The 56,138-nt window shown below is 51.5% G+C and carries 55 protein-coding genes and 1 tRNA gene (1 of these 56 only partly in view); 26 read left to right on the forward strand and 30 right to left on the reverse strand.

The genetic code is table 11. The features are described from left to right. Window positions 1-13: 13 nt before the first annotated feature. The 4 genes from ACMGGK_RS02665 to ACMGGK_RS02680 all read right to left on the reverse strand — a co-directional run bounded on the left by ACMGGK_RS02665 (window position 14) and on the right by ACMGGK_RS02680 (window position 4,147). Window positions 14-1,309 (reverse strand): lysine N(6)-hydroxylase/L-ornithine N(5)-oxygenase family protein, encoded by a 1,296-nt coding sequence (locus ACMGGK_RS02665; protein ID WP_151254411.1) that lies wholly within the window; start codon window positions 1,307-1,309, stop codon window positions 14-16. A 928-nt stretch (window positions 1,310-2,237) separates the two neighbouring features. Further along, window positions 2,238-3,098, reverse strand: coding sequence for a hypothetical protein (locus tag ACMGGK_RS02670; RefSeq protein ID WP_228009761.1), 861 nt, complete (start codon window positions 3,096-3,098; stop codon window positions 2,238-2,240). A gap of 36 nt (window positions 3,099-3,134) precedes the next feature. Beyond that, window positions 3,135-3,617 carry an Hcp family type VI secretion system effector gene (locus ACMGGK_RS02675; RefSeq protein WP_420276657.1) on the reverse strand — a complete coding sequence of 161 codons (483 nt, stop codon included), beginning with the start codon at window positions 3,615-3,617 and terminating at the stop codon, window positions 3,135-3,137. 47 nt (window positions 3,618-3,664) lie between these two features. Next, window positions 3,665-4,147: an Hcp family type VI secretion system effector gene (locus ACMGGK_RS02680; RefSeq protein WP_004937362.1), complete on the reverse strand. Its 483-nt coding sequence runs from the start codon at window positions 4,145-4,147 to the stop codon at window positions 3,665-3,667. A gap of 759 nt (window positions 4,148-4,906) precedes the next feature. Here ACMGGK_RS02680 and ACMGGK_RS02685 point away from each other — a divergent pair. The 6 genes from ACMGGK_RS02685 to ACMGGK_RS02710 all read left to right on the forward strand — a co-directional run bounded on the left by ACMGGK_RS02685 (window position 4,907) and on the right by ACMGGK_RS02710 (window position 7,684). Next, window positions 4,907-5,767, forward strand: a complete 861-nt coding sequence (locus ACMGGK_RS02685) for a DUF6387 family protein (protein WP_420276658.1) — start codon at window positions 4,907-4,909, stop codon at window positions 5,765-5,767. Window positions 5,768-6,045: 278 nt separating this feature from the next. Continuing rightward, complete coding sequence (locus ACMGGK_RS02690; protein WP_191931077.1) at window positions 6,046-6,264, forward strand: helix-turn-helix transcriptional regulator; 219 nt, start codon at window positions 6,046-6,048, stop codon at window positions 6,262-6,264. 139 nt (window positions 6,265-6,403) lie between these two features. Further along, entirely contained in the window at window positions 6,404-6,721 is a 318-nt protein-coding gene (locus ACMGGK_RS02695) for a hypothetical protein (RefSeq protein WP_191931078.1), read from the forward strand. 65 nt (window positions 6,722-6,786) lie between these two features. Beyond that, complete coding sequence (locus ACMGGK_RS02700) at window positions 6,787-7,023, forward strand: hypothetical protein (RefSeq protein WP_191931079.1); 237 nt, start codon at window positions 6,787-6,789, stop codon at window positions 7,021-7,023. Window positions 7,024-7,088: 65 nt separating this feature from the next. Beyond that, the gene (locus tag ACMGGK_RS02705; protein WP_420276659.1) at window positions 7,089-7,385 is read left to right on the forward strand and encodes a hypothetical protein; all 297 of its coding nucleotides are present in this window, start codon (window positions 7,089-7,091) and stop codon (window positions 7,383-7,385) included. Between the two features lie 62 nt (window positions 7,386-7,447). After that, on the forward strand, window positions 7,448-7,684 hold the full coding sequence (locus ACMGGK_RS02710; RefSeq protein WP_186385794.1) for a DNA-binding protein: 237 nt from the start codon (window positions 7,448-7,450) through the stop codon (window positions 7,682-7,684). Window positions 7,685-7,732: 48 nt separating this feature from the next. Here ACMGGK_RS02710 and ACMGGK_RS02715 read toward each other — a convergent pair whose 3' ends face one another. Together ACMGGK_RS02715 and ACMGGK_RS02720 are read right to left on the reverse strand one after the other, a co-directional pair. After that, entirely contained in the window at window positions 7,733-8,200 is a 468-nt protein-coding gene (locus ACMGGK_RS02715; protein ID WP_420276660.1) for a DUF4756 family protein, read from the reverse strand. 101 nt (window positions 8,201-8,301) lie between these two features. Beyond that, a complete protein-coding gene (locus tag ACMGGK_RS02720; RefSeq protein WP_420276661.1) occupies window positions 8,302-9,003 on the reverse strand; it encodes a hypothetical protein in 702 nt (233 codons plus the stop codon). An 847-nt stretch (window positions 9,004-9,850) separates the two neighbouring features. On the opposite strand from ACMGGK_RS02720, the gene ACMGGK_RS02725 reads away from it, so the two are divergent. From ACMGGK_RS02725 to ACMGGK_RS02735, 3 genes are all read left to right on the forward strand, one after another. Beyond that, a complete protein-coding gene (locus ACMGGK_RS02725) occupies window positions 9,851-10,120 on the forward strand; it encodes a hypothetical protein (RefSeq protein ID WP_420276662.1) in 270 nt (89 codons plus the stop codon). Window positions 10,121-10,652: 532 nt separating this feature from the next. Further along, window positions 10,653-11,183: a membrane lipoprotein lipid attachment site-containing protein gene (locus tag ACMGGK_RS02730; protein ID WP_420276663.1), complete on the forward strand. Its 531-nt coding sequence runs from the start codon at window positions 10,653-10,655 to the stop codon at window positions 11,181-11,183. 10 nt (window positions 11,184-11,193) lie between these two features. After that, on the forward strand, window positions 11,194-11,469 hold the full coding sequence (locus tag ACMGGK_RS02735; RefSeq protein ID WP_191931085.1) for a hypothetical protein: 276 nt from the start codon (window positions 11,194-11,196) through the stop codon (window positions 11,467-11,469). Window positions 11,470-11,546: 77 nt separating this feature from the next. Here ACMGGK_RS02735 and ACMGGK_RS02740 read toward each other — a convergent pair whose 3' ends face one another. Together ACMGGK_RS02740 and mobQ are read right to left on the reverse strand one after the other, a co-directional pair. Continuing rightward, the gene (locus ACMGGK_RS02740; protein WP_420276664.1) at window positions 11,547-12,407 is read right to left on the reverse strand and encodes a hypothetical protein; all 861 of its coding nucleotides are present in this window, start codon (window positions 12,405-12,407) and stop codon (window positions 11,547-11,549) included. A 191-nt stretch (window positions 12,408-12,598) separates the two neighbouring features. Continuing rightward, window positions 12,599-14,104, reverse strand: coding sequence for a MobQ family relaxase (mobQ, locus tag ACMGGK_RS02745; protein WP_420276665.1), 1,506 nt, complete (start codon window positions 14,102-14,104; stop codon window positions 12,599-12,601). 830 nt (window positions 14,105-14,934) lie between these two features. Here mobQ and ACMGGK_RS02750 point away from each other — a divergent pair. The 4 genes from ACMGGK_RS02750 (at window position 14,935) to ACMGGK_RS02765 (ending at window position 18,806) form a co-directional block, all read left to right on the forward strand. Next, window positions 14,935-15,246 (forward strand): conjugal transfer protein TraD, encoded by a 312-nt coding sequence (locus ACMGGK_RS02750; protein WP_420276666.1) that lies wholly within the window; start codon window positions 14,935-14,937, stop codon window positions 15,244-15,246. Window positions 15,247-15,495: 249 nt separating this feature from the next. Next, complete coding sequence (locus tag ACMGGK_RS02755) at window positions 15,496-17,007, forward strand: recombinase family protein (protein ID WP_420276667.1); 1,512 nt, start codon at window positions 15,496-15,498, stop codon at window positions 17,005-17,007. A 13-nt stretch (window positions 17,008-17,020) separates the two neighbouring features. Beyond that, the gene (locus ACMGGK_RS02760; RefSeq protein ID WP_420276668.1) at window positions 17,021-17,923 is read left to right on the forward strand and encodes a ParB/RepB/Spo0J family partition protein; all 903 of its coding nucleotides are present in this window, start codon (window positions 17,021-17,023) and stop codon (window positions 17,921-17,923) included. After that, the gene (locus ACMGGK_RS02765) at window positions 17,916-18,806 is read left to right on the forward strand and encodes a plasmid partitioning protein RepB C-terminal domain-containing protein (protein ID WP_420276669.1); all 891 of its coding nucleotides are present in this window, start codon (window positions 17,916-17,918) and stop codon (window positions 18,804-18,806) included. The genes ACMGGK_RS02760 and ACMGGK_RS02765 overlap by 8 nt, the downstream gene beginning before the upstream one ends. A gap of 315 nt (window positions 18,807-19,121) precedes the next feature. On the opposite strand, the gene ACMGGK_RS02770 is transcribed toward ACMGGK_RS02765, so the two are convergent. From ACMGGK_RS02770 to ACMGGK_RS02785, 4 genes are all read right to left on the reverse strand, one after another. Next, window positions 19,122-22,082 carry a type III restriction-modification system endonuclease gene (locus ACMGGK_RS02770; RefSeq protein WP_420276670.1) on the reverse strand — a complete coding sequence of 987 codons (2,961 nt, stop codon included), beginning with the start codon at window positions 22,080-22,082 and terminating at the stop codon, window positions 19,122-19,124. Between the two features lie 8 nt (window positions 22,083-22,090). Continuing rightward, entirely contained in the window at window positions 22,091-24,085 is a 1,995-nt protein-coding gene (locus tag ACMGGK_RS02775) for a site-specific DNA-methyltransferase (RefSeq protein WP_191931057.1), read from the reverse strand. 179 nt (window positions 24,086-24,264) lie between these two features. Then, the gene (locus tag ACMGGK_RS02780) at window positions 24,265-25,512 is read right to left on the reverse strand and encodes a tyrosine-type recombinase/integrase (RefSeq protein WP_420276671.1); all 1,248 of its coding nucleotides are present in this window, start codon (window positions 25,510-25,512) and stop codon (window positions 24,265-24,267) included. Between the two features lie 179 nt (window positions 25,513-25,691). Continuing rightward, window positions 25,692-25,767 (reverse strand) — tRNA-Phe (locus ACMGGK_RS02785). A 705-nt stretch (window positions 25,768-26,472) separates the two neighbouring features. Here ACMGGK_RS02785 and speF point away from each other — a divergent pair. Next, entirely contained in the window at window positions 26,473-28,638 is a 2,166-nt protein-coding gene (gene speF, locus ACMGGK_RS02790) for an ornithine decarboxylase SpeF (RefSeq protein ID WP_049300554.1), read from the forward strand. 48 nt (window positions 28,639-28,686) lie between these two features. On the opposite strand, the gene mltC is transcribed toward speF, so the two are convergent. The 3 genes from mltC to mutY all read right to left on the reverse strand — a co-directional run bounded on the left by mltC (window position 28,687) and on the right by mutY (window position 31,196). Beyond that, complete coding sequence (gene mltC / locus ACMGGK_RS02795) at window positions 28,687-29,763, reverse strand: membrane-bound lytic murein transglycosylase MltC (protein WP_004937402.1); 1,077 nt, start codon at window positions 29,761-29,763, stop codon at window positions 28,687-28,689. 63 nt (window positions 29,764-29,826) lie between these two features. Beyond that, window positions 29,827-30,099, reverse strand: coding sequence for an oxidative damage protection protein (locus ACMGGK_RS02800; RefSeq protein WP_004937404.1), 273 nt, complete (start codon window positions 30,097-30,099; stop codon window positions 29,827-29,829). Then, window positions 30,096-31,196, reverse strand: a complete 1,101-nt coding sequence (mutY, locus tag ACMGGK_RS02805; RefSeq protein ID WP_004937408.1) for an A/G-specific adenine glycosylase — start codon at window positions 31,194-31,196, stop codon at window positions 30,096-30,098. The genes ACMGGK_RS02800 and mutY overlap by 4 nt, the downstream gene beginning before the upstream one ends. Before the next feature lie 177 nt (window positions 31,197-31,373). On the opposite strand from mutY, the gene trmB reads away from it, so the two are divergent. From trmB to ACMGGK_RS02830, 5 genes are all read left to right on the forward strand, one after another. Beyond that, a complete protein-coding gene (gene trmB, locus ACMGGK_RS02810) occupies window positions 31,374-32,093 on the forward strand; it encodes a tRNA (guanosine(46)-N7)-methyltransferase TrmB (protein WP_016930097.1) in 720 nt (239 codons plus the stop codon). After that, on the forward strand, window positions 32,093-32,419 hold the full coding sequence (locus ACMGGK_RS02815) for a YggL family protein (protein ID WP_049300553.1): 327 nt from the start codon (window positions 32,093-32,095) through the stop codon (window positions 32,417-32,419). The genes trmB and ACMGGK_RS02815 overlap by 1 nt, the downstream gene beginning before the upstream one ends. A 215-nt stretch (window positions 32,420-32,634) precedes the next feature. Further along, on the forward strand, window positions 32,635-33,558 hold the full coding sequence (gene glsB, locus ACMGGK_RS02820; protein WP_004937414.1) for a glutaminase B: 924 nt from the start codon (window positions 32,635-32,637) through the stop codon (window positions 33,556-33,558). Between the two features lie 30 nt (window positions 33,559-33,588). After that, window positions 33,589-34,311, forward strand: coding sequence for a DUF2884 domain-containing protein (locus tag ACMGGK_RS02825; protein ID WP_033639389.1), 723 nt, complete (start codon window positions 33,589-33,591; stop codon window positions 34,309-34,311). A 90-nt stretch (window positions 34,312-34,401) separates the two neighbouring features. Continuing rightward, a complete protein-coding gene (locus ACMGGK_RS02830) occupies window positions 34,402-34,650 on the forward strand; it encodes a DUF2442 domain-containing protein (protein WP_151254410.1) in 249 nt (82 codons plus the stop codon). Window positions 34,651-34,686: 36 nt separating this feature from the next. Here the strand turns inward: ACMGGK_RS02830 and hemW are convergent, their stop codons facing one another. The 6 genes from hemW to ACMGGK_RS02860 form a co-directional block, all read right to left on the reverse strand. Next, window positions 34,687-35,829, reverse strand: a complete 1,143-nt coding sequence (gene hemW, locus ACMGGK_RS02835; RefSeq protein ID WP_048796774.1) for a radical SAM family heme chaperone HemW — start codon at window positions 35,827-35,829, stop codon at window positions 34,687-34,689. Next, entirely contained in the window at window positions 35,822-36,415 is a 594-nt protein-coding gene (locus ACMGGK_RS02840) for an XTP/dITP diphosphatase (protein WP_016930092.1), read from the reverse strand. The genes hemW and ACMGGK_RS02840 overlap by 8 nt, the downstream gene beginning before the upstream one ends. 140 nt (window positions 36,416-36,555) lie before the next feature. Next, the gene (gene yggU / locus ACMGGK_RS02845) at window positions 36,556-36,849 is read right to left on the reverse strand and encodes a DUF167 family protein YggU (protein ID WP_016930091.1); all 294 of its coding nucleotides are present in this window, start codon (window positions 36,847-36,849) and stop codon (window positions 36,556-36,558) included. Next, window positions 36,846-37,400 carry a YggT family protein gene (locus ACMGGK_RS02850; protein ID WP_004937436.1) on the reverse strand — a complete coding sequence of 185 codons (555 nt, stop codon included), beginning with the start codon at window positions 37,398-37,400 and terminating at the stop codon, window positions 36,846-36,848. The genes yggU and ACMGGK_RS02850 overlap by 4 nt, the downstream gene beginning before the upstream one ends. A gap of 31 nt (window positions 37,401-37,431) precedes the next feature. Beyond that, window positions 37,432-38,253: a pyrroline-5-carboxylate reductase gene (gene proC, locus ACMGGK_RS02855; protein ID WP_033639391.1), complete on the reverse strand. Its 822-nt coding sequence runs from the start codon at window positions 38,251-38,253 to the stop codon at window positions 37,432-37,434. Window positions 38,254-38,272: 19 nt separating this feature from the next. Continuing rightward, complete coding sequence (locus ACMGGK_RS02860; RefSeq protein WP_049300549.1) at window positions 38,273-38,980, reverse strand: YggS family pyridoxal phosphate-dependent enzyme; 708 nt, start codon at window positions 38,978-38,980, stop codon at window positions 38,273-38,275. A 20-nt stretch (window positions 38,981-39,000) separates the two neighbouring features. Here ACMGGK_RS02860 and ACMGGK_RS02865 point away from each other — a divergent pair, with 20 nt between their 5' ends. Beyond that, on the forward strand, window positions 39,001-40,023 hold the full coding sequence (locus ACMGGK_RS02865; RefSeq protein ID WP_420276672.1) for a type IV pilus twitching motility protein PilT: 1,023 nt from the start codon (window positions 39,001-39,003) through the stop codon (window positions 40,021-40,023). On the opposite strand, the gene ruvX is transcribed toward ACMGGK_RS02865, so the two are convergent. The 6 genes from ruvX to ACMGGK_RS02895 all read right to left on the reverse strand — a co-directional run bounded on the left by ruvX (window position 40,020) and on the right by ACMGGK_RS02895 (window position 44,223). Then, window positions 40,020-40,442 (reverse strand): Holliday junction resolvase RuvX, encoded by a 423-nt coding sequence (ruvX, locus tag ACMGGK_RS02870; protein WP_015379046.1) that lies wholly within the window; start codon window positions 40,440-40,442, stop codon window positions 40,020-40,022. The two genes, ACMGGK_RS02865 and ruvX, sit on opposite strands and share 4 nt — an antisense overlap. Then, entirely contained in the window at window positions 40,442-41,005 is a 564-nt protein-coding gene (locus tag ACMGGK_RS02875; RefSeq protein ID WP_033635940.1) for a YqgE/AlgH family protein, read from the reverse strand. The genes ruvX and ACMGGK_RS02875 overlap by 1 nt, the downstream gene beginning before the upstream one ends. 146 nt (window positions 41,006-41,151) lie before the next feature. Further along, window positions 41,152-42,102, reverse strand: coding sequence for a glutathione synthase (gene gshB / locus ACMGGK_RS02880; protein WP_016930084.1), 951 nt, complete (start codon window positions 42,100-42,102; stop codon window positions 41,152-41,154). Window positions 42,103-42,112: 10 nt separating this feature from the next. Beyond that, complete coding sequence (gene rsmE / locus ACMGGK_RS02885; RefSeq protein ID WP_049300547.1) at window positions 42,113-42,844, reverse strand: 16S rRNA (uracil(1498)-N(3))-methyltransferase; 732 nt, start codon at window positions 42,842-42,844, stop codon at window positions 42,113-42,115. Between the two features lie 69 nt (window positions 42,845-42,913). Then, window positions 42,914-43,609 carry a deoxyribonuclease I gene (gene endA, locus ACMGGK_RS02890; RefSeq protein WP_049300546.1) on the reverse strand — a complete coding sequence of 232 codons (696 nt, stop codon included), beginning with the start codon at window positions 43,607-43,609 and terminating at the stop codon, window positions 42,914-42,916. Window positions 43,610-43,710: 101 nt separating this feature from the next. Continuing rightward, complete coding sequence (locus ACMGGK_RS02895; RefSeq protein ID WP_016930082.1) at window positions 43,711-44,223, reverse strand: SprT family zinc-dependent metalloprotease; 513 nt, start codon at window positions 44,221-44,223, stop codon at window positions 43,711-43,713. Between the two features lie 372 nt (window positions 44,224-44,595). Here ACMGGK_RS02895 and fumA point away from each other — a divergent pair, with 372 nt between their 5' ends. Both fumA and ACMGGK_RS02905 read left to right on the forward strand, forming a co-directional pair. Further along, complete coding sequence (gene fumA / locus ACMGGK_RS02900; protein ID WP_016930081.1) at window positions 44,596-46,242, forward strand: class I fumarate hydratase FumA; 1,647 nt, start codon at window positions 44,596-44,598, stop codon at window positions 46,240-46,242. Window positions 46,243-46,392: 150 nt separating this feature from the next. Then, window positions 46,393-47,259, forward strand: a complete 867-nt coding sequence (locus ACMGGK_RS02905; protein ID WP_016930080.1) for a helix-turn-helix domain-containing protein — start codon at window positions 46,393-46,395, stop codon at window positions 47,257-47,259. On the opposite strand, the gene ACMGGK_RS02910 is transcribed toward ACMGGK_RS02905, so the two are convergent. Next, complete coding sequence (locus ACMGGK_RS02910; protein WP_420276673.1) at window positions 47,183-48,235, reverse strand: XdhC family protein; 1,053 nt, start codon at window positions 48,233-48,235, stop codon at window positions 47,183-47,185. The two genes, ACMGGK_RS02905 and ACMGGK_RS02910, sit on opposite strands and share 77 nt — an antisense overlap. A gap of 8 nt (window positions 48,236-48,243) precedes the next feature. Next, window positions 48,244-48,828 carry a nucleotidyltransferase family protein gene (locus tag ACMGGK_RS02915; RefSeq protein WP_016930078.1) on the reverse strand — a complete coding sequence of 195 codons (585 nt, stop codon included), beginning with the start codon at window positions 48,826-48,828 and terminating at the stop codon, window positions 48,244-48,246. 208 nt (window positions 48,829-49,036) lie between these two features. Here ACMGGK_RS02915 and ACMGGK_RS02920 point away from each other — a divergent pair, with 208 nt between their 5' ends. From ACMGGK_RS02920 to ACMGGK_RS02930, 3 genes are read left to right on the forward strand one after another with little or no spacing between them, the layout of a single operon-like run. Further along, window positions 49,037-51,826, forward strand: coding sequence for a xanthine dehydrogenase family protein molybdopterin-binding subunit (locus tag ACMGGK_RS02920; protein WP_420276674.1), 2,790 nt, complete (start codon window positions 49,037-49,039; stop codon window positions 51,824-51,826). Continuing rightward, complete coding sequence (locus ACMGGK_RS02925) at window positions 51,823-52,377, forward strand: (2Fe-2S)-binding protein (protein WP_015379038.1); 555 nt, start codon at window positions 51,823-51,825, stop codon at window positions 52,375-52,377. The genes ACMGGK_RS02920 and ACMGGK_RS02925 overlap by 4 nt, the downstream gene beginning before the upstream one ends. Further along, window positions 52,374-53,609, forward strand: a complete 1,236-nt coding sequence (locus ACMGGK_RS02930; protein WP_110147407.1) for a cytochrome c — start codon at window positions 52,374-52,376, stop codon at window positions 53,607-53,609. Before ACMGGK_RS02925 ends, ACMGGK_RS02930 begins: the two co-directional genes overlap by 4 nt. Before the next feature lie 63 nt (window positions 53,610-53,672). On the opposite strand, the gene ACMGGK_RS02935 is transcribed toward ACMGGK_RS02930, so the two are convergent. After that, window positions 53,673-55,049 carry an amino acid permease gene (locus tag ACMGGK_RS02935; protein ID WP_004937488.1) on the reverse strand — a complete coding sequence of 459 codons (1,377 nt, stop codon included), beginning with the start codon at window positions 55,047-55,049 and terminating at the stop codon, window positions 53,673-53,675. Window positions 55,050-55,680: 631 nt separating this feature from the next. On the opposite strand from ACMGGK_RS02935, the gene pdhR reads away from it, so the two are divergent. Beyond that, on the forward strand, window positions 55,681-56,138 hold the 5' portion of the coding sequence (pdhR, locus tag ACMGGK_RS02940; protein ID WP_004937490.1) for a pyruvate dehydrogenase complex transcriptional repressor PdhR. The gene runs 307 nt beyond the window's last position; only the first 458 of its 765 coding nucleotides appear in the window; its start codon is at window positions 55,681-55,683; its stop codon lies off the right edge, out of view.

Here is a 56,138-nt window from a genome sequence, read left to right on the forward strand (position 1 = left end):
GACGTTCTTGTATTTAAAACGCGGGCGGCACGCTTTCACTGCGCCATTGAATGGCTGTCGGCGTTGTTCCCAGATCAAATGGCTTGTGCTCTAACGCCCGATTAAGAATGCGGGCCGATCGCCAGGCCATCAGGCTCAGCTGAGGATCGGCAATGCCGTGATTATGCATACTGGCGTTCATCGCAAATAAGCAGTTCTCCGCTGGGCCTTCCCACTCAAAGGTAAAGTCAGGGGCTATGCGGTATTCGCCGTCCGCAGTCTTCAACAACCGGTGGGCCAAAGGCTCAAGGAACTCAGGCGTCGCCGATTGATAACCGGTGGCAAAGATCACCACGTCCGCCTTGAAGGTTTCCTGGCCGTGATCGAGATGATGACGCGTTTCGAGCTGGTAGGCGTTATCCAGCGTGTGTTTCACGGCCATCAGCGAACGGCTGGGTAGCAGGCGCACCCATAATTTCTCGCGCAGGACGTCGAAGCGGTGGTACATGGCGCGATAAATCGCCAGCAGCGACTCACTGGTGATGCCATCTGAGGTCATCTTCTGTTCGGCCAGCATATGCCGCTTGGCCGCGCTGTCCAGTGAGTAAAAGCTCTCGACGTAATCGGGCGTGAAGTATTCGTTGGCAAAAGCAGCCTCATCGAGCGCATTGTAGTTGTTGCGGCGCGATATCCAGTCGAGCTGCTCCGGCTGCCCCCATTCCCCTTTAAAAATATTCAGGAACAGATCTGCGCCGCTCTGGCCGCCGCCGACGATCGCCACGCGTTTCCCGGTCAGATCGGGGTTGCGCAGCATCATTTCGCTGGCGTGGAAACAGCGATCGCTTTGCGTCGTCACGCAATCCGGCAACTTTATTTTCTTGCCTATACCTATGCTGACGTGTTTGGCGTGGAAGACCTTATTCGAGGTGGTCACCACGAACTGGCGCTGCCGATCGTCAAATTCGACCCGCTGAACGTCTTGATTGAATGCCAATGATCCCATACCGGCGGCGGCCCAGGTAAGGTAATCGGCGAACTCTTCGCGCGATGCGGTGCGCTGCTCTGTCGTCAGGAAACGATAAAATTTTCTGTTTTTCACCAGATAGTTGAGAAAGCTGTAGCGATTGGTTGGGGCAACCGCACTCACTAAATCTTTTAAGAAGTTGGTCTGCATACTGCAATCCGCCAGGATCATCCCTGGGTGCCAGGAGAAGTGAGGCTTGCGTTCAAGGAATTGTCCCGTAAATCCCTCTATTTCACTTCCTAAGGCTGCCAGGCTAAGATTCGATGGGCCAAGGCCAATACCGATGATATCCAAACGCTGATTCATTAATAAGCTCCAGTATAATGAGAATAATACCCAGAAATACGGCTGCAGATAGGGTGGCTTATAGCAACCAGGCTGCCTTTTTCTTATAAGTAAGCTTCACGAATTAAATGTAATTAAACGGTGTACGGGCCAAAATGCCGTATTTTTAAATGCCCGTTGAGAATTCGGTAGCGCATCAGGTAAAGGCTACAGGCGTATTTCTTTCCATGAAAATCCCTATGAAGGTTTGCGCGTGTATTTAATGAATATTCCTAAGTAAAAATCCGATGCCGCCTGATTCATCAAGCCATGAAAACGGCCACCAGGGAGGATGTCCACCGTATGAGTTCTTATCTGCTTTTCTGGTGTATATGCCATTGCATTGCCGGGATCGGTGTATTCGTTGCTTAGAATAGCCTTAAAATAGGCGCGGGGAAGGTGAAATAACGTGATATTAGAGGCAGGATGCTTTTTGCAAAGATGAAATCGGAAGTGAAATTATGAAATTTGTGCGTTGTGAGGTGGTTTTTATCATTTAATTCAACGTGTTATTTTGTTTTTTGCGGCAGAGTATCACACTCTTTCACTGAGGTGATACGCACGCTTCTGTACCTTTATCTCCTCTTGTTGCCCCCCGAACGGCAATATTTTACCCCGAGTTGCATCACCCTAATGGGCGCGGATGGTTCGCGTTAACTACCGGGGTCAGGATTCGTTTAATTAATGCCGGACAAAGGCTGGCCGGAGAGGACGCTTGCTCGAGCCGAGTGTGAAAAAACCTGGCCACGTTGGCGCAACGATCGCGTCCGATCCGGCAATCTGCCTTGTCATCATCATTGACCATTCTTACCGACAATAAAAATCTTTTGGTCAGCTCGGGGCATTTTTGCGCGCTGGACAGAATGACAACCGTTGCGCCAAAACCGTGAAGACCTGCCAGGTTGATCAATCACGGGAGCTTCAAATTGCTGAGGTAGTCATACTGGGCTTGCGAAATGTCCAGTTCCCCATCGCTGAAAAAGACTTTTATAAACATATCGCCCTGGCCGACGATATCGACACGTTGGTAGGTTCCCGTCACAAAACGGCGCACGATAGCCTGAATGGCAGCGGTATGATTAGCAGGAACTGCATTGTTATCCGTGACTTTCTGTTCAAAAGTAATAGGGTGCTCTGCCTGAGGATCGGGACTGTATTGTGCGCGTTTGGCTGCGCTTTCGAACTTGAAATCATTAAAGGCGTTGTGGGTGGAGTTAAACATATCGGCAAGGTTTTTGATATGCGCCGCCATCTGATTCACGACCATGGTTTTATTGGTCACGAAGCGTTTACCCAAATAAGTGCCAGTCACTACCGCGAGCTGGGCGGCATTTCTGCCTAAAATGCTGCCTACGCCAGAACCGGCCCCCGTCCATAATCCCGCGATCAAAACCAGTCCGGCTCCGCCGACGGTACTCGATGCGATATTCTCAAAATGCTGAACACGTGCCCCCATTTGCCATGAGGTTCCGGGAAAAGAGACATTAATGCGGTTATCCAGGTGATTAATTCTTCCGCCTGGTCGTTGTCCTGACTCAATATTATTGGCTGTCAGCCGGCGGTTGTTTTCATCTTTGAGTTCACCCAGCGTAAACGCGATCTGTCCGGTCTCCGTTTTTGTTAATCGAAAGACTTCTTCTGGTGACAGAGACCTGACGAGGATCAGAGCCTCATTTAAAATCTCACGGGTCAAAAAGTTGGCTGACACCCGATTATTCGATTCGTGTTGCGATGTCAGAGCTAAAATTTCATGTGACTTAGGAAATGCCATAATCCCCCCGCCATTACGATATGCACCGTAATGTGATTAGCTTTCTTTATTTTGCTTAATATCCCAGCCCATCTGCACCGAAGCTCCTTTATTGCCTTGCTTCGCTTGCTCCCAATATTCCATCGATACTTTACCGGCCTGAAAAGAGTATTCAATGCCTAGCGTGGAACCGTGCTCGACACCGATGAAGTCGGTATGAGTCACTAATACATTTTCCAGGGTAATACGGGTATATTCCACTTCCTGCCCACCGGCTTTGCAAAGCGACAACTGCACTTTGGCGAGGTGTTTACCGGCCGAGCAGTATTTCAATAAGGCAGGTGTCGCTTTATCTATCAGAGCCTGTACGGTCAGATCGCGAAAATTTACTTTACCCGCACCGCCGCCGCCGCCAACGGCCATATTGCCAGGCTGCCGCGCGCCCCAGTTAAAGGAAAAGACATCGATCCATTGCTTGTGATTCGCATTTTTCGATTCGCCATTAATGCCTTCAACTTTTAAAAACATATCCATTGCCATGATTTTATCACCCGATCATTAACGTATTGTTAGGTGCCCGAATGCGCTTAGCTCTCTTTATTCTGCTTGATATCCCAACCAGATTTGCTTTCCGCGCCTTTAGTGCCGCTGCTGCCTTGTTCCCAGTAACTCATGGTGACTTTTGACGCCTGGAAGGCGTAATCAACCAGGATCGCATCATTTTGACCGACACCGTTAAAATCGGTTTGCGTCACCAGCACGTCTTCGAGAACGATTTTGGAATATTCCACCTGGTTGCCGCCCGCTTTGCAGACGGAAAGCTCGATTTTCGCGACATGTTTTCCACTGGAACAATATTTAAGAATGGCGGGCGTAGATTTGTCGATAAGCGCTTGAATACGGAGGTCTTGGTAATTCACTTTCCCGGAACCGCCCCCACCGCCGACAGCCATATTTCCTGGCTGTGAAGCCCCCCAGTTAAACGAAAGTACGTCGGTCCATCCTTTATGATTGCTGTCTTGGGACTCACCCGTCATTCCTTCAACTTTCATATACATATCAATTGCCATTGTCGTCGGATTCTCCATTATTTCGCGTTGGTAGCGGAATAGGTTAAAAATGTCTTATCAATGGGTAAAATTCAGCATAGCCTTATATGAATGAATTAACAGCAATGTTGTTTTTATTCGGAATGTTCCTAGTTTTAATCCAATATGTTGTGATTTAACAAAGTGATACCGTTATAGGTTCGTGGCTATATTCCATCACCGAATGACAATAAAACACTCGATAAACGGAGAATAGGCGTGCGCTCGTTTGACGCTTGGGTGGTCGGGGATTGGGGGGCGGGCCTTTCGTGAAAGTGGCATCTGTAATGCGAAATTGCACATCCATCGGATGATGCGGTGGCGCTTGAGCGCTGGCCTGCAGGGTGAGGTCTTCAGACCGAATAATCGAACGCAGTTCGATGGAGAGTCCGTACCTCAGAAAGCGAAAAACCCGCCATAGGCGGGTTCTTCTGAATATGGTGCCGGACTCGGAATCGTAATTTGTATTAAATGTATGAAATAAATGTAAAATAATCATAATAACCTTAACTGTACCAACAAATGTACCATCAATTTATAAATGTGATTGCAAATAAAGTCAATTATATTCAATTGGTTATGACAACATACCCTGCCAAACCTCACTTAACAATCTTCAAGTCTGGACTGATTGTTCCGCTGCTTTTCCCTGCTCTATTCAATAGATTACCGTCACCAAATCCGATATGTTTACTCATAACATATCAAAGCGATAAATAAAGCCAGAAGGACAGATGCCACATGACCAAAGCGGAGATCGCCAGCGCTGTTAATGAATGGTTCAACATTGATAATTACAGCGTCCTGCAAAATTTGACAGTAGAACAACTTTTCCAAGAGATAGAGAACAGGATTGTCGTTTATCGTATGGAGCAAAACCGGGCAGAGTTGTCTCCTGAAAACCTTAGCAGGCATCAGAAATATTATGAAGAGCTGATTGAAGGTAAAGTCGTGTTTGGTGATGTTTTCGGTGGACCAGTAAAAAGACTGTCTTCCAGCTATGCTGTCAAGCCTGTAACACACCAAGGGCTATGGGAGGTGGCGGGTTATGTTGCTGCTTTCGATAAATACGTAAACCCGGAAGGAAAACCCCTACCTCATATGGAAGTCTCGCACTATCTGAAGGAAGCCGGGGTAAACAACGAGGGGCTGATGCTGGTTCAAATTAATCTGGCGGAAACTTCATCCGAAGAAATCATCAATCACCTGAAAGTGATGGTGCCTGAGTGGAAAGAACAACTACAGGCTCCTGAGCCTCCAGCCAGAGATTTTCGCTTTGGGGTCAGCAACCTCAAGAGAATACTCGATTACAACATCATTCCCATCATGGATTTGCTGTTCTGGGCGCAGGATGAAGAGGTCAGGATTGGTATGCCGCAACTGACCAGCTTTTTATACCCTGATGAGTTCAAGGACGGTATCCGTGATGTTGATAAGGTGAAATCAACAGATCATCCGCTGGCAGTAAAATATCTGACAAAGCTTGCTCACTATCGGTCTTTTGTCGATTTTACATATAGATATGATGACAGAAGGCACTGGAAGGTTCAGGATCTGATCAGAGAGGAACTTGGTAAGGATGAGCAATCCGGTCAGGACTGATCTTCCAAGAGGCGGTGTGCTGCGCAATGCAAATATCGCCTATATACTCGTGATACTTCAAATTGCATGTTGCTCTTGCAGCATTGTCCCCACAAGGCTTGGCACATACCACTGACCAAGCATGCACCTTCAAGTTTATCGTGTATATTCACCTAAGCTGAACATACCCTGTTTTTTCTCTTTCAAAAATCTGCGTAAAAAACTTCTTCTCGAACGTCCCTCTTAAATCACAAGAAAAACCCATACAATTATCTCATCGAACAACACAGGAGATAAATATGGTTCAAATCAAAACAGATAAACATCCCAAGCTTATTCGTTTACCTGAGGTAATGAACAGAACCGGATTCGGGAAGACATGGATATATGAGCTTATTAAAGCGGGTTGCTTTCCCGCACAGATAAAAACAGGTGTAAGAGCAATCGCCTTTATTGAAAGTGAGGTGGATGCGTGGATTGAACGAGCTATTCAGGTATCACGAAAACAAGCAGTTTAACAAATATTATCCATATAATGATCTAAGGAGGTTTTATGTAAACATAACAAAGTAAAACTGTTGTAAATAATATCCCTTACCAAAATCATACAGATTTCTGTAGGGGGACATTCACTTAAAAATAAAGAAGGAAATAAACATGAGTAATGCAATAACAGAAGTCCACGAAATCAAAGTTTACAATGAATCTACCAGATTATTCCTTGTGAAGTCATTTTATTGCTATGAGCTTTATATCAGTAATATGCAGGAATACATGGGCGATAGATTTGTTAAAATGGTTGAAGACAGAATATATATGGATGATGTTTTTGACAAGGTAATAGAAAACAGTAAGGAAGGATTTAATAAGTTTCTTAAGGAGTGTAAAAGCTCAGGCTCTCTCAGAGATGTTTTATTCGATGAGGTCAAAGTGAATCTGAGACATATGCACAACGTTATTTTTAACTCAAACTAATGGTCATATGGTCAGTATATGGCCCCGCAAGGGGCTAATAATCAACTCAATAAAGGAACATTTAAATGAATGATAATATTGCAATATCATTAAGTTTGCTATGTGAGCAAACACCTGAAATACTCTGCACCATCCAAGCAAGCGTCAGTACGTTCATTGCGCTATGCGGGTATTCAGCCGAGGAAATAATGGATGATGAAAACCTGACAGATGCGTTGAACAGTTATGTTAATAACGAACTGGTCAGTGAGATGGATTTAAGATACGGATCAGTGAACATTAATCTGGTTTATAAAAAGTAGTTATCTGTTTATTCCTATTCCGGGACTAAATAAGTCAAACAAACATGTAAAAATGAGGATTGATTATGTCTAAAGAAACTATAGTAACAAATAAGTCTACACAGCTTTTCCTTGATCTTGCTATAAGATCATTGGAGGCAAGCTGGAAGCTTTTTCAGGAAGTGAATGGAGATGGAGACGCTAATGACTATCTTGATGATCCTGATTTCATGAGTCCATTTATTATGAACATCATTGACCATATTCAGAATAACTTTGAGAGATTTACAACCCAAGAAGGTTATAGTGGGAGTATTAATGAAGTTAACTTCGAGCAGATTGCTGTTGTGTTGGTGTGCCATTCAGAACGATTCAGGAAATGAATTCTAAAAGTTGCCCCGCAAGGGGCTAACTAAAAAACAGTAAATAAAAACAGGAGCCAAAAATGATTGATGAATTTCATGTGTTGTATATGTATAAAAAAATCAAAGCCGAAGCTGCGGCAACAGATATGAAAACACTGGAACGGTTTTTGAAGAAGTTCCGCAAAGTTGTTGCGGAGCGTCGGGAAGAATACTATCAGGAGATTGGTGAGAAGAAGGCTCAAAAGCTAAGGGCAGAAAGATTACAACAGTTGCTTAAGAAAATGGAGCGTGATCGTGTATCACCACATGAGTTATAAAATAAAACCACCATATTGGTAATATACTGCCAGTATGGTAGTTTTATTCTAGATAGAAAATTTTCGGCGCTTTGTTGCTGATGCATTAAAATCAGAAGATATATCTGAAAGTTGCTCAATACTTTGCTCAACAGAACGCTGGAACTCAAGAGCCGCTTCTGTGCGCTGCTTTATGACGAGAGCGAAGAGTTCATCAGGTGTTTTTTCTAATAAAGTTTTTCTGTAGAGCATGGATTCCTGAACCTTCTCAAGTCTCTTGGATGCAAGAGCCGATGCATGGCTAATAGGATTAAGTTCTTCAATAAATTTTTCAAGCAGTGATTTCTTCTTTCGGTCTAATCTAAGGAGATTAGTGTGCGCAGATTTAAATTCTTTTGCTTCAATCAAGGGGGAGCCATTGGTTCTTAATCTGCGATATTCATCTCTGTATTCAGACATCGTTGGATATTTTTTTAATGCTTTGATAGTGTTCAGATACTGAATTAAATCATCATTGCCTAATTTTACTTTCCTCATATACACCTCGTAAATAAAATAGTGGATATATTTATATTACGAGATATAGTGTAAGTGTCAAATATAACCGGGAAATAAGAATGATAATATTCAGATGAAAACTATATTCTTTCTTTTTGATCAACATCTTCAGGATAATCAACAAAAATGTCATCTTCTGAAACAGAGTCCCAGTCAATATCTTCGTCGGGAGTAGAAAGTAAAGGTTTATCATCTCCTTTATCGATGGGTTTTTCTGCGTTGTTTGTAAGTACCGTATCTTTATAAACGGTGACGAATACGTCTTCTATACCTTCACTGGTCGTTCTCAGCGACTTCTTAACATATTCTTTCCTTGTGGCATTTAATGTTCTGTACTGGCCTTTCAGAAAGAGATTTGCGTTTATCATGGTATGCTTCCCTTCTTTGACCAGAATGCCTTTATTTACTAGCTTGTTCCAGCATTTACACACGTTAGATTTGCTCATATTAAGCTCTTCTGCGAGTGCCGACTGAGATATACTGGCAATGAGGTTTCCATGCTGCATGAGTTTACATAAGCGGATCATTATTGTGTATTCTGCGCCAGACATATTTTTTCCGAGCTTTTCCAGATTATCAAGAAAAGCATGAACATAGGCTATTCCCGGTTGAATATCAGAGCTTCTCTCTTTTTTTTCATTTACGGTTATTTTATCTTTTCTGTTTCTGTTATAAAAACTGTAAATCTCCAGTTTCTGTTTGTCTGTAAAATGATTTCTGTTTATATATTCTTCCACTTCTTCACTGCTGGAGGTCATTATTGTATTGTAATCAATGCTCATCGGTTACCCTTTTATTGTTTTTATGTTTATTCTATATAATGCAGGATATACTTTTGTCAAAAATAAATGTGAAAAAAGGAAAAATAATACACTTTTGCGAAATAGTGTTCACTTCTTTCTGGAAATTTTAACTATAAAAAAGTTTCCACAGAAGAAACTTTAGTTTCCGTACAGGAAACTTCGGTTTCCACAGAAGAAACTTAAATTTCCGTACAGGAAACTTTTTCCGTGAAATCTCTTTTAAATATAATAGGTTACGCCTCCTTAATACTATAATATGTTTAATAACCTTAACGGGAAGTGTGCCGGTTAAATGGCACTGTCTATTTTTTTTTTTTGCTTTGTTTTTACTTGATGTTATGGACAGCAAGTGATTGTTTTATACAATCACGAAGCGCTGCTGATTTTTTAGTAAATATACAATTGTTTTTCCTCTACGTTATAGCGGCTACGCCGCAATTCTTTATGGATAAATCCATCATTAACAGGGATGACCCCTGTTTCAGCAATGTGATTGTTTTGGACAATCACAAAGTGCTGCTGTGGATATTGTTTTTCTGTAAACTTAAGAATAAATGCTATATATCGAAAAAGAATCTGATCTTCGGTAAAAGGATCCTTTCCATATTGCAATTAAATAATGGAAAATGTGTTAGCCATTAAATCCCGTTGGATATCAGCGTCAGGGCGTAGCCGTGCGGCAGCACATGAGCGTTAGCTCATAGGATAAATATCTTTTCAAAAGAGAGTAATAAACAGGCAGTAAACCTGTTCTGAAGGGTAAGTTAAATTGGATTTTCTTCAACAGGAAATAGTATTTTTTATATAAGACAAGGAGAAGCATACAATGAAAACTATAAAAATAATAAACATCTTTAAAGCGAAAGAAAATATTCCCTTTGTGACCTGTTTGAACACCAGCATGGAGGAAAATGAAAAAGGAATAAACCTCACGCTGGAAAATGGTGAAAACATTTGCATTAAAGATTACGGTTATTACTTCCTGTCAGAAGCCGACGGTGATTTGGACAGGGAGCAAATGGTAAACAGCTATCGAAGGTTAATTTCTGAACTCGGCCAGATGAGTGAAGAAACGATAACATCATTAATGCCCTAAGCTGAATACGTCATCATTGTTGATTTTGTCGTTGGTTTTTATAACTTCATGACAAACATCGCATTTAAGTAAAATTGCTGTTCGGTTAGTATTACATCAACTTAACCACAAACATGACAATGAAAAGGAAATGGATCGTCAACACACCTTGTGTGCTGCTTCGTCCTTTATCTCTTAGAACATCCAGCCAAAGCCCCCAACTGTGGCGTTCCATTGCTGACCGCGGCTATCAATCAATTGATATAAAAGATCAATAATTTACTATTGATAGTATTTGCCGATTGAAAACAATTGATTGATCGTTATTCTAATTGCTTAAATCGATCAATTCTGTTTACTTGATAGTTTAAATCTATCGTTTGTTTTTTATCGATCGATTTAAACGATATGACGAACATCGAAAATAATTCAATTCTATCAATTGGTTAAACAGACTGTTTGTGGATCGGGTGTGATTAGGCCAAGAATAGGATCTCTTTCCTTTCAATCCTGTCACGAAGAGTCAGTTCGTTAACATTGATGGGATATGAAGATGAAAAAAATCTTACTTATGGCAGGCGCTGCGCTGGTGCTGACGGGCTGCAGTGAAAAAGGCGACTTTGAGAAAGCGATCAACACCAAGATTGCTCAATCAAAAACTTGTTTCTCACTGAGAAACAACAATGTCACATTCCCTGTCCAGCTCTCCAAACCACGATTTGACGAAACAGGCACTGGAACAGGATCTGTGATCCTCGACGGCCTCGTAGAACAGGGCTTAATGGCCTTTGTTAAAGGCTGGGATAACAATAAGCTTGGGGTAACAGATGAAGGTAAACAAGCCAAAATCTGGGATGCCAAGGAAGGTGTTTGTATTGGTCGTCGGGTTGTTGATGAAGTCAAAGAATGGACCGAACCGGGTAACGGTAATCAGAAAGTTGTTCGCGTCACCTATACATGGAAGTTAACTGATGTTCCATCATGGGTGGACAAAAGCGCATTCTCTGGTGTGAAAGGGATGAATGAGCCTGCCGATGGTGCCATGAATCTTGTCAAAACCAGCAATGGCTGGAAAGCGATCTAAGGGGCCTATCATGGAAAACAAAACTATCCAGTGTCCGTTTTGCCTGAAAGAAAGTCAGAGAGGTGTCCATGTCTGCACCGGCTGCATGGCAACTGTTTTGTATGGAACTTACCCCGGCTGGTATGCTTTCGTTGTTATAGTATTGACCTTCGGCCTGTCTATACTAATCGGAATGTCTGCAGGTATGGCGGGAGCTACTATCAGCCTACCAATCATTGCGGCTGTTGGATTTATAGCTGGTAAGGCGATATTCTCTGACAATGTTGTGTTTAGGCGAAGGATTTAACGGCTGAAAATATAAATTTATCACAAAGCCCCAAATCGTGGGGCTTAGTTATATGTATGGAGAGACTATTCATTTTTTTATTTCTTTGCGCGTTTCATTGACTTATCTGAACCAGTTAATTTTGTATTTTTTGCAGTGTCATTCATTATTTTCATGATATTTTCTTGATCCATATTAGTGGCTGATTTTTCAAATTGTTTATGCATGTGAAGTATGTATGACCGGAGTGTGTTGGGGATTTGTTTGATTGAAGATAGATCTATTGTCCCTTTTTTTAGCTCTGCTGATTTATTTATCTCATCAACATTCCAGCTATCCGAGAAAATATGAAAATATATGAACGGTAGTTTGAATACGGCGAAAAACCTATGGGGGTTATCATAGAATCTTACATCCTGTGAGCCAATAGAACGTTCAAGGCCGTAAGTTAAATAGGACGGTAAGTTATAATAAGGCGAATCACCATAAAATGGCGTGATAAAAATTTTTGTTTTGCATTCACCAGAAAGTATTTGTGTTTTAGCTGAGTGTAAAAAATCATCTAATAATGAAGAGTCTTCAGGTGTTCTATCGTTGGGGATTTCTTGAGTAGTTAATAGCGCCCGCCAAAAAATTGAGAGTATAGCTAATCTTATTTCTTCACTAACCACTATATCTTTCTTTTGCTCTCTATAATTGGCAATTTTCTTAAAAACCTCATTTGATAATTTTTTTTCAAGGACAGATAAATTTATCTCGCAATCTGCGCACAACAGATATTCTTTAGGTCCATCCTGATGCCTTTTGTTTACATCGTTGATATCTCTGAGGTATGGAGTTTTTGAGGTGTTCTTTATCCAGTCATATGCGAACTTGGGTATGCTGTGAGATTCTCTCAATATAATGTTTTCGGTATCACAGAGAGCACATTTTCCATATTTAACGTCATTGTCATTCATTTGAAATCGATCCTTCTCATAAAAAACGTTTAGTTATTTTAATCATAATCATAAAAAAATACAAATGATTTTTGTTAAAGGTCATTAAGTAGATATTCATGATGTTATTAATTTACTAAACTCAACAAGGCTGACTTTATAATATTTATGAAATTGTATTATTAAAAATACACTAATTGTACTTTAAGTATTTATAGCTTGTCACGACCTCTCGCCGGTTTCAATTTTAAGGAGCTGTTTCTTGAATGCTCTGGTGGAATGGATAAGATGAGATCTATACCGTGACCGCTTTGCGGCAGTTCATTCTTTGGACGACTTGGGAAACGGCTGATCTCATCCGGTGTTGGTTTATAGTCATCTTGGTTAAACTTGGCTTTTTTCTCGTATTCAGTGCGAGAGATATGACCGCCTAATACCTCGTCAAAGACGTAGTTTTCAGCAATACGTTTATCATGTTCTTCACTGATAAGATCAATTTCGGATTTGTTTGCTTTAGCCCATACAAACTTCTGCTTGAAAAAATCTATGACAAGAGTTGTGAAGCGTTTAAAGATATTATCCTGCCGTGGAATAGCCTGTTTCCTCTTAACTCGTTCAGGGGCGCTTCTGGATGCCCTGTTTGGGTTTTGAGAGGAGGATGTTTTCAGAATAGTATTTGTTTCAGAATCAGAAATACTGACCGATGGTTTCTTACCAGCAACAACCTTACTGATTTTGGATTTATCACGATAGGATTTAACGCCACGCATACGAGTATGAGGAGCTGGCGCTACCAATACAGGTCTTTGAGTTTCATCAGCAGAAGAGCCGAAGTGCGTTTCTGGTAATACAATCTCTTCTGGTTCAGCAAGAACAGCCACGGTGAAGCTTCTGACATCAACGACGATTTCAAGATCAAGTTCGCTGAATGTTTTGTAGACTTCAACCGCGTCCTCCTTCGCTGCGTCACGAACAGCCTGTTCTGCGGCTCTTTGCTCCTGAGCTGCTTTACTACGCCATTTGGCACTGTGGATACGTTTCATTGCAGGGCGGTTTGTTTCGGCGGCTTTGGCAAGCCATAGTGCTTTTTCTTCATTATCCAAAGCAACTGCTGCTTTTTCTAACGCTTCCTCGTGCTGGGCCTGAAGGGAACGATGATCAATACGTTCTGACGAACCAGCGGCAGCAAGGTAGCTGTTAGCCATCGATGCCCATGATTCACGCCAAAGGACAGACATTTTTCTGTCGTTCCAGCTTCTTTCTTTTTTACCAAAACCTTCCGGGCCTATGATTTTTAATGTCAACATAACGTGAGCATGAGGATTATCGCTATCAAGATCATGAAAAGCGATATCGGCAATCATGCCATTATCAACGAAATTTTTCTGACAATACTCAAGGACAAGTTTTTTCTTGTCATCATTATTTAACTCAGTGGGAATGGCAACATCGAAATAACGAGCTGTTTGTCCGTTACTCTGACGCTCGACTCTTTCAACTTCATTCCACAATGCTGTAGAGTCTTTTACAATATGTTGAGGAGCATTAACGGGTGCTAATATGAAATGTCCGTATAAATCGGTACGGCGGCTATAATCATACGTATCGCCTGTTCTTTCATCTGTTATCCTTGTACGAGCATGATAAGCAGCCTTCGCAACGGAAGATTTGCCCTCACTTCGTTTCACAATTTTAAAATCAAGATGAAAAATAGCCATAGAATAAAAACAACCTCAATATAAATTTAAATATAAAACCAAAATATAAATCTCCAATGCAACTATGCTGGTTTTAGTTTTTCGTAAGAAAAACTTTGGTGTTGACGTTGACCTTGTTTCCGAAGGAAACGGTGTTAGCCTGCGGCAGGCAACCGTCGGTAGACCCCACACGCTGCGTAGCAGTGTATAGGTGGGCATTGCTTTATTTTTATATCTCCTAAAGGAGCTAAAAATAACGACAATGTAAAAAGTTTTTCTATACTTAAATAATAACGCTAATTTTAATGTCTGTGAAATTAACAGAGGTGAAATCGGATGAACGGTTGAGGTAGAGTAGTTATATTGGATATTGTTGTTTTAGAGAACGCCCGTAAGGGCAAAAAGAGTATTTTTCCTCCCGCCGTGAGGCGGGAAAACAGAATTTAAGATAAATGGTGAAAGTTGCGAAAGATTTTATGTGTTGCACAATTCACAGGTTAAGACCAGAAATCAGAGTCAAAAAGCAAGAGGTAAAATTATTTTCATTGACTTAATAAAATAAGTAACGCGGAGAGTATCGGATATTTAATGTTAGTGATTGCCCTCGCTTGTGTTGCACAATTTTATTTTTGGCTTACTGATATCTCATTTTTAAAACTAAAACCCCTTTTTTCGGGATGAATCCCATCATTAACAGGGCAAGCCTGTTTAGCAACTGATTGTCTGGAACAATCATATCGCGCTACGTAATTTAATCTGGAATGAAAAACATTCAACTTTCTACTTATGGTTTGACCTTTTACTTTTTTAATTGTATTTCATGCTTTTAACAACTAAAAGGAGAAGTAATTATGAGTGATATTGATAATAGTAAAAAATCACGAACAGAAAAAACAATTAAGCAAAAAATAGCATCAGCACAGATGCGTCTGAATCGTCTAAAGAGTAAGGAAAAATCCCTGACTAAGAGCGCTGAGACACGCCTGAAGATAATCCTTGGGGCAGAAGTAGCTAAAGCTTTTGGCTGTAAAGTAGAAGACGTCGATAAGGAGTTTGTGTTGGGTATATTAATACATTTTCAAAATGTTGGTGCTGAGGATAAGGCAAGGCTGAAATTACGCGGTAAAAGGTTTCTTGAGGATATGGTTGGTAGACAGGAATAACGATATAAAAAATATAACATCATGATAATGATGGTTTTTTTCGTGTTCAGCGACAGTTGGGTATTTAGAGCTACAGAGGTGATTGTTCAAATAGTGTTCGTTTTTGAGATCGTGCTCAAGAAAATCTAAGTGCTTTATGGTGTAGTTTAGCTTAGGTGAATTTTCGTTAAAGTATTGTGGATGAAGGTTTTTTGAAATTTGGCTTTTCCATGAAACCACAATCTTTTTCATTGAGGTGAGGTGGATGTTATGGATGAAGTCAATGTTGCTCAATATTTGAGAATGTCTACAGACCATCAGCAGTATTCAATATTCAATCAATCTCAATTCATAAGTAAGTTTGCGTCAGAACATAAGATGAATATCATTCATACATATGATGACTCTGGAAAAAGTGGGGTTACGGCAAACCGAAGACAGGCATTTCAACAGTTAATAGATGATGTGGTTGAAGGGAAAATAAATATTAAAGCAGTCCTAGTTTATGACATAAGCCGTTTTGGGCGATTTCAGAGTATAGATCAATTTGGATATTATACCCATCAACTTCAAATGCATGGTGTTGGCATCATATATTGTGCTAACCCTATCATTGAAGGGAATAGTGATTATGCTGATTTTCAATTATTCATAGATCGAAAAAAAGCTTCTTCTTTAAGTCGGGATTTATCACAAAAAGTCTTTCTTGGGCAAGCTAATCTGGCAGGTCGTGGATATCATCAAGGCGGGCCTGCTGGGTATGGTTTACGAAGAATGTTGATAGATGAAAATCATAAACATAAAGGCATACTTAAATATAGAGAGTGGAAAAGCATCCAGACTGATCGAATAATTTTAGTATTAGGGCCGGAAGATGAAGTCATAACGGTTAGATGGATATACGATCAATTCGTGAATAGCTTTAAGCCAGAGAGGGTTATTGCCTCTGAGTTGAATAGAAAAGGGATTACTGCAGAGCATGGCACTAAATGGACCAGAGGAAAGATCCATGAGATTTTAACTAACGAAAAGTATATTGGTCATAATGTCTATAACCGAACGTCTTCTCGTTTAAAGCAGCGTCTTATGCACAATCCACAGCATGAATGGATAAGATGTGAAAATGCTTTTGAAGCTATTATTTCCCCTGAGTTATTTTTACAAGCGCAGACTATTATTAGTAATAGAAGTATTCATCTTAGTAATGATGTTTTACTTGGTAAACTCTCCGAGCTTTTTAAAACCAAAGGGAAACTATCAGGAATAATTATAGATGAAGATGATGATACACCATCCTCATCTGTTTATAGGAAACGTTTTGGTGGTCTATTACAGGCTTATAAATTAATTGACTACAAGCCAAAGCATGATTATGACTATTTGCGAATTAATTCCTTTCTAAGAGAAAAGTATCATAGCTTAGTTGAAAAACTCATTTTTGATATTACAGAACAAGGTTGTTATGTTGATTATGATGAGGAGTCTAAATTATTTATTATAAATGATGAAGTTAAACTGTCTGTAGTTATCTCCCGCTGTTTTATGAATAACACGAGAAAGCGTTGGAGAATCCGGTTTGAGCGAAAGTTTAGTTATGATATTTGTATCGTTGTTAGACTTGATAGTCAAAATGTGAACACGAAAGATTACTATATATTTCCATCAATAGAGTTGTTGGATAATCAGTTTGTTTTTGAAGGGTTTAATCCTTATCAGTTAGAGTTTTATCGATATGATGACTTGATCCCTTTTTTGCAGATCCTTAAACGTGATATTTTTTAAAAGGAGTCCACCGATGAGAGAATATGAAGAAATAAAGCTTATAGATATCTCTGCGATTAGGATTGTGAATCCACGTTCCAGAAGTAAATCTATCCATAATGAACTTGTTGAAAGCATAAAAAACATAGGGTTGAAAAAACCAATTACAATAAGGTTATCTGATTCCCCTTGTGAGAGATACCTATACGATTTGATTTGTGGGCAAGGGCGGATTGAAGCTTATGAAATATTAGGTGAAAACCAAATACCAGCAATTATAAAATCTGTAGATCATGAAGATGGGCATATCATGAGCCTCGCTGAGAACATTGCACGAAGAAAACCACGTTCTACTGAACTTCTCGATAGTATTATAGAGCTGAAAAATAAAGGCTTTACTGAGCTAGAGGTTGCAAATAAAATTGGTCGTTCTAGAACTTGGGTAAGTTCTATTGTGTCATTGAAAGAAAATGGTGAAGATAAATTGCTTGCTGCTGTTGAGTCTGGAAGAATACCAATATATCTAGCTGTGGAAATATCAAGAGCTAAAGGAATTGACATACAAAATATTCTTTTAGAAGGTTTCAATTCTGGTGAACTTAACTCCAAGCAAATAGCTGCGATTAAAAGAATCTTAGCACAAAGGGAAACATCAGGTAAGGGAAGTGATAATAATGCTTTCGTACAGGGCGCAAAAAGGAAACGGATTACTTCTGAAGAATTGAAGGAACTTTATCAAGAAAATGTTAAAAGACATAAAGTTATCCATACAAGATCTGAGTTTACAATATCTAGCTTAATGGTCGTTAAGGAGATAATGATTAATTTACTGCAAAATAAAGAATTTTCCGGCCTTTTGTCTGTTGAGAGTTTAAATTCTGTCCCAGCATTTATTCTGGATAACGTTGATCCTGAACGAGGACTAGAAAATGAATAAGCCTAACTTTGGTAATAAATTTTTCAATATGAATGTTTCCGATTTGATATATGGAAAAGAGTTGCCAATTAATGTTAAATCGAGCGTTAAATATCTTCAGATACTTTCAACGGTGAAAACAGTAGGTATCATAGAACCCGTAGTTATCTATATTAATAAACTGTCAGAAAAGATCATACTTGATGGTCATTTAAGAGTTGAAGCATCAAAGGACATTGGGCTATCTACTATACCTTGTTTAATTTCAGAGGATGAAGAATCTTACAGCTATAACAAGTACGTAAATCGATTACCTGTTATTCAGGAGTATCGTATGATATTGCAGGCTGTGGATGCTGGTGTTTCAGAAGAAAAAATTAGTCAATCCCTTAACATATCAGTAGATACACTCAGGGCAAAGTTCAGATTACTTGATGGGATTAGCCCGGAAACTACCGCTTTATTAGCAAATCAACATGTTCCTCAAGCAATATTCGCTATTTTACGTAAAATGAAACCTGAAAGACAGCTGGAAGCGGTATCCACGATGATGAGTATAAATAATTTCAGTCGTAAATTTGCTCTATCATTGTTACATTATACTTCTGATGATATGTTAATAAATCCGAAAGATTCTAAGCTCAAGCAACAAGACATAGCAAAAAATTTTGCCAGAATGGAACGCGAAATGGCTGCAATGGAAATGGAGACCAAGCAACTCGAAAATATATATGGTACAAATAATTTAAAGTTGGCAGTGATTATTGGTCACATTAAGAAATTACTATCAAATTATGCCGTATTAAATTGGTTGGTAGATAATAATCCGGATTATTTAGCTCAACTAAAGAAAATTGCTGCTATTGACTCATTGCCAATGTACGAAGATGAAGAGTTGCGTTGAGTATTATACGGCCCACTATGAACAATGCATTTTATGTTGTAGTGTGTTGTTCATAGTTGTGCTATACATTATATATTATATTTTAAATCTGAAAGTTTTAGAGGAATAAATTTGACAATTGATATTTAATATTATATTTAATAAGTGTTCCTTGTGAATATTCACTTCAACGAAGTGTCTGATTGCCCCACATATGGGGAGATGTTTGCAGCCCAATGGGCTGATTGATTTGCCCCAAGTGTGGGGATATGTATTCTCTCCAATGGAGAGTTCCCTTCAAGGGAAAAGGAAAGGGCCTTACGGCCCTTTTCCATTTTATATACTGCTTAACACATCATTTATGGTTGTAGAGAGCATATATCTCGCAGGATTAAGCATCTGATCTTTGAGTGAGATAAAATGAGCATTGCCACAAGTAATTTTCGCATCTTCTTCATTACCAAGACCAATGTGTTTACTTTTTGTCTCTACAACAAAGTAAATATGTTCTTCACCATTGTCTTCAATAACTAAGGCCCAGTCAGGATTGTAGGTTCCCAGTGGCGTCGGGATTTTAAACCAACCGGGAAGCTTCACATAAAGCTTAACTTCATCCTGTTCTTCGAGTTCCTGAGCGAAACGGCTTTCGACTTCAGAATCTTTAGGAACATATTCGTAAACGGACTTAGATGAGGTTTCGAAAAGATTACGGGCATATCCTGTTAGCTCTTTATCAATAAAGAGACTTTGAGCATACACCACTCCATTTAGTGGATAATATTTAATACCGTCAACAATTGACAGGCGTTTGCAGTAGTTGATTCGACTTATAGCTTCACTGATAAACTGCTGTGGGTTTTTAGCAAAATCAGCGAGTCTTCCACTTTCTTTCAGGATGGTGCTTAAACTTCGTCTTGTCAGTCCGGTTTTTTCCTGTAGAACACCAAGAATATCTGGCAGCGGTTGTTCAGCAACATCAATAACAGCGCTTGTTGTCCCATTAGACTGTGCCTTAACATCAAGGCCTGACTGGCTTTGTTTGATTGTTGCTTTGCTGAAACTGACCATCGCTTTTGCTACAGGCTGCATTTCAGAAAGTGATTTCGTACAAGATTTGATCAGTTCGTCTTCGTCAAATGCCAGTCGGTACAGTGTTTTTTGACAAATGCGCTGCCATAACGCTTCGAATTCCGGGCTGTTTAAGACTTCTTTTCGGTATTTGATTGTTTTACGCTCATCAGCATTGTTTATATTGAGTCGCCCTGCTGATTTACGCAGGATAATTTCAATTTGTTCCTGTAGTGAGGCATACTTCTCACTAACAACAAAAGTGTCTTCGAATAACACTTCTTTCAGGGCTTTTGTGATTTTCCCCGATTTTTCCAGATAACCTTCGGTCTGTAGTTCAGACCAAATCTCATGTGAACCGGAGATACCCACAGCTTGTGAGGAATCAGAGAAGATCAGATGGGCAAACGCATCTTTTTCGATGATACCAAAACGGATGCCTGTTTCGTTCTCAATTTCGCTCTGTAGTCGTTCGGCATAGGCTTCATAATTTTCACTGGCAACGACAGTCAGAATGTTAATGCTGTCATCACGAACACGTTCCCCCTCTTGGTTAACGCACAGGCGAAGACCACGGCCTAATGTTTGACGACGTTCTCGTTCACTTCCCATCTCTCGAAGGCTACAGATCTGGAATACATTGGGGTTATCCCAGCCTTCTTTTAAAGCAGAGTGTGAAAAAATAAATCTTACCGGATTCGAGAAACTCAAAAGTTTCTCTTTATTTTTCATAATGAGATTATAACCACGCTCCGCATTTTCCCGGCCTGCATTATTGCTTTCGCTTGTTTCAGCCCATGAACCTTTTTTATCAATGGAGAAATAACCATCATGAACGTCTTTAGCATGTTCTGGATGAGAAGGGAGCAAATCTTTATATGCGGGGCTTTTGATCGCTTTTAGATATTCTTCTTCAAAGATACGTGCATATTCACCCGGTTCACGAAGTCCTTCTTCATTAGTTTGGCGATAGAAATCAACCTTATCAATGAAGAACAGGGTGAGAACCTTTATTTGCTGAGAATTCAGGCGAAGTTCTTTATCAAGATGTTCACGAATTGTACGTCTAATCATATGACGCTGGATGAACATCGGGTCAATATCACCCACGATATCACCCACTTTCATATAGTAGGTATTAGAAGGTGTTTCTAGTGTAAGATAACCTTCTTTGCCCGTGCGGATCTCGCTAATCCTGTATCCCTGATAAATATCACGCCCTGTTTCGTCATCAAGTGTCATACCGTCATACACGGTAATCTCCGTACGCTTTATGCTCCCTTTTTTATCTGTTATATCAACAGTAACAGTCGCGTTAATATTATTCTTCTTACTGTTAATACTGACCAGTTTTACATAGGGGCTATTGCTTGCATTCTGGACTTCAAGCCCGGCAACTTCGATTTGTTTGACCAATTTTTGATTGTAGGCATCAATGGCATCGAGGCGATACACCATATGATGTTTATGCACATGTGTCGCTGAATAGCGTAAGGTGAACATTGGGTGCATAGCATCAAGAGCGGTTTTACCCGCACCGTTTAAACCACCATCCACACTTTGCGGTTCGTCTACAATAATAATTGGACGTGTAGCACGTATCAGATCGATTGGCTTATCCAGTTCGTCAACGGTTGTTTTTTCACTGGACTGATAGAGCTTATTAACATCTTTTTTGTTAATCGCACCCACCGTCATTACCATGATCTGCATAACAGAGCTGGTTGCAAAATTTCGCACATCAGCAGGTTTTGCTGAATCATACAGATAGTATTGGTATGGAGTACCCGCATACAAACTTTTGAAATGTTCTTCAGTGATTTGTAGTGTTTTATAAACGCCTTCCTTGATGGCAACGGAAGGAACTACGATGATAAATTTGCTCATGCCATAACGTTTATTCAACTCAAGCATGGTGCGAAGATAAACATACGTTTTACCTGTCCCTGTTTCCATCTCGACAGTAAAATCATGGCTGTCGAGCACAGGTGAAGGAGGAAGCTGATTTTTCAACTGAACATTGTTTAAGTTTTTCAGCAGAACATCATCTTCGGGTATCTGTGGGTTTACAGGCATTGAACCTGTTGCGCCTTCAAATGAGAGTGCACCCTGTGCTGGGGCCAGCACAGTCATTTCGCTTTCCCATTTCTCTTGCCCTTCAAACAAATCACAGACCGAAGTTATGGCGTTTTGCTGATAGGTAAGGTCAGATTCAAAATGTAGTTTCATCTCATTCCTTACAGGCTGTGCAGGTTAGTCAGGCCATGCTGTTCCAGAATGGCGCAAAGATTTGTTTTAGCGACGTTATTTTCAAATGCGTCATCAAGGAAATAGCAGACAGTATCTTTGCCAGCCTTCAAACTCTTATGCCAGTCAATGATCCCCTTGGTCAGTTCTTCTACTGAAGATGCAGGGATTTGTTTAGCAAAGCAGGTAAACAATTTGCCACCGTCAACGCAAGAAACGGTTAATCCATCAAACTGACGGGTTTCAATGTTTACACTCAGGTCAATGCCACGCTTAAGCATCAACTCTGTAAGTAAATCTTCTTCACTACGGCCATCAAGGATTGGGCTTACATAGGCGTCAATCTGTTCTGCAAGGGTTTCTGCTGTGGCTTCCCACGGACGGATATTAGATGTATCGAGTTTGAAAACACGAAAACCAACATCTCCTTTCCATTCTGGATTGTCTTCACGAACTTTTTTACCTGCACGACGCAGGCGCTCTTTGGTTAATTCACAGATAGTTTTTGGTAGCCTTTCTTGGACACAAAAGTTATATGCCTGTTTTTGCTCCTGATTATCAAATGATAATTTTTCGGGTAACTGAACTAATATATATTTCAGCGAAGTGTTGTTTTCGGCATTGTACTTGTAAAGGCTATGGCCAAAGGAGCCTGAACCAGCAAAGAAATCCATGACAATTTCATTTTCTTTAACTCTAGAAATTTCAACGAGATATTTCAGAAGGTTTGTGGGCTTAGCAAAATCAAATGGTATGCCAAGTTCTTTTAATTCTTTAGAACTTTGTCTGTTCTCCCATTTATTTATTAAATTTCCCGGCACCATTCCTTTTTCTTGCTGATCTTTTAACCAAAGCTTGTTGTATATGTTATATTTTGCCTGCTTCCCTTCTTCATCTACAAGTGCTGATGTAGTGGTTTCTTTGAAAACAATATTCCCGAGGTTATATTCCTCTTTATATCTTGTGTACGTCCATTTCCATACACCATCACCTCGTTCAGGAGTGATCTGCACTCCTTCTTTCACACTGTTGGGGAAAGTGGAACCCGGAGGAATAACAAAACTACCATCTGGACATTCTATCCAGTAGCGTTGGTTAGCCCTTGCATCCAAGCTAGCTTTATAAAGCCTTTCTTCACCATAAATTTCACCATCGCGTATGCCGCCGCTCTGTGTTTTGTTATAATAAGTTGCAATTTGTTCTGCACCAATCTTTGCTCTGAAATGAGTCGCTCTGTTGATATTTTTTGCGTAAACTAAAATAAATTCAACATTTGGCGTGAAAAAATTCCCTTTTGCACCGCCAGTTTTCATTAGTCGTGATATAGTTGATATGAAGTTGTCTTCACCAAAAATATCATTACAGGTGATTTTCAGATTCTCTATTTCTGAGTCATCGATAGAAATAAAAATAACACCATCTTCACTAAGCAAGTTTCTCGCAAGCTTAAGACGAGGATACATCATGTTCAGCCAATCAGTATGATAACGTCCACTGGTTTCTGTATTTGTGCTTAAACGTGCTCCGTCTTCTGTCTGTCCAGTAATTTCAAGATAATTTTTCATATTATCTTGGAAGTTATCAGGATAGACAAAATCTTTACCGGTATTGTAAGGCGGATCGATATAAATAAGCTTAACTTTTCCGGCATAACTTTTTTGAAGAAGCTTCAACACTTCAAGGTTATCACCTTCGATCATAATATTTTGGGTGTTATCCCAATCAACACTTTCATCTTTACATGGACGTAAAGTGCCACGGGAAGGGATTAGAGCAAGCTGGCGAGCCTGACGTTTACCATGCCAGTTCAGGCCATAGCGCTCTTCTTTTTCGTCTACATTTACACCCAAAAGCTGTTTCAAAACATCAAAATCAATGCTTCCTTCATTAAATGCTTCAGGAAACAAAGGTTTAAGTTTGCTAATATTATCTTCCGTTATATTCATTGATTGTAGTTCTGTCATATCAGAAGTTAGTTTATTCATAAAAAGTATCCGTCCTGAAGTCACGGGAAATCGGTGCCTGAAATTGGTAAACATTCTACGGTATGAAGTCATAGCCATCAACCAATGATGGCTATTCAAATATATTCAAAACAAAGGGTTACATGCTGCTATGTAATGGGTTATCAAGCGGTTAGCCTTGAATTTCAAACTCAAAACGATCAACTGCGGGCAAACTCAAACGGCCTGACCGCTCTATCTCGATTGCCATCAAGATAGTCAGCCCACCACTGAAGCATTAGCCTCCGCTCATCGAGATGTTCAGCAAGATGGATGTAGGCGGCGCGAACATGGTTACGCTCCTGATGGCTCATTTGACGTTCAACAGCATCTTTTGACCATAAGCCGGATTCAATCAAGGCACTACAGGCCATAGAGCGGAAACCATGTCCACAAACTTCTGTTTTGGTGTCATAGCCCATTTTACGAAGCGCGTTGTTGATAGTGTTTTCACTCATGGGCTTATAGGCATAATGATCACCAATGAAGATGATTTCCTGATCTCCACTGAGCTTCTGAATTTCTCTCAGGGTTGCTATTGCCTGCTTGCTTAATGGGACAAGGTGAGGGGTTTTCATCTTAGAGCCACGGCTGGAGTGTTTCACTCCTTGAAGTTCGTCACGTTCTGCAGGTATCGTCCAGAGCGCATTCTTGAAATCAATTTCAGACCAGCGGGCAAAACGCATCTCACTTGAACGAACAAAAGTCAGTAAAGTGAGTCGAACAGCAAGGCGGGTGAGCAGTCTTCCTCTGTAGCTCTCAATACGGCTGAGAAGCTCTGTAATGCGTTCAAATGGAAGAGCCGGGCGATGGACTCGTTTCGCTGTTGCAATGGCTCCAGCTAAGTCCTGAGCAGGGTTACTATCGATAATACTGTTATGGACAGCATATCGCATGATAGCGGTGATACGTTGCTGGAGACGGGCTGCAATCTCAAGATGCCCGGACTTTTCAGCCGCCTTAATTGGTTGGAGTAGGTCACGGGTTTTGAGGTCGGTAATGTTTCGTTTACCAATAACAGGGAACACATGGTTGGTAAGGCTGTTCAGCACTCTTTCAGCATGTGTTTCTGACCAGTTGATGTTGCTTGCATGCCAGTCTCTGGCAACGGACTCAAAAGCAAGAGCGCCGCTTTGCTCTACCTTTTCAGATTTTTTCTTTTCGGAGGGGTCAATACCAGCAGCAATTAATCTTCTGGCATCATCTCTACGGTTACGGGCATCAGCAAGAGAGACTGCAGGGTAGACCCCAAGAGCCAGTAGCTTTTGTTTTCCTGCAAAGCGGTATTGTAGACGCCAGTATTTGGAGCCATTAGGATGAATAAGAAGATGCATGCCATTGCCGTCAGTCAGCTTTACAGGCTTGTCAGCGGGCTTGGCATTTCTTACTTTGACATCAGTGAGAGCCATCGTTTACCCCTCCCTGTGATGGTACAAAACGTATCGAACTAACAATACCAACAGATATACCATCAAGGCAATGTGGATGTTGATGAATGTTAATGAACGTCAGGGAAGGGGATAAAGTAGATAGTTTATTGACTTTAAAAAGAAAAACGGACGTCAATGGACGTCCGTGTATGAATAAGTGGTGCCCGGACTCGGAATCGAACCAAGGACACGGGGATTTTCAATCCCCTGCTCTACCGACTGAGCTATCCGGGCAACGGGGCGCATTAAACCGTATTGGCCGGATGGCGTCAATCGCTTTCTGTCACAAAGCCGATCGGTTGCTCTATTTTCAGGCAGCGAGCCCGGAGGGGCGGGGGACGGGAGGATATCCTCATTCAATAAATATGCATATAAAACGTGTATTTATACTACTCTAGAACGCGCCATTTATTATTTTTCAATTAAATAACAATGGATTATATCTTGGTCAACGGACGTTCAATCAAGACGATTCTCGCTTGAACCCCGCAACGAATCATGCAATCATTGCGCAAATTTTAGCACTCTCCGTTCGCTAACGGTGTTCCCGCTTCTTATAAGCCAGAGGGTTATTGGCATGACTGGTTTTGTTGCTCAAGCGCTGCTGCGCACCAGACATCTGACGCCGCCACCGTTCCGCCGTTGTTTCCTCCGCACGTCATCCGCCCGAATACGCCTGCCGGCCATGCTGTAAGGCCGCCTGACGCTCGCTGTTAGGCATGCGTAAAGCCAGCGCTGCGGCCCTGATTTTACTGATGTCTGTCGGACGCTGCCAAGACCAGTTCCCCCGATAGCCGCCTGATGATCCCCGATCATGAGCCGGTCACGCACGCCGCTTATGCTGCCGTGCCCGGGTATCGCTTTTACCGGGATAACCGCGTTATCTCATTACCGTGCCGGTGGCACACCCTCATCCTTCACCGTTTGAGAGTCAGCATGATGAAAGAATTGAAAATCGCGACCAGCGCCAGCCTGGTCGCCACCATTGAGACGCTGCGCCAGATCGTGCGCGTAGAGCAGACGGACTACACCGACGTGGCGGCGGTGGTGGTGTCGGTCGCCGACGTGAACGCCGGCATTCTGGCGCGTTTGCAGGCGACGGGGTTCGACATTCCGACCTTCGTGGCGGTGGAAGGGGACGAGCATCTCTCGCCGGACTATCTGCCGTTTGTCAGTGGGGTTTTCGCGCTGCTGGCCGGCGCCAGCAAGCCGTTCTACATGGCGCAGCTGGAGGCCGCCGCCGACGCCTATGAGCAGGCGCTGCTGCCGCCGTTCTTCAAAACGCTGAAGACCTACGTCGAGATGGAAAACTCGACCTTCGCCTGCCCAGGGCATCAGGGCGGCGAGTTCTTCCGTAAACACCCGGCCGGCCGGCAGTTTTTTGATTTCTACGGCGAGACCCTGTTCCGTTCCGATATGTGCAACGCCGACGTCAAGTTGGGCGATCTGCTGATCCACGAAGGCTCGGCCAAGGATGCGCAAAAGCACGCGGCGCGGGTGTTCAACGCCGATAAAACCTACTTCGTGCTCAACGGCACCTCGGCGGCCAACAAGGTGGTGACCAACGCGCTGCTGACCCGCGGCGATCTGGTACTGTTCGATCGCAACAACCACAAATCCAACCACCACGGGGCGCTGATCCAGGCCGGCGCCACGCCGATCTATCTGGAAACCGCCCGCAACCCTTTCGGCTTTATCGGCGGCATCGATGCGCACTGCTTCGACGAACGCTATCTGCGCGAGCAGATCCGCGAGGTTGCGCCGGAGAAAGCCGCGGCGGCGCGGCCGTTCCGGTTGGCGATCATTCAGCTCGGCACTTACGACGGCACGATTTACAACGCTCGCCAGGTGATCGACACCATCGGCCACCTGTGCGACTACATCCTGTTCGACTCCGCCTGGGTGGGCTACGAAGGCTTTATTCCGATGCTGAAAGAGTGCTCGCCGCTGCTGCTGGAGCTGGACGAGCACGATCCGGGGATCTTCGTCACCCAGTCGGTGCATAAACAGCAGGCGGGGTTCTCGCAGACCTCGCAGATCCACAAGAAAGACGACCACATCAAAGGGCAAAAGCGCCACTGCAACCACAAGCACCTGAACAACGCATTCATGCTGCATGCGTCGACCAGCCCGTTCTATCCGCTGTTCGCCGCGCTGGACGTCAACGCCAAGATGCACGCCGGCGCCGCCGGGCGCCGCATGTGGATGGACTGCGTCAAGCTGGGCATCGAGACGCGCAAACAGCTGCTCACGCGCTGCTCGCAGCTGAAGCCGTTTATTCCGCTGCAGGTGGCGGGCAAAGACTGGCAGGATTACGATACCGATCTGATCGCCAACGACGCGCGCTTCTTCACCTTCGTGCCGGGGGAGACGTGGCACGGCTTTGAAGGCTATGCCCAGGACCAGTATCTGGTGGATCCGTGCAAGTTGCTGCTGACCACGCCGGGCATCGACGCTTCGACCGGCCAATACACCGAGTTCGGCGTGCCGGCCACCATTCTGGCCAACTTCCTGCGCGAGAACGGCATCGTGCCGGAGAAGTGCGATCTCAACTCGATCCTGTTCCTGCTGACCCCGGCGGAGAACCCGGCCAAGATGGAACAACTGGTGGAGATGCTGGCGCAGTTCGAACGTTATGTCGAAGTGGATGCGCCGCTGAGCGTGGTGCTGCCGACGGTGTACCGCAAGAACGAGCAGCGTTACCGCGGCTACAGCATTCGCCGGCTGTGTCAGGAGATGCACGATCTGTACGTCAGCTTTGACGTCAAGCAGCTGCAAAAGGAGATGTTCCGTCAGGATCATTTCCCGCCGGTGGTGATGAACCCGCAGGACGCCAACGTGGAGTTTATCCGCGACAACGTCGAGCTGGTGCCGATCGGCCAGGCGGAAGGGCGCATTGCGGCGGAGGGGGCCCTGCCGTACCCGCCGGGCGTACTGTGCGTGGTGCCGGGCGAAGTGTGGGGCGGCGCGGCGCAGCGCTACTTCCTGGCGCTGGAGGAGGGCATCAACCGCCTGCCGGGCTTCTCGCCGGAGCTGCAGGGGGTCTACATCGAGAAAAAAGATCACGGCTGGAAGCGCATCTTCGGCTATATGATCAAGCCATGAAAAAAGGGCCGGTTCGCACCGGCCCTTCTTCCATCCACGCGGGAAGCGCTACTTCCTGCGGTAGCTCTTCTGCGCGGTATTCACTTTCACCAGATAGCGGCGCGACTCGGCGGCCGGGTGCTTGGTGGTCAGCGTTTGGTACACGTCGCCCGGCTGCATGCCGTTGATGATGCCCACCGCGCGCGTCCTGTCGCTGGAGAACACCCGCAGCACGCTGCCGGCGCCGCCGTTGTAGGCGGTGATCACCGCATAGCGGCGCGAGGTCGGGTTCTGAATGCCGCCCAGGTAGTTGTTTTGCAGGATCGCCAGATAGGCGGTGCCGGTGTCGATGTTGTTCTCCGGATCGAACAGGTAGCTGCGGCTCGGGGTGCCCCATTTGCCGCGCATCTGGAACACATCCTTACCGGCGGTGTGCTGCACCACCTGCATCAGGCCCAGCGCATCCGAACCGCTCACCGCATAGGGGTTGAAGCTCGATTCGGTCTGCATGATTGCCAGGATCAGCGATTCGTCCACGCCGTATTTTTCCGACGCCTTGCGCACCATCGGCAGATATTTGTGCGCACGTTTGTCCAGGTGGTTCGGCACCAGTTGGATGGTGACCGAGTAGATGACGTGCAGGCCGGAGGTGCGTTTTTGCAGCTTGGTCTGCAGCAGGTAATCGGCGAAGTGCGCCGCGCGCCATTCCCAGCGGATCGGCGCGCCTTTGTTATCCAGCACCTGGCCGTACAGGAACGGCTCTTTGCTGATCTGGATATCGTTGGCGTCGGAATAGAGATCGATGGAGCCCGGATCGTCACCCATCAGCAGCGTGCTGATGATCGCCTGGCGCAGGTGCGCGGCGGGATCGGTGGTGGCGATGGTTTCGATGGTGATGGCGCCGGTGTCGAAGTTGATGTGGCTGCGGGTTTGGTATTGGTCGGTATATTTGACGTAGTCTTTCGGCCCGGCGATCAGAACTTCGTTCAGACCCCAGATGTTCTCGATGTTGTGAGCGAATTGCCCCATCAGAATGTCGAAGCCGTTGGTGTCTTTGATCCAGGCTTCGTTGATTTCTTCACTTTTTTTGCCGGAACAGGAGATCAGCAAAGGCGCTATTACGAGCAAAGCTAAAATTTTCTTCATCTTAAAGCCGTTTGGAAGAAGTATAAGAGGATTGAAGCGGGCCAGCGCCTGGCCCCAACAGCGTTATTCGCTTGGCGGCGTATAGCCTTCGATGTGCACGTCGTGCCCTTCGAACAGGAACTTGATCATTTCCTCTTCCAGCAGTTTGCGGTCATCCACGTTCATCATGTTCAGCTTCTTCTCGTTGATCAGCATGGTCTGCTTCTTCATCCACTCGCCCCAGGCTTCCTTGGAGATCTCGTTGTAGATGCGCTTGCCGACGTCGCCGGGATAAAGCTGGAAGTCCTGGCCTTCGGCGTCGCGCTGCAGGAAAGTACAAAAAATGGTGCGGCTCATGCTAATTCCTCGTCGATGGCGCTATCGCCATATAAGTTTTGTTGGATCGGGGGCTGCTTCGCCAGCTGTTGCAACAGGCGATCCACCGGCGCTGCCAGCCCGACCGACGGCGGCTGCGCTAAGTTATACCAGAGACCCGCGCCCTCATCCATGCCGCTGCCCGCCGCGTCGAGCGACAGCCACATCGGCACGATATCGAGATGGAAATGGCTGAACGTGTGGCGAAATGCGGTCAGCTGTTCCAGGCGCTTGCCTTTCAGACCGCGCTGCTGCAGCCAGAGTTCCAAATCCACGCGCGCGCTGAACTGCGGGAAGCAGAACAGGCCGCCCCACAGGCCCACCGCCGGGCGCTGTTCCAGCCACACGCGGTCGCCGTGCTGCAGCAATAAGAAGTAGGCGGTTTTTTCCGGCAGGGTCTGTTTGGGTTTCTTGCCGGGGTAGTTGGCCCAGCTGTGGTTGGCGTAAGACAGACAGCCGACGTTGAGCGGGCAGAGTTCACACTTGGGCTTGGAACGAGTGCAGACCATGGCGCCCAGATCCATCATCGCCTGGTTGAACTGGCCGACGCCCTGCGCCGGGGTGACCTCTTCGCTGATTTTCCACAGCCGGTTTTCGACCTCTTTTTTGCCCGGCCAGCCTTCCACCGCGTAGCAGCGGGCCAGCACGCGTTTCACGTTGCCGTCGAGGATCGGATAGTGTTGGCCCAGCGCCAACGACAGCACCGCGCCGGCGGTGGAACGGCCGACGCCCGGTAAATCGGCGATTTCTGCGAAGGTTGTCGGGAACTCGCCGCCGTGCTGTGCGACAATGGTCTGCGCCGCTTTGTGCAGATTGCGGGCGCGGGCGTAATAGCCGAGGCCGGTCCACAGATGCAGCACTTCGTCCAGCGGGGCTTCCGCCAGCGCGCGCACGTTGGGAAAACGGGCCATAAAGCGCTGAAAATAAGGAATGACGGTGGCAACCTGGGTCTGTTGCAACATCACCTCGGAGAGCCATACTTGATAGGCGGTTTTTTCCAGCTGCCACGGCAGGGTTTTGCGGCCGTAGCGCTGATACCAGTCAAGCACCACCTGTGCGAATTGTTGTGCTTGCATCATGAGCAGCGTCGTTATCCGGCAGAAAATGAAGCGAGATTGCAGCATAGAGTCATGGTGCTGTAAACCGGAACTTTCCGACGCCGCACGGCGGGTACAGAAGATGAACACTTGCTAAACCAATGTATCTTTGCATAATGCGCGTTTCCCTAATTGGCAGCCAAACAGACAGAAAGCACTATGATTAATGACGTCATCTCCCCGGAATTTGATGAGAACGGCCGCGCGATGCGCCGTATCCGCAGTTTTGTCCGCCGCCAGGGGCGGCTGACCAAAGGCCAGCAGCACGCGCTGGAGAACTATTGGCCGGTGATGGGCGTGGAGTATCAGGCTGAGGCTGTCGATCTCGCCGCGCTGTTCGGCCGCGAAGCGCCGACGGTGCTGGAGATCGGTTTTGGCATGGGCGCCTCGCTGGTGACCATGGCGGGCAATAATCCGCAGCAGAACTTTTTAGGGATCGAAGTGCACTCGCCGGGCGTGGGCGCCTGCCTGGCCGACGCCCACGAGGCGAAGCTGAGCAACCTGCGCGTGATGTGCCACGATGCGGTTGAAGTGCTGGAAAACATGATCCCGGACGGCTCGCTGGACATGGTGCAGCTGTTCTTCCCCGATCCGTGGCACAAGGCGCGCCACAACAAGCGCCGCATCGTGCAAACGCCGTTTGTCGAACTGGTGCTGCGCAAGCTGAAGACCGGCGGGGTCTTCCACATGGCCACCGATTGGCAACCTTATGCGGAACATATGTTAGAGGTTATGAACGGGGTCGCAGGCTACCGTAATCTTTCCAGCGATAATGATTATGTGCCGCGTCCGGATTCGCGCCCATTGACGAAATTTGAATTACGCGGCCAGCGCCTGGGACATGGCGTTTGGGACTTGATGTTTGAGAGGAAAGAATAATGGCTAAGAACCGCAGTCGTCGTTTACGTAAAAAGTTGCACATTGAAGAATTTCAGGAGCTGGGTTTCTCCGTAGCCTGGCGCTTCGCCGAAGGCACGTCGGTGGAAGACATCGACAGCACGCTGGATACCTTCATCGATGAAGTGATCGAGCCGAACGGCCTGGCGTTTGACGGCAGCGGCTACCTGCAGTGGGAAGGTCTGATCTGCCTGCAGAAGATCGGCCACTGCACCGACGAGCATCGCGAACTGGTGAAAAGCTGGCTGGAAGCGCGCAAACTGACCGACGTTAAGGTCAGCGATCTGTTCGATATCTGGTGGGATTGATCGCGGCTGCCCGATGAGCGCGGCTTCGCGCCGCTTATTTCCCCCTAAATAATTGGATTCGCATCACGGCGGCAAGAGGGTGATTCCCCAGGAGCTTACTTCAGTAAGTGACTGGGGTGAGCGCTCGCAGCCAACACAGATGCGGATTCAAGTATGACGGGGATGGATTTAAGGTGCCTTAACGGCGCCTTTGTTTTGCCCGGAGTGTGACCGAGGTGGTAACAACATTGGATAACGCGTTGCTGGAAGAGATCCTGCAACAGGTGCGCCCGCTGATTGGCCAGGGAAAAGTGGCCGACTACATCCCGGCGTTGGCGGAAGTGCCCGCCGATCGGCTGGCGATCGCCGTGTGTACGGTGGATGGCGAACTGTTCCAGGCCGGCGACGCCGCGGAGCGCTTCTCCATCCAGTCGATCTCCAAAGTGCTGAGCCTGACGCTGGCGCTGACGCGCTATCAGGAGCCTGAGATCTGGCGGCGCGTCGGCAAAGAGCCTTCCGGCCTGCCGTTCAATTCGCTGCTGCAGCTGGAGATGGAACAGGGCAAACCGCGCAATCCGTTTATCAACCCCGGCGCGCTGGTGGTGTGCGACATGCTGCAAACCCGGCTCAGCGCCCCCAAACAGCGCATGCTGGAGGTGGTGCGTCAGTTGGCCGGCGAAGACGACCTGGCCTATGACCTGCGGGTGGCGCGCTCCGAGTTCGAACACTCCGATCGCAATGCGGCCATCGCCTATCTGATGAAATCGTTCGGCAACTTCGAAAACGACGTCATCACCGTGCTGCAAACCTATTTCCACTACTGCGCGCTGCGCATGAGCTGCGTGGAACTGGCGCGCAGCTTCGTCTATCTGGCCAATCACGGCCGCGATCTCAGCGGCGAGGCGGTGATCAGCCCGCTGCAGGCCCGGCAGATCAACGCCCTGATGATGACCAGCGGCATGTACGACGGCGCCGGCGAATTCGCCTATCGGGTGGGGATGCCGGGCAAGTCTGGCGTGGGCGGCGGCATCGTGGCCATCGTGCCGGACGAGCTGTCGATCGTCGTTTGGTCGCCGGAGCTGGATGCTTCCGGCAACTCGCTGGCGGGAACTGCGGCGCTGGAACTGTTGTCTCAACGTATCGGTCGTTCGATTTTTTAATCCCAGTCTGGATGGGAGTCAGGAGAAGCTATGTTGAAGAAAACCGGGTTAGCCTTACTGCTGCTGGCGGCGACTGCCGCGCAGGCCCACGCCGAGTACCAATGCAGCGTTAAACCCCAAGACGATGTGATCATCAGCCCGCAGAGCGTGCAGGTGAAAGGCGCCAGCGGCGACCTGCAAATATCGCCGGATGGCGACGTGATCCGCAACGGCCAGGCGCTGAGCCTGAACGACAGCCAGCGGCAGAAAGCCTTCAGTTACCAGAGCGCCTTGCGCAAGCAACTGCCGTGGATCGACGACGGCGCGCAGAAACACCTGGAGAAAGCCCGCGCAGCGCTGGATAAAGTGATCGTTAAAGAGCTGGGCAGCAACAGCAACGTGCGCAACCGGCTGACCACCCTGAACGGCCAACTGAAACAGCAGATGAACCGCATCATCGAGCACCGCAGCGACGGTCTGACCTTCCACCACCAGGCGATTGACCAGGTGGAACAGGACGGCCGCAACATCGTGCAGCAGAGCATGGGCGGCGTGCTGCAGGACAGCCTGAACGAGATGGGCGTCAAACAGGCCGCCAATAGCGGCGGCAACCCGCTGCAGGCGATCATGGGCAACCTGGGCGGCTTGCAGAAGGCGATCCAGAACGAATGGAACAATCAGGAGCAGGACTTCCAGAACTTCGGTCATGACGTGTGCAACCGCGTCACCGCACTGGAAACCCAGCGCAAGGATCTGCTGAAGGCGTTGAAGTAACGGATAGATATCGCATATCCATATCAGAGACGCTGAGGCGAAGCGAAATTCTGGTTGATACCTATCAGGCATTGTTTTTGGAGGCTTGGCTTGAGTATTTCGGCTAAACGCGTCAGCTTTGACGATGCGACGATGTGGGTCGAACTGAGCGACGCCCGAATTATTGGCGTGCCACTGGCCTGGTTTCCGCGTTTGTTGAATGCGACGCAAGAACAGCGGGCGGGGTATGAGCTCAGCGCTCGCGGCATCCATTGGGATGCGTTGGACGAGGATGTTTCCGTTGAGGGATTGCTGAAGGGGCGTGGCGACGTGACGCATCGCCCTCATAATGCCGCCTGAACATGAAAAAAAGCGCTGATCATTCAGCGCTTTTTTTTATTCGTCGTCCGCCAGGAACAGTTCCAGCAGCGAGTTGAGGAACAGCTTGCCCTTCTCGGTAATTTGCCAATGCTCCGCGGTTTCTTCCAGATAGCCTTTGGCCAGCGCCTCGTCCAACTGCGGGCGAATGACGCTTTCCGCCAGCCCGGTGTAGTTGACGAAGTCGGCGCGCGGCGCGGCTTCCAGCAAGCGGAAGCGGTTCATGAAGAACTCGAACGGCCGATCCGCCGCCGCCACCTCATGCTGCTTGTCCATGTAGTCGCCGCGCATAAAGCCGCGCGGGTGCTTGGTCTTGGCGGTGCGCAGGATGCGTCCGTCGCTGAAGGTCACCTTGCCGTGCGCGCCGCAGCCGATCCCCAGATAGTCGCCGAAGCGCCAGTAGTTGAGATTGTGCTGGCATTGGTAGCCCGGCTTGGCGTAGGCCGAGGTTTCATACTGCTGGTATCCGGCGGCGCTCAGCAGCTGGTGGCCGCGCTCGAAGATGTCCCACAGCGCGTCGTCGTCCGGCAAGACCGGCGGGCGTGAGCTGAACAGGGTGTTCGGCTCGATGGTCAGCTGATACCACGACAGGTGCGGCGGATTGAGGGCGATCGCCTGGCGCAGATCGTCCAGCGCCTCTTCCAGCGACTGATCCGGCAGGCCATGCATCAGATCGAGGTTGAAGCTGCGCAGGCCAAGGCCGGTCGCCAGCGTCGCCGCGCGTTTGGCTTCTTCCGGGCCGTGGATGCGCCCCAGACGGTTCAACTTCTCGGCGCTGAAGCTTTGCACCCCGATGGAGATGCGGTTGACGCCGGCGCGCTGGTAGCCGCTGAAACGATCGGCTTCCACGGTGCCGGGGTTAGCCTCCATGGTGATTTCGGCGTCGTCGGCGACGCGAATGCGCGCCCGCACCCCGTCCAGCAAGGCCTGCATCGCCTCGGCGCTCAGCAGGCTGGGGGTGCCGCCGCCGATAAAGATAGTGCTGATTTCCCGGCCGCCGGCCAGCGGCAGGTCGGCATCCAGATCCGCCAACAGATGATCGACGTACTCCTGATGCGGCACGTCACCCTTCAGCGCATGGGAGTTGAAGTCACAGTACGGGCATTTCTGCACGCACCACGGGATATGGATGTAGAGACTCAGCGGGGGCAGCTTAAGCATTGCGCATGGCTTCCAACATCAGCTTCAGCGCCTTGCCGCGGTGCGAAATCGCCCGCTTCTCGTCGCGGCTTAGCTCGGCGGCGGTGCGGCCCAGCTCCGGCACGTAGAAGACAGGGTCGTAACCGAAGCCGCCTTCACCGGCGGCCTGCTCAGTGATTTCGCCGGCCCAACTGCCGTGGAACACCAGCGGCGTCGGGTCTGCCGCATGGCGCAGATAGACCAGCACGCAATGGAATTGCGCGCCGCGCCGGCCCGGCGCCACGTCTTTCAACGCCGCCAGCAGCTTGTCGAGGTTTTGCCGATCGTCGGCATCTTCGCCGGCATAGCGTGCGGAGTAGATGCCCGGCGCGCCGCCCAGCGCGTCCACTGCCAGACCGGAGTCGTCGGCGATCGCCGGCAGGCCGGTGACCTGTGCCGCATGGCGCGCTTTCAGGATGGCGTTTTCGATAAACGTCAGGCCAGTTTCTTCGGCGGATTCCACGCCCAGATCGGTTTGCGCGACCACGTCCAGGCCGAAATCGGCCAACAGGTCGGCGAGTTCGCGCACTTTGCCCGGGTTACCGGTGGCAAGAACGACTTTTTGCATAAGTGACTACCTTGAAAATTATTCGATGATACTCTGCGTATCTGAAGCCGCAGCCGCGTTGGCTGCACGCTCTCACCCCAGTCACTGGAGTGACCCAGCTCCTGGGGACTCAAGCCCTTGCCGCCTTGCTGCGGCTCCAGCTACTTTGTGTATAGCGCCGCGACCACGGCGGGGATCTGTTGCGGATTCACGATGCGTAACTGTTTATGCCGCCCCAGTTCGCCTTTCTCGATGGTGACGTTGCTTTTCGCCACTTTGAACTGCTTGGCGATAAACTTGATCAGATGGGCGTTGGCTTGGCCGTCGACCGGCGGGGCGGTGATGGCGACTTTTAGTTCGTCGCCATGCAAGCCGATAATTTGGTCGCGGCTGGCTTTCGGCTGAATATATAGCCTGATCGCCAGCCCGTCCAGCACCGGAGTGACCGCACTCACAGCAGGAACCAGATCTCGCCGAACAGATCCATGCCCAGGTAGTTGATCAGATAGAGGATCAGGATCACTACCATGGCGGAAAAGTCGATGCCGCCCATCGCCGGGATGATGCGACGGATCGGCGCCATCAAGGGTTCGGTCAGTTGGTACATCACGTAGTCGATCGGGCTGCGGCCCTGGCTTACCCAGCTCATCAGCGCACGAATGATCATCACCCAGAAGATCAGGTAGCCGGCGGACTTCACCAGCGAGATCAGACCGAACAGCAGGTTATACGGGCTGAGCGACATCGCGCCGCCCTGAATCAGCAGCAGCAGCGGGTACTTGATGGTCATCAGCAGGAACGCCAGCAGCAGCGAAGCGCTGTCGATGGGCCCCAGTGACGGGATGATGCGGCGCAGTGGGCCGACCACCGGCTGGGTGATCTTCACCACAAACTGTGAGAACGGGTTGTAAAAATCGGTGCGCGCCCACTGCATCCAAATGCGCAGCAACAGCACCATCACGTACAGATCAATAACGGTCTTGACCAGGAAAGTCAGCGTTAGCATGAAGTGGTCCTTCTCCTTAACTCGCGGTTATTTAAAATAATTTTTCCATCTCTTGGGCGCGGGAAACGGCGGCCTGCATCGCTTGCCCCACGGTTTCCGGCAGTTGGCGTTCGTTGAACACCCGCAGCGCTTCGGCGGTAGTGCCGCCTTTGGAGGTCACCTGTTCGCGCAGCGTGCCCAGCGGCGTATCCGGGTTGGCTTCCACCAATGCGGCGGCGCCGGAAGCGGCCTGTTGCACCAGATCGCGCGCGGTCTGGCTGTCGAAGCCCATGCGCTCGGCCTCTTTTTGCATCGCCTCCATAAACAGGAAGAAATAGGCCGGGGCGCTGCCCGCGGCGGCGATCACGCCGTTGATGCCATTTTCGTCATCGACCCAGCAAACTTTACCGACCGACGCCATTAAATCGCCGGTGTAATCGCGATCCCGCTGGCTGACCTGCGCCGGCGCGTACAGCCCGCTCATGCCCTTGCCGACCAGCGACGGAGTGTTGGGCATGATGCGCACGATGTCCAGCTTGTCGCCGAGCAGCTGATAGAAACGGCTGACCTGAATGCCGGCGGCGATCGACAGCACCAGCTTGCCGCTGAAATCGACCTGCTCGCGCAGCGGCTGGCAAACGTCGGCCATCAGCTGCGGTTTGACCGCCAGCACCACCACCTCGGCCTCGCGCGCGCAGGCGACGTTGTCGCCGCTGCTGACGATGCCGTAGTCCGCCGCCAGTGCGTCACGGTTTTTCGCCGAGGGGGCGCAGACGCTGATGGATTTGGCTGGATAGCCGCCCGCCACCAGGCCGGCGATGATTGCACGCGCCATATTGCCGGCGCCGATAAAGGTAATCTTGCGATGTTGCATCAAATCCCTCGTCTGTGTGTCAGGCCTGCGAGTAGTCGCGGGCGCCAAAAATTGCGGTGCCGATGCGCACCAGGGTGCTGCCTGCGGCGATCGCCGCCGCCATATCGTCCGTCATGCCCATCGACAGCGTATCGGCCTGCGGATAACGCTGGCGCAGGGCGAGAAAGGCGTCGTTCATCCGGCTGAATACCGCCAACTGCCGCTGATAATCCGCTTCCGGCGCCGGGATGGCCATCAGGCCGCGCAGCGTCAGGTTCGGCAGCGCGACGATCGCGTCGGCCAACGCCGGCAGCTCGGCCAACGCAATGCCGGATTTGCTTTGCTCGTCGCTGATGTTGATTTGAATCAGCACGTTGAGCGGCGGCATGTCGGCCGGGCGCTGATCGCTCAGGCGCTGGGCGATGCGCAGCCGATCCACGGTATGACACCAGGCGAAATGTTCCGCCACCAGCCGACTCTTATTGGATTGCAGCGGGCCGATAAAGTGCCACACCAACTCATCGCCCTGCGGCGACTCGGCGAAATGCCGGATCTTGTCTACCCCTTCCTGCACGTAGTTCTCGCCGAAGGCGCGCTGGCCGGCGGCGATGGCTTCTTCGATCGCCGCCACAGGTTTGGTTTTGCTGACTGCAAGCAGAGCAACTTCTTCCGGCGCCCGCGCGCAATTTCGCGCGGCGGCCGCGATGCGGTTTCTGACATCCTGCAGGTTCTGTTGGATAGTGCTCATTATTGACCCGGGAGAGTGATATGGATATCGATGAATTCGTGGCCCTTAGTGTAAAGCATAATGCTTCCGATCTGCACCTTTGTGCCGGTCATCCGCCGATGTTGCGCATCGACGGTGAACTGCAGCCGCTGGCGGCGGCGCCAACGCTGACGGCGCAAGGCGTGCAGGCCCTCTGCGACGGATTGCTGAATGCGCAGCAGCGCGAGAGCCTGCGGCGGCTGGGGCAGGTCGATCTGGCGTTGCACAGGCCGGGCGGGGAGCGGCTGCGGGCCAACGTTTTTCAACAAAGCGCGGGGATTTCTCTCGCGTTGCGGCGTATCGCCGCGCAATCGCCTTCGCTTGCCGAGCTGGCGGCGCCGGCCATTGTCCCGGCGTTGCTGCGGCGCGACAACGGGCTTATCCTGGTCACCGGCGCCACCGGCAGCGGCAAGTCCACCACGTTGGCGGCGATGATCGACGAGATCAACCGGCACCAGCAGCGGCACGTTTTGACGCTGGAGGATCCGATCGAGTTCCTGCACCGCAGCCGGCGATCGCTGATCCAGCAGCGGGAGATCGGCCGCGACAGCCACAGCTTCGATGCGGCGTTGCGCGCCGCGCTGCGCGAAGATCCGGATGTGATCCTGCTGGGCGAGCTGCGCGATACCGCCACCATCCGGCTGGCGCTCACTGCGGCGGAGACCGGCCACCTGGTGCTGGCGACGCTGCATACCCGCAGCGCGCCGCAGGCGGTAGAACGGCTGGTGGACGTGTTTCCCGCGGAAGAGAAACCCTATGTGCGCGCCCAGCTGGCCGGCAGCCTGCAGGCGGTGATCGCGCAAAAGCTGATGAGGCGCCCCGGCGGCGGACGCGTGGCGATCTTTGAAGTGCTGACGGCGACGGCGGCGGTCAGCAACCTGATCCGTGAAGGGAAAACGCATCAGTTGGCGAGCGTGTTGCAAACCGGCGCGCAGTCCGGCATGCAAACCTTTGAGCAAGGTTTGCAGCAGCGGATCGACGCCGGTGTGTTGGGGGACTGCGCGGGGGAGGGAACGGGCGTTTAGCCCAGCTGCCGTTCGAACCAGCTTTCGAGGATAACCACCGCCGAGGCGGAATCCACGCTGCCTTTGTCGAGCGCGCGGAAGCCGCCGCGATCGAACAGGTTGGCGCGCGCCTCCACGGTGCTCAGACGCTCGTCATGCAGATCGATCTGGATGCCGAAGCGGCCGTGCAGGCGGTTGGCGAACTTGCGCGCCTGGGCGGTAACGGGTTGTTCGGTGCCATCCATGTTCAGCGGCAGGCCGACCACCACCAAATCCGGTTGCCACTCCTTCAGCAGCTTTTCGATTTTCAGCCAGTCCGGCGAGCCGTCCTGCGCTTTGAAAGCCGGCAAGGCGCGGGCGCTGCCGGTCAACTCCTGGCCGACGGCCGCGCCGATGCTTTTGGTGCCGAAGTCGAAGGCGATAATGGTGCGGTTGCTCATCAGGCGTGTCCTGCGTGGTTGGCGATGCTGCGAATGTCGATACCCAAAAGGTTCCCCGCCTCGCGCCAGCGGCTGGCGATCGGCGTGCGGAACAAAATGTCGGTGTTGGCTTCGATGGTCAGCCAGGCGTTTTCCAATACTTCCTGCTCCAACTGGCCCTTTTCCCAACCCGCATAACCCAGTGCCACCAGCACGTCGTCCGGTTGCTCTGGCGTGCCGAGCGTTTCCAGCACGTCTTTCGAGGTGGTGATCATGGTGTTGGGCGAAATTTGAATGCTGGCGCCGAAGCCGTGGCGCGGCGTATGCAGGATAAACCCGCGATCGTCCGCCAGGGGGCCGCCGGCGAACACCGGCTTGTCCAGGCTGATGGCCGGATCGCGCGCAGGCGGCATGATCTTCAGCTTGCTCAGCACCGTGGCTACCGTGAACTGCTCCACCGGTTTATTGATCACCAAACCCATGGCGCCTTCTTCGTTATGCTCGCAGACGTAAATCACCGAGCGTTTGAAGCGAGGATCCTGCAGCGTTGGCATGGCGATCAGAAAATGGTGCTGTAAATTCATGGCGTTAGTATAAGGTAATCAATGGGTGAGAAAATAAACAGCCGCCAGTATGCGGCTATACCCGCCGCCTTTCAAGCCGTTGCCGAAAGGCGCGCTTTGGCGGGCGCGATACGGGATAGCGGGCGGCATACCGCCCGCATGACGCATTACTTCGCCGCCAGGCGCTTTTCAATCGCGTCCATCAGCATGCCGGTAATCGAAATCGGGAATGCCGCCTCAATCTCGCGTGCGCAGGTTGGGCTGGTCACGTTGATCTCGGTCAGGCGATCGCCGATCACGTCCAGGCCGACGAAGATCAGCCCTTTCTCTTTCAGCGTCGGGGCGACGGCGCGGGCGATTTTCCAGTCGCTTTCGCTCAGCGGGCGCGCTTCGCCGCGGCCGCCGGCCGCCAGGTTGCCGCGGGTCTCGCCCTGCGCCGGAATGCGCGCCAGGCAGTAAGGCACCGGCTCGCCGTCCACCACCAGGATGCGTTTGTCGCCGTCCTTGATCGCCGGCAGGAAGTTCTGCGCCATGCAGAAACGGCTGCCGTGTTCGGTCAGGGTTTCGATGATCACCGACAGGTTAGGATCGTCCTGCTTCACGCGGAAGATAGACGCGCCGCCCATGCCGTCCAGCGGTTTCAGGATGATGTCGCCGTGCTGCTGGTGGAATTTGCGGATGTGCGCGGCGCTGCGGCTGACCAGCGTATCCGGCGTCAGTTCCGAGAACCAGGCGGTGAACAGCTTCTCGTTGCAGTCGCGCAGACTTTGCGGCTTGTTGACCACCAGCGTGCCTTTAACTTCGGCGCGTTCCAGAATGTAGGTCGCATAGATGTATTCGGTATCGAACGGCGGATCCTTGCGCATCAGGATCACGTCCAGTTCGTGCAGCGCCAGATCCTGCTCGGCGCCGAAGCTGAACCAGCTCTCCTTGTCTTCCTTCACGCTCAGCAGGCGGGTGCGCGCGCGCCCGTCACCGGCGTGCAGATAGAGATCGTTCATCTCCATGTAGTGCAATTCGTAACCGCGGCGCTGCGCTTCGAGCAGCATGGCGAAGCTGGTGTCTTTCTTGATGTTGATGGAATCGATAGGATCCATCACGATGCCGAGCTTAATCATCTTTTCTCCTTTAACCCAGGTCGCCGAAGCGGACCTGCAGAGCGGTAATGGCGGTGAGCGCTGTGGTTTCGGTACGCAGAACGCGTGGTCCCAGCAGAATATCAGTAAATCCGTGGTCGGTGGTCATGGCGATTTCGTCGGCGGACAAACCGCCTTCCGGGCCGATCAGCAGGCGAACATGATCCACCGGCTGCGGCAGCGTGTTGATGCTGTGGCTGGCGCGCGGGTGCAGGTTGAGTTTCAGGCTGCCGTCCTGCTCGGCGCACCAGGCTTCCAGCGACATCGCCTCGCGGATTTCGGGAATGCGGTTGCGGCCGCACTGTTCGCAGGCGGCGATGGCAATCTTTTGCCATTGCTGGATTTTCTTCGCCAGACGCTCGCCGTCCAACTTCACGCCGCAGCGCTCGGAAAACAGCGGGGTGATGACGTTGACGCCCAGCTCGATGGATTTCTGGATGGTGAACTCCATCTTCTCGCCGCGCGAGATCACCTGGCCCAGGTGCAGGTTGAGCGGCGATTCGATGTCATCCACGCGGCCGTCGCCGAGGCGCACCAGCACGCTCTTTTTGTCCACCCGGACTATCTCGGCGTCGAACACCTGGTTGCTGCCGTCGAACAGCTGCAGCGCCTGGCCGGCGCTCATGCGCAGCACGCGCCCGACGTGGTTGGCGGCGTCCTCGCTGAGGGCGATCTCCGCCCGGTCGGTCAACGGCTGCGGATGGTAAATGCGGGGTATGCGCATGGGTAGTCTGATCCTGACGAAACGGCGCCGCGGGTTGGCGGCGCCATGAAAGATAAAGGCTATAGTAGGTTAGCTTTTCCGCTGCTGACAAGCCTGTTGAATATAGGGGTTGTGGTTGCCCTGCACCTTGGCGATACGTGCTTCGCGCTGACATTCCCATTGGCTCACCGGATATTGCCGGTTCCACACCTCGAACAGCCGGGTTTGCTGGCGTGACAGCCGCAGCTGGTAGCGATCGCGCATGTAGAAGTAGGTGCGGGCAATGGCGCCGCGCGCGCGGGCGGGCGGCTCCGCCTGTTTATTCTTGAAATCCACCTTCATCGGGCATTGCCCGTACTGGCCCGCGCCGCCGTTCCATTGGCTGTACATGAAGTTGTTGCGGTCGCCGTTCACTTCGCCGATCGCCGGCTGCAGGTTGTGCAGATCGGTTTCTATCTGGCGATAGGTGGCGTCTTTGTTGCAGTTCTTGCGCCCGCCGTCCTGCCAGCACTGCAGCTGGTGGCCGAACTGCCAGGCCGGCACCACGTGTTCCCACTCGATACGCTGCGCGCGTTGGGCGTTTTTACGCACCTGATAGCCGCAGCCGGCGAGATCTGGGATGCCCTTCTTGCCTTGCCAGTCGATGCGGCAGCCGCAGTAAAAACTGCCCGGCGCATCCTGGTTAATCTTGGCCGCCGCCGCCTTGGCCTGAGAAAAATTATTGATGCCGTGCGCCTGTACGGCGCCTGCGGCGAAAACCGCCATAAACAAAATTCTGCGAAGCATATTCCAAAACAGCTCAAAATTGGAAAAGCAGGCAGGGTAACGGAACTTGCCGGCAGTGGCAAATGGCGATATTTGCTTGTTTTAACGTATAAATCGTTTAACTAAAGGTTCTCGCTAGCAAGAAATTTCAGTTTTTCGCCGCACCGGCGGCAGCGGTATTCGCTTTCGCCGCGCAGCACGCGGTTATGGCGGCGAATGGTGAGCTGGTGCTGTCCGCAGCCGCAGCGGTAGGGGAAGGTTTTGCTTTGCACCGAGGCGGTTTCGAAACGGTGAGTGCGGCTGGCGGGGGTCAGCAGTACGCTTTCCATCATCCAGCGCCATTCGCGGCCGTGCGGCGCCACCCGGCCGAATTGGCGAAACACCAGCAGGTGCGCCAGCTCGTGCGGCACCACTTCATCGATAAACGGCTGTTGGTTTTCCAGCAGCAGCACCGGGTTCAGACGGATTTCCCAGCTTTGCAGCCAGGCGGTGCCCGCGCTGGTGCCGCGTTGCTGATAGACGATGCTGGGTTCGGGGAACTCGACGGCAAAATGCCGGCGTGCCAACTGCAGCTTTTCTCGCAGGCAGCGCATCACCGCTTGTTGCAGCGCGATGGGGATTCTCGGTTTGTTCATTGCGGCCTAGCTTAAGCAATGGCGCGGCGGCTGACAATATGCCCCGGCCTAAATCCGCATCCGACGCTTTCTTGGCGCTGTGCGCCGGTTTTTCGCCACATTGATAAGACGATCGCCGTCGATGGATTGTAATCAATGTGTTAACTGCGGGATAATAAAGCGTGCATGATGAGCCTGTACCCGCAGTTCTCACCGGACAAGGTTGAAACGCCGCCTGTGGTAATCCCTTACGCAAAGAGCGGTTATTTTGCGATTTGGCGCAATAACTGACTGATTAAAAATACGTAAGGTGGAGGCAGTTTTTTGACAAGGCGCCGCCTCGCGCGCCGCAAGTGTGAATTTAACGCAGCTGATGTTGCAAGTGAGAGATCAATGTCGAATAAACCGTTCCACTATCAAGATCCGTTCCCGCTGAAGAAAGACGATACCGAATATTATCTGCTGAGCCGCGACCACGTTTCCGTGAGCGAGTTTGAAGGCCAGGAAATACTGAAAGTTGCCCCTGAAGCGTTAACCCTGCTTGCCCAGCATGCGTTCCACGACGCCTCGTTCATGCTGCGCCCGGCGCACCAACAGCAGGTGGCCGATATCCTCGACGATCCGGACGCCAGCGAAAACGACAAGTACGTTGCGCTGCAATTTCTGCGTAACTCAGAAATCGCCGCCAAGGGTATTTTACCGACCTGCCAGGACACCGGCACGGCGATCATCGTCGGCAAAAAGGGCCAGCGCGTCTGGACCGGCGGCGGCGATGAAGAAGCGCTGTCGCGTGGGGTCTACAACACCTACATCGAAGAGAACCTGCGCTATTCGCAGAACGCCGCGCTGGATATGTATAAAGAGGTCAATACCGGCAGCAACCTGCCGGCGCAGATCGATCTCTACAGCGTGGACGGCGAAGAGTACAAATTCCTTTGCATCGCCAAGGGCGGCGGCTCCGCCAACAAAACCTATCTGTACCAGGAAACCAAGGCGCTGCTGTCGCCGGGCAAACTGAAAAACTACCTGGTCGACAAGATGCGCACGTTGGGCACCGCGGCTTGCCCGCCGTACCACGTGGCGTTCGTCATCGGCGGCACCTCGGCGGAAGCGACGCTGAAAACCGTCAAGCTGGCCTCGACCAAGTATTACGATGGCCTGCCGACCGAAGGCAACGAGCATGGCCAGGCGTTCCGCGATCTGGAACTCGAAGCGGAATTGCTGCAAGAAGCGCAAAACCTGGGGCTGGGCGCGCAATTCGGCGGCAAATACTTCGCGCACGATATCCGCGTGGTGCGCCTGCCGCGCCACGGTGCCTCCTGCCCGGTCGGTATGGGCGTCTCCTGCTCGGCGGATCGCAACATCAAAGGCAAGATCAACCGCGATGGCATCTGGCTGGAAAAACTGGAGCACAATCCGGGTAAATTCATTCCTCAGGAGCTGCGCCAGGCCGGGGAGGGCGAAGCGATCAAGGTCGATCTCAACCGCCCGATGGCCGAGATCCTCAAACAGTTGTCGCAGTATCCGGTTTCCACCCGCCTGTCGCTGAGCGGCACCATCATCGTCGGCCGCGATATCGCGCACGCCAAGCTGAAAGAGCGTCTGGATCGCGGTGAAGGCCTGCCGCAGTACGTCAAGGATCACCCGATTTACTACGCCGGCCCGGCCAAAACGCCGGAAGGCTACGCGTCCGGTTCCTTGGGGCCGACCACCGCCGGACGTATGGATTCCTACGTCGATCTGCTACAATCTCACGGCGGCAGCATGATCATGCTGGCGAAAGGCAACCGCAGCCAGCAGGTGACGGATGCCTGCCACAAGCACGGCGGCTTCTACCTCGGCAGCATCGGCGGCCCGGCGGCGGTGCTGGCGCAGCAGAGCATCAAGAGCCTGGAGTGCGTGGAGTACCCTGAGCTGGGCATGGAAGCGATCTGGAAAATTGAAGTGGAAGATTTCCCGGCGTTTATCCTGGTGGATGACAAAGGCAATGACTTCTTCCAGAAGATTCAGGCCGGTCAGTGCGCCAGCTGTCTGAAATAATCGCTGCCCCCTCCACCGCCCGCGGGTGGTGGAGGGGATTGTGTAAAGTCCTGTAGCTTGCTGGACGTCGAGTTTTAACCTGTATACCCTACGCGAATAGCACTAAAATTCGACTAATGGAATATCGGCAACATAAGGTTCGGCAAGCACATGGGCACGCAGGAAAGTCACATCAGGGAGTTACTGGTCTGGATTGAAGATAACCTGACCAATCCGCTGTCGTTGGATATCGTTTCCGCCAAGTCAGGCTATACGAAATGGTACCTGCAGCGCATGTTCAAGAAGCAGACCGGATTATCGTTAGCTTCCTACATTCGCGCTCGCCGCCTCTACATCGCCGCCTTCGCCTTGCGTTTCACGCAGAAGAGCATCCTCGATATTTCGGTTGAATATCAATTCGATAATCAGCAGACATTCTCGCGCTGTTTCAAGAAACATTTCGCCGAATCGCCCAGCGTTTATCGTCATGCCCGCAAACAGGACTTCAGCAATCTGGTGCGTTCGCTGGCGGCCAGCCAGCCCGGCGATATTCAGGTCGAACGCGTCAGCATCGCCAGAGGGCAATACGCCTTTCAGGGCAAACAGTACGCTTATCACCTGGATATCGAAAAGTTGGACAAGTCGCATCTGCCGCAGCGCAGCGCGCTGCGGGCGCAGTTCTACACCTTGTTGGGCGAGCGTCCGGCGCAGACCTATTCGTTTACCCAACTGGTGCCGGACGGCGAGCGGGTCAGGGTCGACTATACCCTGGGCGTGACGGCGGACTATCCGCTGCGTGAAGGCGTGGCGCTGGAGCCGCTGCCGGAGGTCCACGGCGAGTTTTGCCGTTTTCGCTATTCCGGCAAGCCGGTGGCGCTCAATGACCACATCATTCAAATCTACACGCAGGTGCTGCCCGAAATGGGGCTGGCCCGCGGCGACGGGCCGGACATGACGGTGTTCAGCTATTCGCTGAGCGGGAAAGAGGAGCTGCACCTGGAGCTGCAACATCTGGTGCCGGTGGTGCCGCTGCACTGATCCCGTCGGCGGCCGGCCGCCGGTTTTTTTGCTGCACGATCGCCGCCATCACCGCCAGAGCGATCTCCGCCGGGGTTTTGCTGCCGAGCGGCAGGCCGATCGGCGCGTGAATGCGTTCCAACTCCTGCGGCGTGAATTCGGCGATCTGCTGCAACCGCTGGCGCCGCCGCGCGCTGTTTCTGAGCGAGCCCATGGCGCCGATGTAAAACGCCGGGGTGTGGATCGCTTCCATCAGCGTCAGATCGTCCATACGCGGATCGTGGGTCAGCGCCACGACGGCGGTATTGGCGTGGCAACCGCCGTCCTCAATGAACTTGGCCGGAAACTGGCGCAGCAGCGTCACGCCCGGTTTTAACTCGGCGGCGAAGTTATCCAGCGCCTCCGGGCGGTTCTCGCACACCAGCACCTCAAACCCCAGCGCTACGGCGAAATCGGCGCAGTACAGCGCCACGCTGGACAGCCCGGCGATCAGCAGGCGCGGCGCGGCCGCGATATGCAGGGTAATCTGTTCGAGCCGGCGTTCAACCTGAGTGGCGCTGGTGAAATGGCTCTGCTCAAGGCTATGGCAGGCGTTGGGCAACGTCAGGCGTTTGAGCAACGCATGATGCCCTTCCAGCGCGCCGGCGATGCGCCGCAGGTAAGCGACGCTGGCTTCTCCCGCCGGCAGATACTCGATCAGTACGTCCAGCACGCCGCCGCACGGCAGCGCCACATTGGGCGTCATGCCGCCTTCGCCGTAGCGGATCACCTGGCTGGCCGCCTGATACTCCCCGGCGGCCACGCGCCGCAGAAAGTCCTCCTCCACGCACCCGCCCGACAATGAGCCGCTGTAGCGGCCGTCGCGGGTCGCGGCCATCAACGCGCCCGGCGACCGCGGCGAAGAGCCATAGGTGCTGAGCACGGTGCATAACCAGACCGGCTGTTGTTGCAGCCAGCTTACCGCCTGGCTGACCACGGTGACATCAAGATGTTGCATAGGTGAATTTACTCGCTGGCCGGGAGTTGCGATGGAAGATCAATATCCCGCACGACGCCGGGGTGTTCAAGCGGCAGCAGGTGCACCGCTGCGCCTTGCAGCAGTTCACGCGCGCCATTATCGCCGCGCAGTTGGCAAAGTGGTTTGCGCAATCGGGCGGAAAAGCCGACCGGGTGGCCGGGCTGTTGCGCATAGCTGGGGCGCACGATCGGGTGCTGCCGCAAGGCATCCGCCACCTGTCGGAAAACGTCGGCGCCGACGAACGGCATATCGGCCAGGTGGATCAGCCAGCCTTGCCAGTGCGGCGTGGCCGCAACGCCCGCGGCGATTGAGTCGCCGAGGCCCGCGCTGGCGAGCAGGGTGACCGGCACCTGGTTGGCGGCGCAGGCTGCCAGCACCGGCAGATTATCCGGCCGGGCCACCACATGTACCGGCAGGCCGGAGGCCAATGCCCGGCGCAGGGTGTGTTCAAACAGCGATCTCTGCTCGCCCGCCGCATCGGCAAATCCGGCGTTCAATTTGTTGCCCTGGCCGCCGGCCTGAATAAAGCGCTCTCCGCGTCCGGCGGCGGTAATGACAATGCCCGTGGTCATGGTTGAAGTCCGCGTTTGCGCAAATTATTTATTAGCCTACAAACTACCTGTGTTTTGTAAATGTTTTTTTGTTGAAAACAACCTGTTAATCATCACATAATTTTAGTTATAAGCATATGCTTATGACGTCTACGGCAAGGTCGTCAGCGTTTGCGCAACAACACCGCGAACAAAAACCAATTACAAGAAAGACGTGAAGGACTTATTTATGAGCAATTTCAACCCGTCGCGGCGCCGCTTTATCAAAAGCGCCGTGATTGCGGGGGTCTCCGTGTACCTCGCCCCCCTGTACAGCCGTGCCTACGCCGCGCTGTTCGAGCAAAAAATCCTCCAGTCGCCCAACTGGGATCCGCAGGCCAAGCGCGTCCGTTTCCGTATCGATGGCCGCGCCAAGGTCATGGGGCAGAAGGTGTTCGCGCGCGATATCCGCGCGGTGGACATGCCGCACTGGCCGCAGAAACAGGCGCACGCCTTCATTCTGCGCGTGACTAAAGCCGACCGGCTGTTCGAAGGCGTCGATCTGTCGCTGCTGGGGGACGATCTGCAGCCCGATCGCCTGGTGACGGCGGAAGATCTGGCGCGCGACGGCCTGGCCTTTCCGGCGTTCTACGGTGACGACATGCTGCTGCCGAGCGGCAAAACCCCGGCCTACCTCGGCCAGGCGGTGGCGATCCTGATCTATCACGACTTCGCCCGTTTCCGCTTCGCCAAGGACAAGCTGAAATTCCGTGAGGAAACCATCAAATACGGCGCGGTCACCGGCCCGCTGGAGCGCGATCCCTGGGGCAGCTTCCGCTATGTGCGGGTGGGGGGAGAACAGCCGTTCGACGACGACCGCTTCTCCAGCCTGAAGGACACGCCGATCTTCCCGGTGTCGATGAAAAAACACCTGCCGGTGTGGCCGGAAGGGCGTGAGGGCGGCAAGCTGGATCAGGAAGGCATGCGCTATGCGGGGATGATCGCCGACGAGATGGCGAACTCGCCGGCCGACTGGCTGGTAATGTCGCGCCGCTACACCACGCAGTCGATCGACACCTCGGCGCTGGAGCCGGACAACGCCAACGGCTGGTTCGACGCGCAGACGCAAACCCTGCATCTGGTGGTGCCGACCCAGTCGCCGCAGGAAGTGGCCGACGAGATGCCGCGCATGCTGGCCAAGCGCAACCCGCCGGTGAAACAGCTGATCCTGCACCCGTGCTACACCGTGGGCTACGGCTCGAAAGATCACTACAACTTCCCGTATTACGGCGCGGTGGCGGCGATGTACGGCGACGGCCACCCGGTGCGCCTGGCCAATGATCGCTTCGAACAGTTCCAGACGGCGTTGAAGCGCCACGCGTTCGACATGAACTACCGCATCGCGGTGAATAAGCAGACCGGCGTCATGCAGTCGTTCCTCGGTGACATGACCGCGGACGGCGGCGGCCGCAGCAACTTTACCCCTTCGGTGGTGATGGTCGGCGCAACCGCCGCCCAGTCGATTTACTACTTCCCGAAAAGCGATCTGTCGTCGGTCGGGTTGGCTTCACGCGCCATCGACGCCGGTTCGGCGCGCGGTTACGGCACGCTGCAGAGCATGGCCGCCACCGAGATGATGGTGGATGAGCTGGCCGCCGAGCTGAAGATCGACCCGATCGAGTTTCGCCTGCGCAACGTGCTGAAATCCGGAATGAAAAACACCCAGGGGGCGATCCCGGCCGGTGCGATCCGCGCCGATGAAGTGCTGGAGAAGGCGGCGAAGCACGAGATGTGGCTCAAGCGCGCCGAACGCAAGGCCGAGTTTGAGAGCCGCCATCCCGGCAAGCGCTATGGCGTCGGCTTCGGCTGCGTGCAGAAAGACTTCGGCACCGGGGCGGAAACTTCGTTCGCCCGGGTGGAGCTGAGCGAAGATGGCCGCATCACCCTGCATCACAGCGGCGCGGAGATGGGCACCGGCATGTCGACCTCGCAGTCGGTATTGTGCGCGCAGTGGCTGGGCAAACCGGCCGACGAAGCGCACTTCTCGGTCACCGACTGGTCGGTATTGCCGATGGTCACCAGCGGCGATCCTTACCTGATGTCGCAGGAAGAGCAGGACAAGCTGCAAACCAACCCCAACTGGACGCCGAGCTACTGTTCGCCGTCCAGCGCCAGCAACTCGGCCTATTACTTCTCGCACAGCACTCGCGAAGCGGCGCGCCTGATCTTCGATCACGGCCTGTGGCCGGCGGCGATGGCGCTGTGGCAGGCCGGTATCGGCGGCGGCCAGGCGGCGCCGCTGGTGGTGCGGCGCGAAGATGCGCGTTGGGTCGAAGGCGGCCTGACGGCGGCGGGCATGTCGGTGCTGAGCCTTGAGCTGCTGGCCAAGACTGCTTATCAGATGGGCGGCGTCACCGGTGCCGCGGTGCACGTGTTCAACCGCTGGCAGTGGGCGGAGGCCGATTTCACGTTGAACGGCAAAAGCGAACGCCTGCCGATCGACGGCATGGCGCTGCGCAATGCCGGCGGCGAATTCAAACCGCTGGCGCGCGGGCAGGTCTACTACCCGCCGACCCAGCGCAACAATGCGGCGGTGACCTACTACAGCGCCGTCGGCACGCTGGCGGAAGTGGCGGTGGATATCGCCACCGGCCAGGTGGAGTTGCTGAATCACCACTCGATCATGGAGTGCGGCAACCTGATCGTGCCGGAACTGGTTTCCGGCCAGCTGCAGGGCGGGCTGGCGATGGGCATCGGCCATGCGCTGCACGAATATTTACCGCTGTACGAAGACGGCCCGGGCAACGGCACCTGGAACTTCAACCGTTACCACCTGCCGCGCGCCAGCGACGTGGCGGTGTGGAAACAGAGCGGCGACATCCTGCCGGCGCTGTCGGAAACCGATCCGCCGAAAGGCATGGCGGAAGTGGTGATGATCCCGATCGTGGCCGCACTGGTCAACGCCATTGCCGACGCCACCGGCCACCGTTTCCGTGATTTGCCCGTTCGTGCAGAAAATATTCGTGAGGTATTACAATGAGCATTAAAACCCAGCCGATTTCCCTGACCATCAACGAGAAACAGTACGGCCCGATCGAGGTGCCGGAAGGCTTGATGATGATCGATTTCCTGCACGAGTATCTCGATTTGACCGGTTCGCGCCTCGGCTGCGGGCAGGGCATTTGCCACGCCTGCGTGGCAATCGTCGATCACCCGAGCGGCACCAGCGAAGAGGTGCGTACCTGCATCACCGGCGCGCATTTCTTCAACGGCAAGAAAGTGCGCACTGTCGAAGGCCACGCCAGGGTGGACGAACAGGGCGAGGTGGTCGAGCTGTCGCCGATCCAGCAGGCGTTTCTGGAACACTACAGCTTCCAGTGCGGCTACTGCACGCCGGGCTTCGTCAACGCCGCCACCATTTTCGTGGAAAAGCTCAAGCGTGAGCCGATCGCCCGCGATCAGCTGGAGAATGCCATCGAGCAGGCGCTGGATAGCCACATTTGCCGCTGCACCGGCTACGTGCGCTACTACGAAGCGGTGCGCGACGTGGTGCTGAAAACGCCGGGCCTGCTGAAGGAGACGGCGCAATGAAAAAACGTCTCGCAGTGTTGATTGTGCTGGTGGCGATCGTGGTGATTGCGCTGCTGTGGTGGCGGGAAAACCGCCGTTACGACGGCCCGGTGCAGCAGGTAACCGCCAGCGCCGAACAGATCGCCCGCGGCCGTTATCTGGCGCAGGCCGCCGACTGCGCCGCCTGCCATACCGCCAGCGGTGGGGCGCCGTTGGCCGGCGGCTATCCGCTGGACACGCCGTTCGGCACGATTTACGGCAGTAACTTGACGCCGTCGGCCGACCACGGCATCGGGCGCTGGAGCAAGGACGACTTCTTCCTGGCGTTGACGCAGGGCGTGGCGCCGGGCGGGCGGCACCTGTACCCGGCGATGCCTTACACTTCGTATAAGGGCATGTCGCGTCAGGACGCCGACGACATCTACGCTTACCTGATGACGCGCCCGGCGGTGGACGTGGCCATTCCGGCCAACGACATGCCATTTCCGTTTAACCAGCGCATGGCGCTGATCGGCTGGAATCTGTTGTTCCGCAGTCAGGATCCGTTGCCGGCCAGCTCGCAGGGCAGCTCGCCGCAATGGCAGCGCGGTCGCTATCTGGCCGACGTGCTGGGCCACTGTGGCGAATGCCACACGCCGCGCGGCGCGCTGGGGCAGATGGATCTCGGCAAACCGATGCAGGGCGGCGATCTCGGCCGCTTCATGGCGCCGGACATTACGCCGCACGGTCTGGCGCAGCGCGGCTGGACGCCGCAGGACGTCAGCCGCTTCCTCAGCACCGGCCTCGCACCGCAGGGTTCCGCCTTCAGCGAGATGCACATGGTGGTGGATCTCAGCACCCGTCATTTGACGCCGGAAGATCATCAGGCGCTGGCGCTGTATCTGATGGGTGAGCAGCCGCCGGCGGCGGTGCCGGTGAAAATGGGCCAGGGCAGCGATGCCGGGCGCATGACCTATCTGGATCAGTGCGCCGGTTGCCATGCGCGCGAAGGCGAGGGCAAACCGCACGTCGCACCGGCGATGCGCGATAACGCCACGCTGCGCCAGGCGGACGGCAAGAACCTGATCGTGTCGGTGCTGGATGGCCTGCCGGCCCAGCAGTTCCCGAACGGTGAAAGCATGCAGAGCATGCCGGGCTTCGGCGAGCGTCTGAGCGATGCTGAAGTGGCGGAACTGGTGAATTACCTGCGGGTGACCTGGGGCGGTTTGCCGGCGGACGTCACCGCCGAGCAGGTGAAAGCGCTGCGCAAGTAAGCGGCGTTCAGGCGAAAAAAATGGCCCGCATCTGCGGGCCATTTTATTGCGCGGTCACGGGGTTCAACGGCTGGTGACGCCGTCGACGCGCTGGCTGCGCTGTTTGATGGCGTAACCGACGGCCAGGATCGCTACCCACACCGGGATCAGCAGCACCGAGATTTGAATGCCCGGCGTCAGGTACATGATCACCAGGATGCCGGCCATGAACAGCAGGCACAGGTAGTTGCTGAACGGATACCAGAACGCTTTGAACTTCGGCACCACGCCTTCGCGGTTTTTGGCGGCGCGGAACTTCAGGTGCGCCAGGCTGATCATCGCCCAGTTGATCACCAGCGCCGATACCACCAACGCCATCAATAGTTCGAAGGCGCGGCCCGGGATCAGGTAGTTAATCAGCACGCACAGCGCGGTGGCGAGGGCGGAAATGCCGATGGCCACCACCGGCACGCCGCGGCCGTCGACCTTCAGCAGGCTTTTCGGGCCGTTGCCCTGCTGCGCCAGGCCGTACAGCATGCGGCTGTTGCAGTAGACGCAGCTGTTGTAGACCGACAGCGCGGCGGTGAGCACCACGATGTTCAGCACGGTCGCCACCAGGTTGCTGTTCAGCGCGTGGAAGATCAGCACGAACGGGCTGCCGCCTTCGACCACTTTGCCCCACGGGTACAGCGACAGCAGAATGGCCAGCGAACCGATATAGAAGATCAGGATGCGGTAGATCACCTGATTGGTCGCTTTCGGAATGCTTTTTTGCGGGTTGTCGGCTTCGGCTGCGGTGATGCCGACCAGCTCGAGGCCGCCGAAGGAGAACATGATCACCGCCATCGCCATCACCAGGCCCATGACGCCGTTCGGGAAGAACCCGCCCTGCGCCCACAGGTTGGTGACGGTGGCTTCCGGGCCACCCATGCCGCTGAACAGCAGGTAGGCGCCGAACACGATCATGCCGATAATCGCCACCACTTTGATGATGGCGAACCAGAACTCCATCTCGCCGTAAACTTTGACGTTGGCCAGGTTGATGGCGTTGATCGCCAGGAAGAACACCGCGGCGGAAACCCAGGTGGGGATCTCCGGCCACCAGTACTGCACGTAGATGCCGACCGCGGTCAACTCCGCCATCGCCACCAGGACATACAGCACCCAGTAGTTCCAGCCGGAGGCGAAGCCGGCGAAGTTGCCCCAGTATTTGTAGGCGAAGTGGCTGAAGGAGCCGGCGACCGGCTCTTCCACCACCATTTCCCCCAGCTGGCGCATGATCAGAAACGCGATGAAGCCGCCGATGGCGTAGCCGAGAAGCACTGACGGGCCGGCCATTTTTATTGTTTGAGCGATACCGAGAAATAACCCGGTGCCGATTGCTCCACCTAAGGCGATGAGCTGAATATGGCGGTTTTTCAGGCCGCGTTTCAGCTGGTCACCATGCTGTTGACCATCCATCAATCTAACCCTCTGTCGTTGTGAATGCCCACCTGCTTGTAAAGCAGTGGTTACGATGTGTGTTTTGTTTTATTTACGGCGTTATAGCTATTAATTCCACGGCGCCGCTACCGTTTGGCAGAGAATAATGTTATGTGCGTCGGTTTGCACCTGCTTTGTCGTGTGAGTGATTAAGATTGCAGCAGTTTAGGAAACAAAATGCGGGTTGTGTGACGGCGGGGGGGATTCAGTGCATGAAATAAGCAACAAATCACATAATGCGCAAAAATAACGTAGATCTGAACGGTGGGGCGCGTTCAAATAATGAACGAACCGCCGTTGCGCCGCTCGCCAAATAGCCATTCATTAAAGCGTCATAACCATGCAATAAAACTCGGGCAAAAAGTTTGCACTCTGCCTTGCGTAAGGTTTGGTAAAAGTTAAATCCCCAACCCGCCGCGTAAATGGTAATACCATCACGGCGTTACCGGTTTGCAGCGGGGTTTTCAGCGGGGTGTTAAAATGTGCGGGTAACCTGATTTCGATCAAGGCCCGTATGGACAGGAGGTGAATACTTTGTTACTTTACCGTCACGTTTTTGAAATTGGTATTACCAATTGACTCCGCGCCATTCGCAGAGAAGAATTCACTCATGGCCTACAGCAAAATCCGCCAACCCAAGTTGTCAGATGTTATCGAGCAACAGCTCGAATACCTGATCCTCGAGGGGACACTGCGCCCAGGCGAAAAACTGCCTCCGGAGCGCGAGCTGGCGAAACAATTTGATGTCTCCCGTCCTTCTCTGAGAGAGGCCATTCAGCGCCTTGAAGCGAAAGGGCTGCTCCTGCGCCGTCAGGGCGGCGGCACCTTCGTGCAAACTAATCTGTGGCAGAGCTTCAGCGATCCGCTGGCCGAGCTGCTGGCCGACCATCCCGAATCACAGTTCGATCTGCTGGAAACCCGTCACGCGCTGGAAGGCATTGCCGCCTATTACGCGGCGCTGCGCGGCACCGATGAAGATCTGGCGCGCATCCGCGATTGCCACATCGTGATTCAACAGGCTCAAGACAGCGGCGATCTCGACGCCGAAGCCGATGCGGTCATGCAGTA

Source organism: Serratia sp. BNK-33-b (assembly GCF_048684565.1).
GTDB lineage: Bacteria > Pseudomonadota > Gammaproteobacteria > Enterobacterales > Enterobacteriaceae > Serratia > Serratia marcescens.

Excerpts from the sequence above, each read along its gene's own strand:
- ACMGGK_RS02770 (WP_420276670.1), bottom strand. The coding sequence starts at position 22,082 with ATGAAACTACATTTTGAATCTGACCTTACCTATCAGCAAAACGCCATA.
- ACMGGK_RS02910 (WP_420276673.1), bottom strand. The coding sequence starts at position 48,235 with ATGCAACATCTTGATGTCACCGTGGTCAGCCAGGCGGTAAGCTGGCTG.
- ACMGGK_RS02680 (WP_004937362.1), bottom strand. The coding sequence starts at position 4,147 with ATGGCAATTGATATGTATATGAAAGTTGAAGGAATGACGGGTGAGTCC.
- ACMGGK_RS02865 (WP_420276672.1), top strand. The coding sequence starts at position 39,001 with ATGGATATCGATGAATTCGTGGCCCTTAGTGTAAAGCATAATGCTTCC.
- ACMGGK_RS02720 (WP_420276661.1), bottom strand. The coding sequence starts at position 9,003 with ATGAGCATTGATTACAATACAATAATGACCTCCAGCAGTGAAGAAGTG.
- hemW (WP_048796774.1), bottom strand. The coding sequence starts at position 35,829 with ATGCTTAAGCTGCCCCCGCTGAGTCTCTACATCCATATCCCGTGGTGC.
- ACMGGK_RS02765 (WP_420276669.1), top strand. The coding sequence starts at position 17,916 with ATGAATAAGCCTAACTTTGGTAATAAATTTTTCAATATGAATGTTTCC.
- ACMGGK_RS02875 (WP_033635940.1), bottom strand. The coding sequence starts at position 41,005 with ATGAATTTACAGCACCATTTTCTGATCGCCATGCCAACGCTGCAGGAT.
- ACMGGK_RS02740 (WP_420276664.1), bottom strand. The coding sequence starts at position 12,407 with ATGAATGACAATGACGTTAAATATGGAAAATGTGCTCTCTGTGATACC.
- mutY (WP_004937408.1), bottom strand. The coding sequence starts at position 31,196 with ATGATGCAAGCACAACAATTCGCACAGGTGGTGCTTGACTGGTATCAG.
- endA (WP_049300546.1), bottom strand. The coding sequence starts at position 43,609 with ATGCTTCGCAGAATTTTGTTTATGGCGGTTTTCGCCGCAGGCGCCGTA.
- ACMGGK_RS02685 (WP_420276658.1), top strand. The coding sequence starts at position 4,907 with ATGACCAAAGCGGAGATCGCCAGCGCTGTTAATGAATGGTTCAACATT.
- ACMGGK_RS02695 (WP_191931078.1), top strand. The coding sequence starts at position 6,404 with ATGAGTAATGCAATAACAGAAGTCCACGAAATCAAAGTTTACAATGAA.
- gshB (WP_016930084.1), bottom strand. The coding sequence starts at position 42,102 with ATGATTAAGCTCGGCATCGTGATGGATCCTATCGATTCCATCAACATC.
- rsmE (WP_049300547.1), bottom strand. The coding sequence starts at position 42,844 with ATGCGCATACCCCGCATTTACCATCCGCAGCCGTTGACCGACCGGGCG.
- ACMGGK_RS02735 (WP_191931085.1), top strand. The coding sequence starts at position 11,194 with ATGGAAAACAAAACTATCCAGTGTCCGTTTTGCCTGAAAGAAAGTCAG.
- ACMGGK_RS02775 (WP_191931057.1), bottom strand. The coding sequence starts at position 24,085 with ATGAATAAACTAACTTCTGATATGACAGAACTACAATCAATGAATATA.
- ACMGGK_RS02800 (WP_004937404.1), bottom strand. The coding sequence starts at position 30,099 with ATGAGCCGCACCATTTTTTGTACTTTCCTGCAGCGCGACGCCGAAGGC.
- ACMGGK_RS02665 (WP_151254411.1), bottom strand. The coding sequence starts at position 1,309 with ATGAATCAGCGTTTGGATATCATCGGTATTGGCCTTGGCCCATCGAAT.
- ACMGGK_RS02825 (WP_033639389.1), top strand. The coding sequence starts at position 33,589 with ATGTTGAAGAAAACCGGGTTAGCCTTACTGCTGCTGGCGGCGACTGCC.
- ACMGGK_RS02755 (WP_420276667.1), top strand. The coding sequence starts at position 15,496 with ATGGATGAAGTCAATGTTGCTCAATATTTGAGAATGTCTACAGACCAT.
- mltC (WP_004937402.1), bottom strand. The coding sequence starts at position 29,763 with ATGAAGAAAATTTTAGCTTTGCTCGTAATAGCGCCTTTGCTGATCTCC.
- ACMGGK_RS02700 (WP_191931079.1), top strand. The coding sequence starts at position 6,787 with ATGAATGATAATATTGCAATATCATTAAGTTTGCTATGTGAGCAAACA.
- trmB (WP_016930097.1), top strand. The coding sequence starts at position 31,374 with ATGATTAATGACGTCATCTCCCCGGAATTTGATGAGAACGGCCGCGCG.
- ACMGGK_RS02780 (WP_420276671.1), bottom strand. The coding sequence starts at position 25,512 with ATGGCTCTCACTGATGTCAAAGTAAGAAATGCCAAGCCCGCTGACAAG.
- ACMGGK_RS02730 (WP_420276663.1), top strand. The coding sequence starts at position 10,653 with ATGAAAAAAATCTTACTTATGGCAGGCGCTGCGCTGGTGCTGACGGGC.
- ACMGGK_RS02925 (WP_015379038.1), top strand. The coding sequence starts at position 51,823 with ATGAGCATTAAAACCCAGCCGATTTCCCTGACCATCAACGAGAAACAG.
- speF (WP_049300554.1), top strand. The coding sequence starts at position 26,473 with ATGAAAGAATTGAAAATCGCGACCAGCGCCAGCCTGGTCGCCACCATT.
- proC (WP_033639391.1), bottom strand. The coding sequence starts at position 38,253 with ATGCAACATCGCAAGATTACCTTTATCGGCGCCGGCAATATGGCGCGT.
- mobQ (WP_420276665.1), bottom strand. The coding sequence starts at position 14,104 with ATGGCTATTTTTCATCTTGATTTTAAAATTGTGAAACGAAGTGAGGGC.
- ACMGGK_RS02705 (WP_420276659.1), top strand. The coding sequence starts at position 7,089 with ATGTCTAAAGAAACTATAGTAACAAATAAGTCTACACAGCTTTTCCTT.
- ACMGGK_RS02690 (WP_191931077.1), top strand. The coding sequence starts at position 6,046 with ATGGTTCAAATCAAAACAGATAAACATCCCAAGCTTATTCGTTTACCT.
- ACMGGK_RS02840 (WP_016930092.1), bottom strand. The coding sequence starts at position 36,415 with ATGCAAAAAGTCGTTCTTGCCACCGGTAACCCGGGCAAAGTGCGCGAA.
- ACMGGK_RS02920 (WP_420276674.1), top strand. The coding sequence starts at position 49,037 with ATGAGCAATTTCAACCCGTCGCGGCGCCGCTTTATCAAAAGCGCCGTG.
- ACMGGK_RS02715 (WP_420276660.1), bottom strand. The coding sequence starts at position 8,200 with ATGAGGAAAGTAAAATTAGGCAATGATGATTTAATTCAGTATCTGAAC.
- ACMGGK_RS02930 (WP_110147407.1), top strand. The coding sequence starts at position 52,374 with ATGAAAAAACGTCTCGCAGTGTTGATTGTGCTGGTGGCGATCGTGGTG.
- ACMGGK_RS02710 (WP_186385794.1), top strand. The coding sequence starts at position 7,448 with ATGATTGATGAATTTCATGTGTTGTATATGTATAAAAAAATCAAAGCC.
- ACMGGK_RS02675 (WP_420276657.1), bottom strand. The coding sequence starts at position 3,617 with ATGGCAATGGATATGTTTTTAAAAGTTGAAGGCATTAATGGCGAATCG.
- fumA (WP_016930081.1), top strand. The coding sequence starts at position 44,596 with ATGTCGAATAAACCGTTCCACTATCAAGATCCGTTCCCGCTGAAGAAA.
- ACMGGK_RS02860 (WP_049300549.1), bottom strand. The coding sequence starts at position 38,980 with ATGAGCACTATCCAACAGAACCTGCAGGATGTCAGAAACCGCATCGCG.
- ACMGGK_RS02905 (WP_016930080.1), top strand. The coding sequence starts at position 46,393 with ATGGGCACGCAGGAAAGTCACATCAGGGAGTTACTGGTCTGGATTGAA.
- ACMGGK_RS02750 (WP_420276666.1), top strand. The coding sequence starts at position 14,935 with ATGAGTGATATTGATAATAGTAAAAAATCACGAACAGAAAAAACAATT.
- ACMGGK_RS02725 (WP_420276662.1), top strand. The coding sequence starts at position 9,851 with ATGAAAACTATAAAAATAATAAACATCTTTAAAGCGAAAGAAAATATT.
- ACMGGK_RS02815 (WP_049300553.1), top strand. The coding sequence starts at position 32,093 with ATGGCTAAGAACCGCAGTCGTCGTTTACGTAAAAAGTTGCACATTGAA.
- ACMGGK_RS02850 (WP_004937436.1), bottom strand. The coding sequence starts at position 37,400 with ATGCTAACGCTGACTTTCCTGGTCAAGACCGTTATTGATCTGTACGTG.
- ACMGGK_RS02915 (WP_016930078.1), bottom strand. The coding sequence starts at position 48,828 with ATGACCACGGGCATTGTCATTACCGCCGCCGGACGCGGAGAGCGCTTT.
- ACMGGK_RS02760 (WP_420276668.1), top strand. The coding sequence starts at position 17,021 with ATGAGAGAATATGAAGAAATAAAGCTTATAGATATCTCTGCGATTAGG.
- ACMGGK_RS02895 (WP_016930082.1), bottom strand. The coding sequence starts at position 44,223 with ATGAACAAACCGAGAATCCCCATCGCGCTGCAACAAGCGGTGATGCGC.
- ruvX (WP_015379046.1), bottom strand. The coding sequence starts at position 40,442 with ATGAGCAACCGCACCATTATCGCCTTCGACTTCGGCACCAAAAGCATC.
- ACMGGK_RS02670 (WP_228009761.1), bottom strand. The coding sequence starts at position 3,098 with ATGGCATTTCCTAAGTCACATGAAATTTTAGCTCTGACATCGCAACAC.
- ACMGGK_RS02935 (WP_004937488.1), bottom strand. The coding sequence starts at position 55,049 with ATGGATGGTCAACAGCATGGTGACCAGCTGAAACGCGGCCTGAAAAAC.